Source organism: Mycobacterium sp. 852002-51163_SCH5372311, assembly GCF_001667115.1.
Taxonomy (GTDB): Bacteria; Actinomycetota; Actinomycetes; order Mycobacteriales; family Mycobacteriaceae; genus Mycobacterium.
In genome coordinates this window covers 1-52,129 of record NZ_LZIJ01000025.1, presented here as the reverse complement: position 1 = coordinate 52,129, position 52,129 = coordinate 1, and the positions used below count along the sequence as shown (strand labels likewise).

43 protein-coding genes, 2 tRNA genes and 2 pseudogenes are annotated in these 52,129 nt (G+C 66.7%); 18 read left to right on the top strand and 29 right to left on the bottom strand.

Annotated features, from left to right (window positions below):
* Positions 1–294, top strand: a 294-nt coding sequence (locus A5791_RS03680; protein WP_197504590.1) for an HNH endonuclease signature motif containing protein, incomplete at its 5' end; no start/stop codon positions are given.
* 25 nt (positions 295–319) lie between these two features.
* Here the strand turns inward: A5791_RS03680 and rsmD are convergent.
* The 5 genes from rsmD to A5791_RS03655 form a co-directional block, all read right to left on the bottom strand.
* The gene (gene rsmD / locus A5791_RS03675) at positions 320–874 is read right to left on the bottom strand and encodes a 16S rRNA (guanine(966)-N(2))-methyltransferase RsmD (RefSeq protein WP_082966716.1); all 555 of its coding nucleotides are present in this window, start codon (positions 872–874) and stop codon (positions 320–322) included.
* A complete protein-coding gene (locus A5791_RS03670) occupies positions 871–4,263 on the bottom strand; it encodes a pyruvate carboxylase (protein ID WP_067231224.1) in 3,393 nt (1,130 codons plus the stop codon). The genes rsmD and A5791_RS03670 overlap by 4 nt, the downstream gene beginning before the upstream one ends.
* Positions 4,264–4,304: 41 nt before the next feature.
* Positions 4,305–4,949: a vitamin K epoxide reductase family protein gene (locus A5791_RS03665; protein WP_067231221.1), complete on the bottom strand. Its 645-nt coding sequence runs from the start codon at positions 4,947–4,949 to the stop codon at positions 4,305–4,307.
* Entirely contained in the window at positions 4,946–5,737 is a 792-nt protein-coding gene (locus A5791_RS03660) for a DsbA family protein (RefSeq protein WP_067231218.1), read from the bottom strand. Before A5791_RS03660 ends, A5791_RS03665 begins: the two co-directional genes overlap by 4 nt.
* A gap of 78 nt (positions 5,738–5,815) precedes the next feature.
* Positions 5,816–6,946, bottom strand: a complete 1,131-nt coding sequence (locus A5791_RS03655; protein WP_067231214.1) for an alpha/beta hydrolase — start codon at positions 6,944–6,946, stop codon at positions 5,816–5,818.
* Here A5791_RS03655 and A5791_RS25760 point away from each other — a divergent pair.
* Together A5791_RS25760 and A5791_RS03645 are read left to right on the top strand one after the other, a co-directional pair.
* Positions 6,945–7,400: pseudogene (locus tag A5791_RS25760) on the top strand (aldo/keto reductase). The gene A5791_RS03655 and the pseudogene A5791_RS25760 overlap by 2 nt on opposite strands.
* Before the next feature lie 4 nt (positions 7,401–7,404).
* A complete protein-coding gene (locus A5791_RS03645) occupies positions 7,405–8,250 on the top strand; it encodes an aldo/keto reductase (protein ID WP_067231206.1) in 846 nt (281 codons plus the stop codon).
* Positions 8,251–8,260: 10 nt separating this feature from the next.
* Here the strand turns inward: A5791_RS03645 and A5791_RS03640 are convergent, their stop codons facing one another.
* Genes A5791_RS03640 through A5791_RS03630 form a run of 3 tightly spaced genes read right to left on the bottom strand, consistent with a single transcriptional unit; the run spans position 8,261 to position 12,857 of the window.
* Positions 8,261–8,971: an HNH endonuclease family protein gene (locus tag A5791_RS03640; protein ID WP_067231248.1), complete on the bottom strand. Its 711-nt coding sequence runs from the start codon at positions 8,969–8,971 to the stop codon at positions 8,261–8,263.
* A gap of 8 nt (positions 8,972–8,979) precedes the next feature.
* The gene (gene recG, locus A5791_RS03635; protein ID WP_067231201.1) at positions 8,980–11,193 is read right to left on the bottom strand and encodes an ATP-dependent DNA helicase RecG; all 2,214 of its coding nucleotides are present in this window, start codon (positions 11,191–11,193) and stop codon (positions 8,980–8,982) included.
* 2 nt (positions 11,194–11,195) lie between these two features.
* The gene (locus tag A5791_RS03630; protein ID WP_197504591.1) at positions 11,196–12,857 is read right to left on the bottom strand and encodes a DAK2 domain-containing protein; all 1,662 of its coding nucleotides are present in this window, start codon (positions 12,855–12,857) and stop codon (positions 11,196–11,198) included.
* Between the two features lie 242 nt (positions 12,858–13,099).
* Between A5791_RS03630 and rpmB the strand changes: the two genes are divergently transcribed.
* A complete protein-coding gene (gene rpmB, locus A5791_RS03625; protein WP_066930307.1) occupies positions 13,100–13,294 on the top strand; it encodes a 50S ribosomal protein L28 in 195 nt (64 codons plus the stop codon).
* A 92-nt stretch (positions 13,295–13,386) separates the two neighbouring features.
* On the opposite strand, the gene A5791_RS03620 is transcribed toward rpmB, so the two are convergent.
* On the bottom strand, positions 13,387–16,272 hold the full coding sequence (locus A5791_RS03620; RefSeq protein ID WP_231995792.1) for an RND family transporter: 2,886 nt from the start codon (positions 16,270–16,272) through the stop codon (positions 13,387–13,389).
* Positions 16,265–16,645 (bottom strand): hypothetical protein, encoded by a 381-nt coding sequence (locus A5791_RS03615; protein WP_067231191.1) that lies wholly within the window; start codon positions 16,643–16,645, stop codon positions 16,265–16,267. Before A5791_RS03615 ends, A5791_RS03620 begins: the two co-directional genes overlap by 8 nt.
* A gap of 144 nt (positions 16,646–16,789) precedes the next feature.
* On the opposite strand from A5791_RS03615, the gene A5791_RS03610 reads away from it, so the two are divergent.
* On the top strand, positions 16,790–18,013 hold the full coding sequence (locus A5791_RS03610) for a sensor histidine kinase (protein ID WP_067231244.1): 1,224 nt from the start codon (positions 16,790–16,792) through the stop codon (positions 18,011–18,013).
* The gene (locus A5791_RS03605; protein ID WP_231995791.1) at positions 18,010–18,684 is read left to right on the top strand and encodes a response regulator transcription factor; all 675 of its coding nucleotides are present in this window, start codon (positions 18,010–18,012) and stop codon (positions 18,682–18,684) included. The genes A5791_RS03610 and A5791_RS03605 overlap by 4 nt, the downstream gene beginning before the upstream one ends.
* A 73-nt stretch (positions 18,685–18,757) precedes the next feature.
* Here A5791_RS03605 and A5791_RS03600 read toward each other — a convergent pair whose 3' ends face one another.
* From A5791_RS03600 to A5791_RS03590, 3 genes are read right to left on the bottom strand one after another with little or no spacing between them, the layout of a single operon-like run.
* Positions 18,758–19,441 carry a uracil-DNA glycosylase gene (locus tag A5791_RS03600; protein ID WP_067231183.1) on the bottom strand — a complete coding sequence of 228 codons (684 nt, stop codon included), beginning with the start codon at positions 19,439–19,441 and terminating at the stop codon, positions 18,758–18,760.
* A complete protein-coding gene (locus A5791_RS03595; RefSeq protein WP_067231179.1) occupies positions 19,438–19,728 on the bottom strand; it encodes a DUF1330 domain-containing protein in 291 nt (96 codons plus the stop codon). The genes A5791_RS03600 and A5791_RS03595 overlap by 4 nt, the downstream gene beginning before the upstream one ends.
* Before the next feature lie 17 nt (positions 19,729–19,745).
* Positions 19,746–20,708 carry a thiamine-phosphate kinase gene (locus A5791_RS03590; RefSeq protein WP_067231176.1) on the bottom strand — a complete coding sequence of 321 codons (963 nt, stop codon included), beginning with the start codon at positions 20,706–20,708 and terminating at the stop codon, positions 19,746–19,748.
* Positions 20,709–20,801: 93 nt separating this feature from the next.
* On the opposite strand from A5791_RS03590, the gene A5791_RS03585 reads away from it, so the two are divergent.
* Complete coding sequence (locus A5791_RS03585; RefSeq protein WP_067231173.1) at positions 20,802–21,347, top strand: DUF3515 domain-containing protein; 546 nt, start codon at positions 20,802–20,804, stop codon at positions 21,345–21,347.
* A 21-nt stretch (positions 21,348–21,368) separates the two neighbouring features.
* Here A5791_RS03585 and A5791_RS03580 read toward each other — a convergent pair whose 3' ends face one another.
* Positions 21,369–22,514, bottom strand: a complete 1,146-nt coding sequence (locus A5791_RS03580; protein ID WP_067231170.1) for a D-alanine--D-alanine ligase family protein — start codon at positions 22,512–22,514, stop codon at positions 21,369–21,371.
* A gap of 126 nt (positions 22,515–22,640) precedes the next feature.
* Positions 22,641–23,660, bottom strand: coding sequence for an NAD(P)H-dependent glycerol-3-phosphate dehydrogenase (locus A5791_RS03575; protein ID WP_067231166.1), 1,020 nt, complete (start codon positions 23,658–23,660; stop codon positions 22,641–22,643).
* 103 nt (positions 23,661–23,763) lie between these two features.
* On the opposite strand from A5791_RS03575, the gene cofC reads away from it, so the two are divergent.
* The 3 genes from cofC to A5791_RS03560 all read left to right on the top strand — a co-directional run bounded on the left by cofC (position 23,764) and on the right by A5791_RS03560 (position 27,698).
* Entirely contained in the window at positions 23,764–24,414 is a 651-nt protein-coding gene (gene cofC / locus A5791_RS03570; protein WP_067231162.1) for a 2-phospho-L-lactate guanylyltransferase, read from the top strand.
* A 65-nt stretch (positions 24,415–24,479) separates the two neighbouring features.
* The gene (locus A5791_RS03565; RefSeq protein WP_067231241.1) at positions 24,480–26,681 is read left to right on the top strand and encodes an RNA degradosome polyphosphate kinase; all 2,202 of its coding nucleotides are present in this window, start codon (positions 24,480–24,482) and stop codon (positions 26,679–26,681) included.
* Positions 26,682–26,750: 69 nt separating this feature from the next.
* Positions 26,751–27,698: an NUDIX hydrolase gene (locus A5791_RS03560; protein WP_067231159.1), complete on the top strand. Its 948-nt coding sequence runs from the start codon at positions 26,751–26,753 to the stop codon at positions 27,696–27,698.
* 63 nt (positions 27,699–27,761) lie between these two features.
* Here the strand turns inward: A5791_RS03560 and A5791_RS03555 are convergent, their stop codons facing one another.
* From A5791_RS03555 to leuC, 3 genes are all read right to left on the bottom strand, one after another.
* Positions 27,762–28,415, bottom strand: coding sequence for an HU family DNA-binding protein (locus A5791_RS03555; RefSeq protein WP_067231154.1), 654 nt, complete (start codon positions 28,413–28,415; stop codon positions 27,762–27,764).
* Positions 28,416–28,628: 213 nt separating this feature from the next.
* Entirely contained in the window at positions 28,629–29,225 is a 597-nt protein-coding gene (gene leuD / locus A5791_RS03550) for a 3-isopropylmalate dehydratase small subunit (protein WP_067231152.1), read from the bottom strand.
* Positions 29,226–29,246: 21 nt separating this feature from the next.
* The gene (leuC, locus tag A5791_RS03545; protein ID WP_067231148.1) at positions 29,247–30,668 is read right to left on the bottom strand and encodes a 3-isopropylmalate dehydratase large subunit; all 1,422 of its coding nucleotides are present in this window, start codon (positions 30,666–30,668) and stop codon (positions 29,247–29,249) included.
* Between the two features lie 85 nt (positions 30,669–30,753).
* Between leuC and A5791_RS03540 the strand changes: the two genes are divergently transcribed.
* Both A5791_RS03540 and A5791_RS03535 read left to right on the top strand, forming a co-directional pair.
* Positions 30,754–31,455: an IclR family transcriptional regulator gene (locus tag A5791_RS03540; protein WP_067231144.1), complete on the top strand. Its 702-nt coding sequence runs from the start codon at positions 30,754–30,756 to the stop codon at positions 31,453–31,455.
* A gap of 126 nt (positions 31,456–31,581) precedes the next feature.
* Positions 31,582–32,082: a PPOX class F420-dependent oxidoreductase gene (locus tag A5791_RS03535; RefSeq protein WP_067231141.1), complete on the top strand. Its 501-nt coding sequence runs from the start codon at positions 31,582–31,584 to the stop codon at positions 32,080–32,082.
* An 82-nt stretch (positions 32,083–32,164) separates the two neighbouring features.
* On the opposite strand, the gene A5791_RS03530 is transcribed toward A5791_RS03535, so the two are convergent.
* The 4 genes from A5791_RS03530 to A5791_RS03515 form a co-directional block, all read right to left on the bottom strand.
* Positions 32,165–32,237: transfer RNA gene (locus A5791_RS03530), tRNA-Glu, on the bottom strand.
* Between the two features lie 107 nt (positions 32,238–32,344).
* Positions 32,345–32,416, bottom strand: a tRNA-Gln gene (locus A5791_RS03525).
* Between the two features lie 132 nt (positions 32,417–32,548).
* Positions 32,549–34,018, bottom strand: a complete 1,470-nt coding sequence (gene gltX, locus A5791_RS03520) for a glutamate--tRNA ligase (protein WP_082966715.1) — start codon at positions 34,016–34,018, stop codon at positions 32,549–32,551.
* Positions 34,015–34,821 carry a fumarylacetoacetate hydrolase family protein gene (locus tag A5791_RS03515; RefSeq protein WP_067231135.1) on the bottom strand — a complete coding sequence of 269 codons (807 nt, stop codon included), beginning with the start codon at positions 34,819–34,821 and terminating at the stop codon, positions 34,015–34,017. The genes gltX and A5791_RS03515 overlap by 4 nt, the downstream gene beginning before the upstream one ends.
* 154 nt (positions 34,822–34,975) lie before the next feature.
* Here A5791_RS03515 and A5791_RS25755 point away from each other — a divergent pair.
* A pseudogene (locus A5791_RS25755) lies at positions 34,976–36,172 on the top strand (MFS transporter); the annotation flags it as partial.
* A 22-nt stretch (positions 36,173–36,194) separates the two neighbouring features.
* On the opposite strand, the gene A5791_RS03500 reads toward A5791_RS25755, so the two are convergent.
* Together A5791_RS03500 and serA are read right to left on the bottom strand one after the other, a co-directional pair.
* The gene (locus A5791_RS03500) at positions 36,195–37,205 is read right to left on the bottom strand and encodes a 3-isopropylmalate dehydrogenase (protein ID WP_067231125.1); all 1,011 of its coding nucleotides are present in this window, start codon (positions 37,203–37,205) and stop codon (positions 36,195–36,197) included.
* Positions 37,202–38,788: a phosphoglycerate dehydrogenase gene (serA, locus tag A5791_RS03495; protein WP_067231121.1), complete on the bottom strand. Its 1,587-nt coding sequence runs from the start codon at positions 38,786–38,788 to the stop codon at positions 37,202–37,204. Before serA ends, A5791_RS03500 begins: the two co-directional genes overlap by 4 nt.
* A 79-nt stretch (positions 38,789–38,867) precedes the next feature.
* Between serA and A5791_RS03490 the strand changes: the two genes are divergently transcribed.
* Positions 38,868–40,301, top strand: coding sequence for an NAD(P)/FAD-dependent oxidoreductase (locus A5791_RS03490; protein ID WP_067231118.1), 1,434 nt, complete (start codon positions 38,868–38,870; stop codon positions 40,299–40,301).
* Between the two features lie 44 nt (positions 40,302–40,345).
* Here the strand turns inward: A5791_RS03490 and A5791_RS03485 are convergent, their stop codons facing one another.
* A complete protein-coding gene (locus A5791_RS03485; RefSeq protein ID WP_067231114.1) occupies positions 40,346–41,707 on the bottom strand; it encodes a cytochrome P450 in 1,362 nt (453 codons plus the stop codon).
* A 152-nt stretch (positions 41,708–41,859) separates the two neighbouring features.
* Between A5791_RS03485 and A5791_RS03480 the strand changes: the two genes are divergently transcribed.
* Positions 41,860–45,168, top strand: coding sequence for a LuxR family transcriptional regulator (locus tag A5791_RS03480; RefSeq protein ID WP_231995790.1), 3,309 nt, complete (start codon positions 41,860–41,862; stop codon positions 45,166–45,168).
* Between the two features lie 36 nt (positions 45,169–45,204).
* A complete protein-coding gene (wrbA, locus tag A5791_RS03475) occupies positions 45,205–45,816 on the top strand; it encodes an NAD(P)H:quinone oxidoreductase (RefSeq protein ID WP_067231111.1) in 612 nt (203 codons plus the stop codon).
* A 68-nt stretch (positions 45,817–45,884) separates the two neighbouring features.
* Here the strand turns inward: wrbA and ilvC are convergent, their stop codons facing one another.
* Genes ilvC through A5791_RS03460 form a run of 3 tightly spaced genes read right to left on the bottom strand, consistent with a single transcriptional unit; the run spans position 45,885 to position 49,304 of the window.
* Complete coding sequence (gene ilvC, locus A5791_RS03470; RefSeq protein ID WP_156660975.1) at positions 45,885–46,886, bottom strand: ketol-acid reductoisomerase; 1,002 nt, start codon at positions 46,884–46,886, stop codon at positions 45,885–45,887.
* 40 nt (positions 46,887–46,926) lie between these two features.
* Entirely contained in the window at positions 46,927–47,436 is a 510-nt protein-coding gene (gene ilvN, locus A5791_RS03465) for an acetolactate synthase small subunit (RefSeq protein WP_067231103.1), read from the bottom strand.
* Complete coding sequence (locus A5791_RS03460; RefSeq protein WP_067231100.1) at positions 47,436–49,304, bottom strand: acetolactate synthase large subunit; 1,869 nt, start codon at positions 49,302–49,304, stop codon at positions 47,436–47,438. Before A5791_RS03460 ends, ilvN begins: the two co-directional genes overlap by 1 nt.
* A 270-nt stretch (positions 49,305–49,574) precedes the next feature.
* Between A5791_RS03460 and A5791_RS03455 the strand changes: the two genes are divergently transcribed.
* Positions 49,575–49,913, top strand: a complete 339-nt coding sequence (locus A5791_RS03455; protein ID WP_067231233.1) for a PH domain-containing protein — start codon at positions 49,575–49,577, stop codon at positions 49,911–49,913.
* 5 nt (positions 49,914–49,918) lie between these two features.
* Here the strand turns inward: A5791_RS03455 and A5791_RS03450 are convergent, their stop codons facing one another.
* Positions 49,919–50,761 (bottom strand): DoxX family protein, encoded by an 843-nt coding sequence (locus tag A5791_RS03450; protein WP_067231097.1) that lies wholly within the window; start codon positions 50,759–50,761, stop codon positions 49,919–49,921.
* 214 nt (positions 50,762–50,975) lie between these two features.
* On the opposite strand from A5791_RS03450, the gene A5791_RS03445 reads away from it, so the two are divergent.
* The coding region (locus A5791_RS03445; RefSeq protein ID WP_156660974.1) for a PQQ-dependent sugar dehydrogenase at positions 50,976–52,129 on the top strand (1,154 nt) is incomplete at its 3' end.

The window sequence follows — 52,129 nt, the reverse complement described above, 5'->3', positions numbered from 1 at the left end:
TACGCCACAGACCGCGGCTGCACCCACCCCGGCTGCGACGCCCCCGGCTACTACAGCGAAGTCCACCACACCACAGAGTGGGCCGCAGGCGGGCGCACCGACATCGACAACCTCACCTTCGCCTGCACACCCCACCACAAACTCCTCAACACCGGCTGGCAAACCCGAAAACAACCCAACGGCCAAACCCAATGGATCCCACCGCCCCACCTCGACCACGGCCAACCCCGCACCAACACCTACCACCACCCCGAAACAATCCTGCCCAACAGGAACGACGAAGACGACCCGTAGCTCCGCCGCAAGTCAGCAGGACGAGTTACTCGAGTTCGGCCAGCTCGAGCCGGGTATCGCCGTATACCCGCTGGGGCCACACCGACCAACCCGCCGGCCACGTCAACGGCGCGCTGGCCGCGGCGCGCTCCACCACGGCGATGCTGCCCTCGCGGACCCAGCCGTAAGCGCACAGATCGGCCAGCATTGCGTCCACGTCGGCGGTATCGACGTCATATGGCGGATCGGCCAGCACGAGATCTACCGGCGAGGGAGCACCCTGCGCCAGGACGGCGCCCACCACCCCGCGGCGCAGGGTCGCACCGGCCAGACCAAGAACGTCGATGTTGCGGGCGAGGACGGCCGCGCTGCGCGGATCGGATTCCACGAACAGCGCCGTCGCGGCCCCGCGCGACAACGCTTCAAGCCCCAAGGCGCCCGAGCCGGCGTAGAGATCCAGGACCGCCAGACCGGTCAGATCCCGACGTGCGGCGACGATGTTGAACAGCGCCTCGCGCACCCGATCGGTGGTAGGTCTGGTCCCCCGCGAAGGGACCGCGATGCGCCGGCCCCCGGCGACGCCGCCGATGATTCGGGTCAGCTCAGCACCACCAGGAGGTCTCCGCCCTCGACCTGTTCGGTGCTCGATACGGCAACCCGCTCCACCACGCCGTCTTTGGAGGCGGTGATCGGGGCTTCCATCTTCATCGCCTCGATGGTCGCGATGGTCTGGCCGGCCGTCACCTGGTCGCCCTCGGACACCGAAACGGCGACCACACCGGCGAACGGCGCGGCGATGTGTCCGGGATTGCCGCGGTCCGCCTTCTCCGCGGCCGGGACCGCACTGGCGATGCTGCGGTCGCGCACCAACACCGGCCGCAGCTGGCCGTTGATGATGCACATCACCGTGCGCATGCCGCGCTCGTCGGGCTCCGAGATAGCCTCCAGTCCGATCAGCAGCTCCACCCCGCGCTCCAACTTCACCCGATGTTCTTCGCCCTGACGCAGGCCGTAGAAGAACTGGTTGGCCGACAATTGCGAAGTGTCGCCGTAGTTTTCCCGGTGCTCCTCGAATTCTTTTGTCGGGCCGGGGAATAACAGCCGGTTAAGGGTGGCCTGACGCTTTGGCCCAGCCGAGGCCAGCGCGGCCTCGTCGTCCGGCGTCAGCTGCTGGGTCGGCTTGGCGGGCGCGCGGCCGGTCAGCGCCGCCGTACGCAGCGGCTCGGGCCAGCCGCCGGCCGGGTCGCCCAGCTCGCCGCGCAGGAACCCGATCACCGATTCGGGGATGTCGAATCGCCCTGGGTCGGCGGCGAATTCGTCCGCACTCGCACCGGCACCGACCAGTGCCAATGCCAGATCGCCGACCACCTTCGACGACGGGGTGACCTTGATCAGCCTGCCCAGCACCCGGTCGGCACCGGCGTAGGCGTCTTCGATCTCCTCGAACCGGTCCCCCAGCCCCAGGGCAATCGCCTGCTGGCGCAGGTTGGACAACTGGCCACCGGGGATCTCGTGGTGATACACCCGCCCCGTCGGGCCGGGCAGCCCAGACTCGAAGGGAGCGTACACTTTTCGCAGTGCCTCCCAATAGGGTTCCAGCGCGCAGACCGCTTCCAGCGACAGCCCCGTGTCGTAGTCGGTGTGCGCCGCCGCGGCCACGATCGAGCTCAACGCGGGCTGGCTGGTGGTCCCGGCCATCGGTGCCGCGGCACCGTCGACGGCGCTGGCCCCGGCCTGCCAAGCGGCCACGTAGCTGGCCAACTGGCCACCCGGGGTGTCGTGAGTGTGCACATGCACCGGCAGGTCGAAGCGGCTGCGCAGCGCTCCCACCAACCGCTTCGCGGCCGGGGGCCGCAACAGCCCGGCCATGTCCTTGATGCCCAGCACGTGCGCACCGGCGTCCACGATCTGCTCGGCCAGTTTCAGGTAGTAGTCCAGCGTGTAGAGACGCTCCTCCGGGTCGCCCAGGTCACCCGTATAACACATCGCGACTTCTGCTATGGCAGAACCGGTTTCGCGGACCGCGTCGATCGCCGGGCGCATTGCCTCGACATTGTTGAGCGCGTCGAAGATGCGGAAGATGTCGATGCCGGTGGCCGTCGCCTCCTCCACGAACGCCGACGTGACCACCTCCGGATACGGTGTGTAGCCGACGGTGTTGCGGCCCCGCAGCAGCATCTGCAGGCAAATGTTGGGCATGGCTTCGCGCAGTGCTGCCAGGCGCTCCCACGGATCCTCCTTGAGGAAGCGCAGCGCCACGTCGTAGGTCGCGCCGCCCCAACACTCCACCGACAACAGCTGCGGCACCGTGCGGGCGAGATACGGCGCGACCATGATCAGACCGCTGGTGCGGACCCGGGTAGCCAGCAGCGACTGATGGGCGTCGCGGAACGTGGTGTCGGTGACGCCCACCGCCGGCGACTCCAGAAGCCAGCGTGCGAACCCTTCCGGGCCCAGCTCGACCAGCCGCTGCTTGGACCCCGCGGGTGGCGGTACTTCGAGATCGGCCGGATCTAGGAAAGACAGCTTGTCGTGCGGGTACACCTTCGACGGCCGGGCCCCGTGCGGCTGGTTGACCGTGACATCGGCCAGATAGTTGAGGATCTTGGTGCCCCGGTCGGCCGAACCGCGCGCGGTGAGCAGCTGGGGTCGCTCGTCGATGAACGACGTGGTGATGCGGCCGGCCTGGAAGTCCGGGTCGTCCAGAACCGCTTGCAGGAAGGGGATATTCGTCGACACACCGCGGATCCGGAACTCTGCTATGGCCCGGCGCGCCCTGGACACCGCGGTCGGGAAGTCACGACCCCTGCAGGTCAGCTTGACCAGCATGGAGTCGAAGTGCGCGCTGATCTCCGCGCCCAGGTTGGTGCTGCCGTCCAGGCGGATGCCGGCACCGCCGGGAGTGCGCAGGGCGCTGATCCGCCCGGTGTCGGGCCGGAAGCCGTTGGCCGGGTCCTCCGTTGTGATGCGGCACTGCAATGCGGCGCCGTGCGGTGCGATGTTCTCCTGCCGCAGACCCAGGTCGTCGAGCGTCTCGCCGGAGGCGATGCGCAACTGGCTGGAGACCAGGTCGACGTCGGTGATCTCCTCGGTCACGGTGTGTTCCACCTGAATCCGTGGGTTCATCTCGATGAACACGTAGTGGCCGTCTTCGTCGAGCAGGAATTCCACGGTGCCTGCACAGGTGTACCCGATGTGCCGGGCGAAAGCGGCTGCGTCGGAACACATTCTGTCGCGCAGTTTCTCATCCAGGTTCGGTGCGGGTGCCAGTTCGATGACCTTCTGGTGGCGGCGCTGCACGCTGCAGTCACGTTCGTATAGGTGGATGACATTGCCGTGGGTGTCAGCCAGGATCTGCACCTCGATGTGCCGCGGCTTGAGCACCGCCTGCTCGAGATAGACCGTCGGGTCCCCGAATGCGGACTCGGCTTCCCGGCTGGCGGACTCGATCGCGTCAGGCAACGCCTCGATTTCGTTGACGCGGCGCATCCCCCGCCCGCCGCCGCCGGCAACCGCCTTGACGAACAACGGAAAGCGAAGATCCGACGCACGGGCCACCAACTCGTCGACGGAGTCCGACGGGGCCGACGACATCAGTACCGGCAGACCGGCTTCCCGGGCCGCGGCGATCGCCCGGGATTTGTGGCCGGTGAGTCTGAGCACGTCGGCGCTGGGCCCGACGAAGGTGATGCCCGCGGCCGCGCAGGCCGCCGCCAACTCGGGGTTCTCCGACAAGAAGCCGTAGCCGGGGTAGACGGCGTCGGCGCCTGCCCGCAGGGCGGTTTCGACGATCTCGTCGACCGAGAGGTATGCGCGCACGGGGTGACCGGTCTCGCCGATCTGGTAGGACTCGTCGGCCTTGAGGCGGTGCTGCGAATTGCGATCCTCGTAGGCATAGACAGCCACCGTGCCGATGCCCAGCTCGTATGCGGCGCGGAAGGCCCGGATCGCGATCTCCCCCCGATTGGCGACCAGTACTTTGGAGATCATCTGTGGCCCCTCGCCTTCGCCGTCACTGAGCGGACACCCCCTTAGAGAAGTGTCGACCAATAGTTCCAGAACTGCACCATGATCAGCAGGAACACCGCCGTGAACCACAGCGTGGCAATCGACCATCGCCATTGGTAGAACACCCGCGCCACGGTCCCGCCGCGCCGGGCTTCGAGCAGCGGACCCACCACGATGGAGGTGACCACCACCAGCAATGAAATGGTGACCACCCAGACCACCATGCAGTAAGGGCACAACGCCCCGATGCGGTACAGACTCTGGAAGATCAGCCAGTGCACGAAGCCGGTGCCGACCACCGTCCCGGCCAGCAATCCGGCCCAATACCATTGCGGCAGAGCGATTTTCGCTACTGCCAGCACACCGCTGACGAGTACTACGGTGAACGCGACGATACCCAGCAGCGAGTTGGGAAAACCCAGCACCGACGCCTGCGGTGTGATCATCACCGACCCACACGACAGGATCGGGTTCAAGTTGCACGACGGCTTGTACGCCGGGTTGATCAGTATGTCGATCTTTTCCACCGTCAGCGTCGTCGAAGCCACCAGGCCGACCACCCCGGCGAGCAGCACAGCCCATGCGCTGGGCGCGGACACCCGCTCTTCGCGGGCGGCAACTGGTGCCTCGACGGATTTGCCGGGTTCAGCTGCCGCCGCGGCGGTCATGACGCCGCAGGAGCGACGGCCGTGTCAATGCCCGGCACGTCGCCCACGATCCCCTTGATCTTGGCGACCAGGTCCTGCGGTGTGGAACGCGTGTATTCCTCGCCGTTGATTTTGATCACCGGCGTTCCGTCTATACCGACGCGTTTCGCCTCGGCGGCGACCACGTCGACGTACTTGCCGCTGTTGATGCAGTCGGCGACCTTGGAGCCGGGGCCGACGTCGACGCCGGCCTGGCGGGCGCGTTCGATCAGCCACTTGTTGTCCGGGTAGCTGGAGGCCCGCTCTGCGGGCTGCAGGTTGGGGTCGAACAGCTCGGCGTGGAAGACGCGGAACGCATCGACGGACTCGTCGGCCACGCAGCGCGCGGCGGCGCCGGCACGCGACGAATAGTTGTTGTGGGTGCGTGGGTCGTCGAGAATCGCCAGCATGGAGTAGTCGGCCGCGATGGCACCGATGTCGATCAGCTTGCTCACCGTCGGCCCGAACTTGTGCTCGAAATCGGCGCATATCGGGCACAGGAAGTCTTCGTACATGGTCACGACGGCTTTGGGCTCGGTGGTCCCGGGTTTGGTTACCAGCTTGCTCGACGTCACCCGCACCGTGTCGCCCTGGCCGTTGACGGGGGCAGCAGGAGACTTCTTGTCTTGATGCGACGTCACGATGTAGAAGACGAGAACGACCGCGAAGATCACCACTATCGCGGTGCCCCCGATCTGGACCAACCGGCCGAATTTGCCGTCGGGGTTCTTCAGGTCAATTCGCGGGGGACGTTTCGATTTGTCGGCCACAGGTTTGCTGATCCTTCGGTGTCGGCTTGTCCCGGCCGCACTCGGGCGGCGGCGCCTCTAGAGTACCGGCGGCGGCGCTCACACCCGGGTCAGGTGTGCGCGCAGCGCCGAGATCAGCTCGTTCGTCGCCTCCGCGCTGCCGCCGCCGAGCGGAAACAGATTGGCGAAGCCATGCGTCAGCGCACCCAGGTAGCGCAGGTCCACCGCAGTCCCGGCGGCCCGCAGCGCCGCCGCGTAACTCTCGCCCTCGTCGCGCAGGGGGTCGAAACCTGCGACCGCGATCAGCGCTGGCGGCAATCCGGCCAGCGAGTCGGCCAGCAACGGCGAGAACCGCGGGTCTGCCGGATCCAGGTCAGTACCCCGCAGGTATTGGGCGTGAAACCAGTCCATATCCCGTTTGGTCAGTAAGAATCCGGTGGCGAACAGGCTCATCGACCGGGTGTGCGCGTTGAAGTCGGTTCGCGGGTAGATCAACCACTGCAGCACCGGAACGGGCCCACCCTGGGCACCGGCCGCGTCGCGGGCCAGCAGGCACACCACAGCCGCCAGATTGCCGCCCGCACTGTCTCCGCCGACGGCGACCTGGCCCGGAATCGCACCGAGTTCAGCGGCGTGCGCGTGTGCCCACAGAAACGCCGCGTAGGCGTCGTCGACCGCGGCCGGGGCCGGATGCTCGGGTGCCAGCCGGTAGTCGATCGACAGCACGTGCAGGCCGGCATCGCGGCAGGTCAGCCGGCACAGGGCGTCGTGGGTGTCCAAGTCGCCGATCGTCCAGCCCCCGCCGTGGTAGAAGACGAGCAGCGGTGCGGCCGCATCACCGGCCGGACGGTAGTGCCGCGCGGCGATCTCACCGGCAGGGCCCGGTATGGACAACTCGTGCACGTCGACGTGAATCTGGGGGCCCGGAAGTTCGAGGATCGTCTCGCGCATCTGGGCGCGGGAGGCGACGGGGTCGTCGTCGACGGCCAGCCCGTCGATGCCGGCCAGTCGCAGACCCGACAACATCAGCTGCAGCGTGGGATCAAGCGTGTTGCCGTCGATGATCACCGAACGACCGCCTGACAACACCCGCTTTGCCGGGGCCGGAATCCACGGAATCACCTTGACACCGACGGTGGTGACCTTGTTCTGCACCCGGCTTGCCCACCGCAACGGCGCGCTTCTTGCTCCCAGATTGACGTCCGTCGCGCCTGGCAGGCTCTTTGTCATGGCTGATCCCTCGTTCGGTCCCTTGTTCAGTCACCCAGTCTTACTGAACGACAGGAATCGGATACCCACCATCGGGCTCGGGTCGCACCCGCAGACACCGAGCAGGCGGTGGGTGCCGCGCTGCGCGCCGGTTACCGGCATATCGACACCGCGGCCGCCTACCGCGACGAACGGGAGACTGGGCGAGCGATTTGCTGATTCCGGCGTGCCTCGCGACCAACTCTACGTGGTGACGAACCTGGCCAATTCCGGCCACGGCTACGTGTTGCTTAGGTGGCATATCCAACTCGGTAATATCGTGATTCCCAAGTCGGTCCACCCCTCACGGATTGCGAGCAACTTCGACGTGTTCGATTTCGAGCTGAGCGCCAGTCAACTGGCATCGGTCTCTTCTCTCGAAGACGGCACCCGGCTTGACCCCAACCCTCGAACCTTCAATTCCACAGGCAGGTGAGCTGATGGCGGGCGCCGCTAGCACCTCTATCCCATCCATATCGCTGAATGACGACAAGACCATGCCGGTGCTTGGCCTGGGCGTCGCGGAATTGTCCGATGACGAGACCGAACGTGCCGTATCGGCGGCGCTGGAAATCGGCTGCCGCCTGATCGACACCGCGGCCGTCTACGGCAACGAAGCCGCCGTCGGCCGGGCGATAGCGGCCTCCGGGATTCCGCGCGCGGAGCTGTTCGTCACCACCAAGCTGGCCACTGCCGACCAGGGATTCACCAGTGCGCAACAGGCCTGCCAGGCCAGCTTGGAGCGGCTCGGCCTGGATTACGTCGACCTGTACCTGGTGCACTGGCCGGCCCCCTCACTGGGTAACTATGTGGACTCTTTCGGCGGCATGATCCAGAGCCAGGCACACGGCCATGCCCGCTCGATCGGTGTGTCCAACTTCACCGAGGATCACTTGACGACGGTCATCGAACTCACCTTCTTCACGCCGGCGGTCAACCAGGTCGAGTTGCACCCGCTGCTCAACCAGAACGACCTGCGCAAAGCCAATGCACAGCACAACGTGGTGACCCAGTCCTACACACCGCTGGTTCTGGGCAGGCTGATGGACAACCCGACGATCACGTCGATTGCCGGCGAATACGGCAAGTCTCCCGCGCAAGTCCTGCTGCGCTGGAACCTGCAGCTCGGCAACGCGGTCATCTTCCGGTCGGCCAAGCCCGAGCACATTGCCGGCAACCTCGACGTGTTCGACTTCGAACTGAGCGCCGCGCACGTGGAGGCGATCAACGGCCTCAACGACGGCACCCGGTTACGTCCGGATCCGGAGACCTACGAGGGCGCGTAACCGCCTCGGCTTACCCGGCCGGGCAGGTGGCGGCGGCCTGACGTAGCACGTCGGCCGAAGCCTGTTCCACCGGCAACTGGTAGCCGCGCAACACCGCGATGAACTGAATGGCGTACTGGCACGCGAACGCGGTGTTCGGCGGCATCCAGTGGGCCGGCGGCGAATCGCCCTTGTCCTGGTTGGCCTGGCCCTGCACGGCCAACAGGTTGGCCGGGTCGTTGGCGAAACGCAGTCGCTGCGGCCCCGGCCAGGCGAATGCGCCCATGTCCCAGGCATACGCGAGCGGCACGATGTGGTCGATCTGCACCGATTCGCCGACCTTGGCGCCGCGCTGAAACACCACTGTGGTGTTGGTGTACGGGTCGTGCAAGATGCCGGTGGCGACCGCGTCGGGGCACCGCTTGGTGATCACGTACGTCTTGTCGACGAGATCGCGGTTGAGGATGTCGTCGCGGGTGTCGCAGCCGTTGTGGCCGCCCGGGGCGTCGTTGTCGTCGTCCCAGGCGTCGCCGTAGGCCGCCCTGCGGTAGTCGTAGCGATGCAGCCGCTGGGGTAACACGGCGATTCCGGCCAGCACGTCGGTCCCGGGCTGCACCGTCGGGACGTCGGCGCGCGCGGCGAACTCCTTGTGGTGCCTCGCCGCCGATCCCACCGTCTGGTAGGCCACAATCAGCGCGAGCACCGCGAGAGCCGACAACCACAGCAGCAATTTGCGGTTCACCAGGTGCCTCATGCCTTGTCCAGATATTCGACGCGGTCAGGTCTTTCGAAACGGGCTGCCAGGACGGCCAATCCGGGATGCGCAGCCGCGTCTTCATAAGCCGCGGTGCAGATGTCGCGGGCGGTCTCGAGGACGACCTGGTGCTCGGAGAGCGAGAGCAGCCGCAACGTGATCCCCCTACCGGACTGAATGCGGCCCAGCACATCACCTTCCCGGCGCTGTTTGAGGTCCAGGTCAGCCAGCGCGAAGCCGTCCATGGTGTCGGCCACGGCGCACAACCGCCGGCCCGCGGGCGACCCCGGCGAGACCCAGCTGGCCAGCAGACATAGGCTCGCGTGCTCACCCCGGCCGATACGCCCGCGCAGCTGGTGCAGCTGGCTGATCCCGAACCGGTCTGCGTCCATCACCAACATGACCGTCGCATTGGGAACGTCGACACCTACCTCGATCACGGTGGTGCACACCAGCACATCGATCTCGCCGCTACGGAATGCCGCCATCGCCGTGTCCTTCTCGTCGGCGGACAACCTGCCGTGCATGAGGCCCAGGCGCAAGTCTGCGAGCTCACCGGAACTCAACCGGGCGAACAGACCCTCGGCGGTCTCCGAAGGCCGCAAGCCGGGCTGGCCAGGCTCGTCCGTCTCGTCGATGCGGGGCGTCACCACGTAGGCCTGGCGTCCGGCCGCGACCTCCTCTTTGATGCGCTGCCAGGCCCGGTCCAGCCACGCGGGTTTGTCCTTGACGAAGATCGTGTTGGTGGTGATCGGTTGGCGTCCGCGCGGAAGTTCGCGCAGCGTCGAGGTTTCCAGGTCGCCGTAGACGGTAAGCGCCACCGTGCGCGGTATCGGGGTAGCCGTCATCACCAGCAGGTGCGGCGTGAGGCCCGCAGGAGCCTTGGCACGCAGTCGGTCTCGCTGCTCTACACCGAACCGGTGTTGCTCGTCGACGACGACCATGCCCAAGTTGTGGAATTCGACCGAGTGCTGTAACAGCGCGTGCGTGCCGACCACGATGTCGATCTGACCGGCGGCAATTTCGGCTCGCAGGTACTTCTTCTCCCCTGTCGTCATCGAGCCGCTGAGCACTGCCACCCGGGCGGCATTTTCGGGCCCGTCCAGCTGGCCTCCCAACGCCAACGGGCCGAGCACGTCGGAGATGGACCGGAGATGCTGTGCCGCAAGAACTTCCGTCGGCGCCAGCAGCGCACACTGGTAGCCCGCATCGACCAACTGCAGCATCGCCAGTACCGCGACGATCGTCTTGCCGGAACCGACCTCGCCTTGCAGCAGGCGGTTCATCGGACGCGTCGCCGCGAGCTCGTCGGACAGCACGCCCAGCACTTCGCGCTGCCCGGCCGTCAGCTCGAATGGCAACCGCTGCAACAGTTCCGCCATCAGACCGTCGGGGCGCGGCGGTGCCTCCGGTCCGGATTCGGACAGCTCGCCGTGCCGGCGGGCAACCAGTGCCCATTGCAGGGCGACGGCCTCGTCGAAAGTCAGTCGTTCACGGGCGCGCCGGCGCGCCGCGTCGCTCTCGGCGAGATGGATGGCGCGCAACGCCTCGTCTTCGGGCATCAGGCAATACCGGTCGCGCACGTCCGCGGGCAGTGGATCGTCGACCGGGTCGAGGACGTCGAGCACCTGGCGCACGCAGTTGAAGATGTCCCAGCTCTGCACTTTGGTGCTGGCCGGGTAGATGGGAAAGAAACGGCGTTCGAAGTCTTCTACGGCGAACTCACCGCTGGCTCTTTCCGAGGCGACGGCAATGCTTTTCAACGACTTGGTGCCGCGATGCTTTCCGTCCGGCGAGTCGAGGATGAGGAATGCGGGGTGGGTCAGCTGCATGACGCCGTGGTAAAAACCCACTTCTCCGGAGAGCAGCACCTTGGTGTCTTTGGTGAGGTCTTTGCTGAGGAACTTCGCATTGAAGAACGTTGCGGTCACCTTGTTGCGGCCGGAGCCAAGGGTGATGCGGTGACACGTTCTCTTCGGGGTCTTCTTCGTCAGGAACGTGTTCGTTTCGGTGATCGTGTCGACGATGGTGATGTGCTCACCGGCTTCCGGTTGCTCGTCTTCGGCGTCTCGCACCGCCGCGCCCACCACGTAACTGCGCGGGTAGTGGCGCAACAGGTCGTCGACGGTTCGGATGCCGAATTCCTCGTCGAGTTGCTGGGCATTTTTTCCGCCGAGGACGTAGTCCAGCCGGTCGCTCAGTGCCACCACGGCTACTCGACCCCGATCAGTAGCGCGTCGCCGCGATGGCCGGTGCGGTAGGTCAGCAGCTCGGTCCCGGGATGCTTGTCGTGCACGTGCTTCTGCAGAGCGTCGGCGATATCGTCGGTCGCGTCCTCCTGGATGGCGTCGCCGATCAGCACCGTGGCCAGCTCGCCGCCCGACGCCAGCAGCAGGTCGAGCAGACCGGCTGCCGCCGCCGCGACGTCGGCAGCCACGATCAGCACCTCGTCGCCGGCAATGCCCAGGCCGTCGCCTGGCTGACAGCTGCCGGCCCAGGTCAGGGCCGTCTCGGTCGCGATGCGCACCGAGCCGTGCCGGGCAGCCCCCGCCGCGCGGGCCATGGTGTAGCCGTCGTCGACGGCCTGCCGGTCCGGTTCGTGTACCGCCAGCGCGGCCAGCCCCTGCACCATCGACCCGGTCGGTATCGGAACAACGTCGACACCCCAGCCGATGGCCGCGGTGCAGCCGGCAACCAGCTCGCCCGCCGCCACATAACCGTTGGGCAGCACCATGACCTGTGCGGCGCCGGTGTCCACCACGGCCCGGACCAGCCGGTGGGCGCTGATGTCGGTGGTCGGGTCGACGGCCTCCGAACTCGGTTGCAGCACGCAGGCGCCCTCGTCGGCGAACAATTGCGCGGCGCCGTCACCGTCGACGACGGCCAGCACCGCCCGTTCCCGCGTCCAGCCGCCCGCGGGCAGGCCGGTGCCGCCGGAAAGGGCCGAAATCACGATGCGGCTCAGCTGCCCGGCGGCCAATCCGGCTTCGACGGCCGCACCTGCGTCGTCGGTATGCACGTGTACCGAATAGCTGCCGCCGGAAGTCTGTGAAGAAGAAGCGGCGGCGGCAATGGCCACCGATTCGCCCAGCTCCGCCAGCCGGTCCCGCAGCGCGTCGGCTGCCTCGGCGCCGCAGCCGCCCAGCAGGTACATGACCTCGAACTGCGGCGCGGGTCGCTTGGCGGTTTGCGCGGGCTGCATGCGCGGCGACGGCTCGTACACCTCGCGGGCAGGCGCCTGACCGGTGAGCGTCGTGCGCAGCGCGTCCAGCAGGACCAGCAGGCCGCGTCCTCCGGCGTCGACGGCACCGGCGTCGGCGAGCACGTCGAGCTGCTCGGGGGTCTTTTCCAACGCGACGACCGCGGCGTCGCCGGCGGCAGTGACCGCGCGCGCGAGGCTCTCAGCGCCGCCCGCGCACTCCTCGACGGCCCCCGCTGCGGCGCGTAACACCGAGACGATGGTCCCCTGGACCTCATCCCCGCCCATCGAGGCGATGACCAGGTCGACTCCGCGTCGCAACGCGGCCCCGAACAGGGCGGCGTCGATTTCGGGCAGTTCACCGTCGCGGTCGGCGGCCGCTGCCGCGGCGACGTCGGAAATGCCGCGCAGGATCTGGGACAGGATGACCCCGGAGTTCCCCCGGGCGCCGTTGAGCGCGCCGGTCGACAGAGCCGCGGCGACCCGGGCGACGTCGCCGGGAACACCCGCCGATGCGTTGGCCTCCGCGAGTGCGGAACGCATGGTGAACAGCATGTTGGCGCCGGTGTCGGCATCGGCGACCGGGTAGACGTTGAGCCGGTTGATCTCGTCGATATGGGTGATCAGGTCGCTGACGGCGGTGTGCGCCCAGTCCCGCAGGGCGGACGCGTTCAGGGGACGATCGTGTTCGGCGCAAGTGCCCACCGCTGACCCTCCTCCCTGCGCGCCGGCCCCGTGCGTTGAGCCTAGCCAGCGGCGGTGACAGCACAGCTCATGACGCAGCCGCCGCGGTGCAGCGTTTTGGCGGTTGCCGCCGACCCCGGCTATCCTGGGACGGCCCGGCCGGTCCGGGTTGGTTGCCGGACGCCCAAGACACCGGAAAGACACCGGATCCCAGAAGGTTTGAGGAGCTCAGAATGGCCGCTGTGTGCGATATCTGCGGGAAAGGCCCCGGCTTCGGCAAGTCGGTGTCGCACTCCCACCGCCGCACCAGCCGCCGGTGGGACCCCAACGTTCAGACCGTGCACGTGGTGACACGTCCCGGCGGCAACAAGAAGCGGCTCAACGTGTGCACCTCCTGCATCAAGGCCGGCAAGGTCGTCCGCGGCTGAACACCGCGCTAGTGGCGTGACCGTCGACGCCCGGCACTCAACCGCGACACTGCAAACACGCACACGACGCGCCGGAGCGAGCGTACGTAGTTTCAGTCTCGGAACGTGAGGTTGCTTCGGTCAGCCCCTTGCCGTGCCGGCGCCGACGAGACAGCCACCGAATCGCCAGGCTGCGCGTGGCCAGACGGTCTCGACCGACGCTTCACCGTCACCTTCCGCGGCCACCAGAACCATCGGCCGAGCAGCGCCACGATGGACGGGACCACCAGCGCCCGCACCACCAGGGTGTCCATCAACAGGCCGACGGCAATGGTGGTGCCCACCTGCGCGATGCTGAGCACACTGCTGGCGAGGAGTGCCAGCATGGTGATCCCGAAGACGATGCCCGCGGTGGTGACCACGCCACCGGTCCCGCCGAAGGCCCGGATGATCCCCGTCTTGAGGCCCGCTGCCGCTTCGTGCTTGATCCGTAAGGCCAGCAGCAGGTTGTAATCCGCGCCGACGGCAATCAACGCGATGAAGGCGATGGGCGCGACGGCCCAATGCAGCGGTTGGTGCAGCAGGTACTGCCAGATCAGCACACTGGCACCCAGCGCCGATGCATACGACGCGACGACCGTGCCGACGACCACCAGCCCCGCGACCGGGCTGCGCAGCATCGTCATGACGATCAGGAAGATCAGCACCAGCGCGGCCCCCACCAGCAGCGCCGTGTCGCGGCCGACGGATCGCTGCAAGTCGGCGGTCGCGGGCCCGACGCCGGCCAGGTCGATTCCCGTCGGGGTCAGCGTGCCCTCCTTGGTGGCCTCTTTGATCGCGGTGCGCACCTGCTCTGCCCGGGTGGCGCCGTCGCTGCCCCACTCGTCGCCGTCGCCGTAGACCAGTAGATAGGTGGCACGGCCGTCCGCGGAGACGAGTTTGCGCAGGACCTCGGTGTAGCGCGGATCGGACAGCGCTCGCTGCGGCAGGTAGAAGCCCGACGCCGCGCTGCCCTGGAACTGGGTGTCGATCTCGCTGAGGTAGTCGGTCAGCTGCCGCAGCTGTGGCCCGATCGCATCACTCAGCCCGAGCAAGTCGTGGGTGGCCGAACGTGCTTGCGCCAGTGCGTTGTTCATCGATGCCACGGCTTGCGGCATGCCCGCCAGCGCCTGGGCGGCGGTGTTCGACCCACCGGTCAGCTTGGCGGCGCCGTCGCCGAGGCGCGTCGAGGTCTGCAGCAGGCCGTCGACAGGTTCCAGTATCCGGTTGACGGTCGCGCACAACGGATTAGCGGCGCAGTCCGGGGTGCGCGCGACGAAGTCGCGCAGTGGGTCCAGATAGCTCGATACCGTGGTGGCAGACCGTTGGACTCCTTCGAGTCCGGCGCGCATATCGGTTGCGGCCCCGGACATCTCGGCCAGGCCCGCGCTGCCGCCGCGCAGTCCGCCGCCGAGCTGGCTCACCGCCGACTGGGTTTGCGCCAGCGCGTCGTCCAGCTCGGAAACCCGGCGCAGCCGCTGGGTCAACGAGTCCACCGCCTCGTTGAACTGACGGCCGACCGTCCCGGCCTGATAGCTCAGCGTCGCCTGCTCGGGCACCTTGCCGTCGGGACGGCTGGCCGATTGCACCATCCGTACCCCCGGTACGGCCATGATCTGACGGGTGATCCGCTCGATGGCGATCAGCCCGGCCGGGCTGCGCAGGTCATGGTCGGCCTGAATGGTGACGACGTCGGGTAATAACCAGTTGGCCGCGAAATGCCGATCGGTGGCCGCGTAGCCACGACTGGATTCGGCGTCAGCAGGAGTGGCGGCCGGCTCATTCCAGCCGACCCGAAGGCTCACGAGTGGTAGCGCCACCAACACGATCACAGCGCCGGCGGAGGTCAGGATCGGCCCGGGCCAGCGCGCCACCGCGGCTCCGACGCGCCGCCAGCGCCGCGCCGTCTTCGACGGCCGTGGTTCGAGCAGTTCGCGACGCACCGCCAAGGCCATCAGCGCGGGCGTGAGCGTCAGGGATGCCACCATTGTCGCGAGAATCCCTACCGCACAGGGTATTCCGGCACTGCGAAACATGCCCACCTCGGCGAAGCTCAGGCATGCCAGCGCCACCGACACGGTCAGCGCCGACCCGACGATTACCGGAGCGACCGCACGGTAGGCGTCGGTCAGCGCCTGCGCTGGCGCCACACCACCGCGCCGGCCCTCCTGATAGCGGCCGACGAGAAAGATCGCGTAGTCGGTGCCGGCGCCCAATGTCATGGCAGCCATCAATGCCACCGAGAACAGCGACACCTCCACAGTGCCGGACAACCCAAGGGCCGCAACGATCCAGCGAGCAACCGCCAGCGCCAGACCGACCGATATCAGTGGGATCGCCGCAGCGATCGGTGACCGATACACCACCAGCAGCAGCACCAAAATGAGGGCGATGGTTGCCGCGGTGATCGACAGCATCTGCCGGTCGATGGCGGCGAATTCGTCCACGATCGTGGCGCCGGGGCCCGTAACGTGAGCGTGCAGGCCCGCCGGTGGCGACAGGGCGGCGACGGTATTGCGCACGGAGTCCACCGAATCGCGCGCCCGGGAGGTGCCGAGCATTCCGGCGAGCCGAACCATGACGCTGACCGCATGCCCGTCGCGGCTTTGCGCGCCCGCGGCGGTCGCGGGTTGTGACCACAGGTCCGTCACCGAATACACGTGCCGGTGATCGGATTCCAGTGCCGCCGTCAACGCGTCGTAGAACTTGCGGTCCTGTGCCGTCAGCGGCGCATTCCGTTCCAGCACCACGAAAATGAAGTTGTTACTGGGGGTTTGCCCGAACAGCTCGGCGGCACGGGTGGCGGCGACCGAGCTGGGCGCGTGGGCGGGCATGAAGGAGCGCGAGTGCGACTCGACGACCCGCTCCAATTGCGGCACAGCCAGATTGCCGACTGCCGCCGCCAGCACCCAGAGACCGACCACCAAAATCGCGTATCGCCTTGCCTTCTGGTCACGCAACGGTCTGCCGATCGCTCAACGATCCGTCGAAGAGATCCACGACCCGGTGCTCACCTCGGGCCAGCATGCGCAGCCGCAGCGAGCGTCGGGAAGCGATGCCCAACAATGCGTGCAGTCCAGGGTTGGCAGCGGCCAGCTCGGCTCTGGCCTCTTCGGCCGTAAGACCGTCGTAGTCCGCCTGATCCAGCTTCGCGTACAGCATCATCAGCCAGCGCTGCCGCAGTGAGAGCAGCAGCCCCTCCTCACCGCCGAATAGCCGGGAGACTTCGGATCCCTTGTCGGCCAGGTCAAGTGCCGCCTCCGGGTCAGTCTCGGCGGCCTGGATCAATTCGGCCATGAAGGCCATGCGCTCGTGCAGCAGTTTCCATGTCATAACCGGAAACGTTAGGAATGTGGGCCGCTGCCGCGCGTCGTGCCGGGGTTCGGTCTTTGGCTCCTACCACGGTATGAGGCCGAACCGCCGGGAGGCATACCCGAGGATGATGTGCCGGCCGCCGGGCTCTTTTACGATTGGACGATGTTGCGTTCCGTCACGGGCTTCGTGCGGGAGAGGTTGCGTCAGCGGGGAGAGTTGATACCCGCCGGCATCACCTGGCCGTTCGTGATCGTCACCGACGGGCTTTTGCTGTTCGCCGGGGCGATCGCGGTGCTGCAACGGCCCGCGGCCGATCTGGCCGGCGTCCTGGTGGCGTCCGTGATAGCCCTCGCGCCGCTTTTGGCGTTCTTCTTTTTCAACATGAAATTCCGCCCGGCGCTGATGTGGTTCGCCTGGTCGGCGGCCACGGCGGTGATGCTGTTTGCCACGTCGACGCCGATTCGTGCCGATTTCGCGCCGGCCCTGCTGGTGTTGATGGTCGGCCTCGTAGGAACGTTGACCTCCGGTGTCGGTGGCTTCCTGGCCGCCCTGTCGTCGGCCGCGCTGCTACTCACCGCGTCCGCGCTGCATCGCCTGGATGTGGTGGCGCTGTATCTGTTGTTCGTCGTCGGCGGCTGGCTGATCGGCTATCTCATGCACACTCAGCGGGTGCTGTTGGCGCAACAGATCAAGGCGCAGGAGGTGTTGGCCGAGCACGCCGCGGCCGACGAACGACGGCGTATCGCCCGCGAAGTGCACGACGTCATCGCCCACTCGCTTTCGGTCACGCTGCTGCACGTCACCGGCGCACGCCGCGCGCTGCAGCAGGATCGCGACGTCGACGACGCGATCGAGGCACTCGAGCAGGCCGAGCGGCTTGGCCGGCAGGCGATGGCCGACATCCGGCGCACCGTCGGTCTGCTCGACACGGGGCCGCACGGCACCAAGAAAGCCGCGCCCGCCCCTGAGCCCGGCATCGATGACATCGGCGTGCTCGTCGAGGATTTCGAGCGGGCGGGGGTGGCCGTCACGCTGCGCATCGACGGCCCGACCAGCCGCGTGTCGGCCGCGGTCGGCCTTGCCCTGTATCGCATCACCCAGGAATCGCTGGCCAACATCGCCAAGCATGCACCTGACTCCAGATCATCTGTGGTGCTTGATATTTCAGCTGCATCAGCCAAACTGGCCGTCAACACCCGGCTGCCTGCCGCGGTTGCGGCCGCCGACACTGAGGGGCGCGGACTGCGCGGCATGCGTCAGCGCGTCGAGTTGCTCGGCGGAGCCATCGAGGCCGGCCCGAGTCCGGACGGGTGGTCGGTGAACGCCGAGATACCGCTCGAGGACGGCAGCCCCGGATGGCGACCGTGGTGGTGTCACCAGTCGTGAGCTTCAATGTCCCTGAAACACCGGAAGTTGCGGTGCTGCTCGTCGACGACCAGGATCTGGTGCGCTCCGGACTGCGCCGAATCCTGCGCCGCAAAGACGGTTTCACCATCGTCGCCGAATGCGCCGACGGCGACGAAGTACCCGCGGCGGTCGCCGAGCACCAGCCCGATGTCGTGGTGATGGACCTGCGGATGCGACGGGTCGACGGCATCGAGGCGACGCGCCGGCTGGGCGGGGTGCCGCCGGTGCTGGCGCTGACGACATTCAACGAGGACGAGCTGCTCTCCGGAGCACTGCGGGCCGGGGCGGCGGGCTTTGTGCTCAAGGACTCTTCCGCGGAGGAGCTGATCCGCGCCGTGCGGGCCGTCGCCAGAGGGGACAGTTATCTGGACCCCGCGGTCACCTCCCGCGTGCTCAGCACGTACCGCAAAGCGGCCCCTGGGCCCTTGGATAAGCACCGGAACGACCTCGCCGAGCTCACCGCGCGCGAACTCGACGTGCTCACTTTGATCGGAAAAGGCTTCTCCAACAACGAGATTGCGGACGAACTGTGCATCTCGGGCGTCACCGTCAAAAGCCACATCGGCCGGATCTTCGGCAAGCTCGGCCTGCGCGACCGCGCCGCGGCGATCGTCTATGCCTACGACAACGGCATCGTCGCCCCGCGCTGATTCCTCGCGAGCAGACGCAGAGTCGCACAAAAATTGCCCTGCGCGTGCGATTTTGCGTCTGCTCGGCACCAATTCAGGGCAGTCGCCAGTCGATCGGGTCGGCGCCCATCCCCGTGAGCAATTCGTTGGCACGGCTGAACGGACGCGAGCCGAAGAACCCCCGCGAAGCCGACAGCGGTGAGGGGTGCGGCGACTCGATGGCCACGCACTTGCCCGCGGCCAGCATGGGCTTCAGGGTCGACGCGTCGCGCCCCCACAGGATCGCCACCATCGGTTGTGAGCGCGCTGCCAGTGCCCGGATTGCGCACTCGGTGACCGCTTCCCAGCCCTTGCCACGATGCGACGCCGGATTGCTGGGGCGCACCGTGAGCACCCTGTTCAGCAGCAGCACACCGCGCTGCGCCCAGGGCGTCAGGTCGCCGCACGAGGGCTGAGGGTGGCCGAGGTCGGCGGTGTACTCGTCGAAGATGTTGGCCAGACTGCGGGGCAACGGCTTCACGTCGGGCGCCACCGAAAAGCTGAGGCCCACAGCATGTCCCGGCGTCGGATAGGGGTCCTGCCCGACGATCAGTACGCGCACTTGGTCGAAGGGGAAAGTGAAGGCGCGCAAGACGTTCGGGCCGGCGGGCAGGTACCTGCGCCCGGCCGCGAGCTCGTCGCGCAGGAACCTTCCCATCTGAGCGACCTGCTCGGCGGCGGGTTCCAGCGCGGCGGCCCAGCCGGCCTCGACCAGTTCGCTCAGCGGGCGCGCGGTCACTGCAGGCCTTTGGCGAGCACCACCACTGTGTCCGCGCCAGCGTGCCGATCCTTCGAGATCTCCTGGTACTCCGGCGATCGCGCCCACCCGTAGAACGCGGCCTCGTCGGGAAACGACATCACCACCACCTTCTCGCGGTCCCACTCCCCCTCGACGACCTGCGGCGACTCGTCGGCGGCCAGCAGTGTTCCCGGGTGACGACGGAACACCTCCATGAACCTGGCCTGGTATCGGTCGTAGGCCGCCCGGTCGGTGAACCTCAACTGGGCGATCGCATAGACGGTCACGGGGCCACCCTAACCGCTCAAAACGATTCCCAACCCGCGTACCCTTTCCATTGCTCGCCGTCCACGAGCACCCGGGCCGGGCTGTCGAGCACTCGCCCGATGACGCGCCAACCGTCGGGCACCAGCCCGCCGAAACAGGCGACCAGCGCATGGTCTTCGCCGCCGCCCAGCACCCACGGCCACGGGTCGGCGCCCACCGCCGCAGCGGCCGCTGCCAGCGCATCGCGGTCTGCCGTCAGCGCCGCCGCGGACAGGTCGATGCCCACCGCCGAAGCCTCGGCGACATGTCGCAGGTCGGCGATCAAGCCGTCGGACACGTCGATCATCGCCTCTGCCCCGGCGGCTGCGGCCGAAGCTCCCTGGCCATAAGGCGGTTGCGGCACAAGGTGGCGCCGCCGTAGTTCGTCGAACTGATCGATTCCGTTGTGCCACAAGGCATGACCGGCCGCCGAACGACCAAGCTCACCCGCGACGGCCAGCGTTGAGCCGGCCTTCGCCCCTGATCTCAGCACCGGCGCGCGGCCGTCGAGCTCGCCCAGCACGGTCACCGACAGCACCCACTGCGGACAGCTGACCAGATCCCCGCCCGCGATGCCGGCACCGATCCGCTGCGCCTCGTCCCACATCCCGTCGGCAAGCGCATCCACCTGATGCGCCGGGGTGTCCCCAGGCGCTCCGAACCCCACCACGAACGCGGTCGGCCGCCCGCCCATCGCTTCGATGTCGGCGGCATTCTGCGCGATCGCCTTGCGGCCGACGTCGTGCGGTGTCGACCAGTCCAGCCGAAAGTGGCGGTCCTGCACCAGCACATCGGTCGACACCAGCGTGCGACCGTCGCCGGCGGACACCACCGCCGCATCGTCGCCGGGGCCCAGCAGCACTGCGGCGGGTTGCCGGCGGCCCTGCGCCAAACGCCGGATCACCGCGAACTCACCGAGCTGCTGCAGCGTCGAAGGCTGCCCTGCTGTGTCGTCGCGCACGCCACCTCCAACCGCAAGGGCCTCGGGTAAGTTTGGTCCCTGCCCGCCCGGGCGGACCGCGCCAGTGTATGAGAGTCCGAGGTAGCCACGCAGGTGACAGTCGACTCGGACGGCCCGCCACGCGCTCTTGTCATTGCCGCGGCGCTGCTGGGCGTGACGGCAATCGGCGTCATTCTGGTCATCGCGGCCAATCGGGAGGCACCACCGCAGCCCGTTGCCCTTCCCGGCGTTCCGGCGCCCCGGGCCGCCGCACCTGCATGCAAAGCCCTGACGGCGGCGCTGCCGCAGCGGCTCGGAAGCTATCAGCGCGCGCCGTTGGCGCAACCTGCGCCGGACGGGGCCGCGGCCTGGCGGGCCGGGCCGGACGGCGAGCCGGTGGTGCTGCGCTGCGGGTTGGACCGCCCGGCCGATTTCGTGGTGGGCTCCCCGATCCAGGTGGTCGACCGGGTGCAGTGGTTCCGGGTGAACGCGCAGTCGGAAGGGGACACCGGCCGGTCCACCTGGTATGCGGTGGACCGCCCGGTCTATGTGGCGTTGACGCTGCCGCCAGGATCCGGGCCGGCACCGATTCAGGAGCTCTCGGACGTGATCGATCGCACCGTCGGCGCGGTGCCCATCGATCCGGCGCCGGCGCGTTAGCCGCCGCGCGACAGCGCCCTCTTAGCGCAGTCCCACGCCGCGGGCCAGCGCCGTTTCCACCATGGTGGCCAACAGTGTTGGGTAGTCGACACCACTGGCCGCCCACATCCGCGGGTACATCGAGATCGTGGTGAAGCCGGGCATCGTGTTGATTTCGTTGATCACCGGTCCGTCTTCGGTGAGGAAGAAATCCACCCGGGCCAGGCCCTGGCAGTCGATCGCCCGAAACGCCCGGATTGCCAGTTCCCGTACCGCATCGGCCACCTCGTCGTCGACCTTGGCCGGCACGTCGAGTTCGGCCGCGTCGTCGAGATACTTGGTCGCGAAGTCGTAGAACGCGTCCTCGCGTCCGCGTACCCCGGCCACCCGGATCTCGCCGAGAGTGCTGGCTTCCACTGTGCCGTCAGGCATTTCGAGGACACCGCACTCCAGCTCGCGGCCGTTGACCGCCGCCTCGACGATCACCTTCGGGTCATGGCGACGAGCGCCGGCGACCGCGGCGGGCAACTGGTCCCAGCTCGACACCCGGCTCACACCGATCGACGAGCCGCCGCGCGCGGGTTTGACGAACACCGGCAAGCCCAACCGCTCGCGCTCCTCGGGTTGCAACGCGAGGCGGGAGGGCTTCAGCACCGCATGCGGACCAACCGGCAGCCCCTCGGCGACCAGCAACTTCTTGGTGAATTCTTTGTCCATTCCCGCCGCACTGGCCAGCACACCAGCGCCGACGTAGGGCACGCCGGCCAGCTCGAGCAGCCCCTGGATGGTGCCGTCCTCGCCGTACGGACCGTGCAGTACCGGGAACACCACGTCGACCGACGCCAAAACCTCTCCGGCTTTCAGGCCGGCGCCGGCCGGTAACGACACCAACTGGCCACGGCGGCGCGGGTCGGCCGGCAGCGCCAGCTCGGTGCCCGACTCGGAAGTCACCTCGGGCAACTGCCGGTTGGTGATGGCCAGCGCATCCGGGTCGCCGTCGGTGAGCACCCAGGACCCTTCGGGGGTGATGCCCACCGCGATCAGCTCGAACCGCTCCGGGTCTAGATTGCGCAAAATGCTGCCCGCGGACACACACGAAATAGCGTGCTCGTTGCTGCGCCCGCCGAACACGACGGCCACGCGCACGCGCCGGTCGCGCGGCGTCGCGGGCGGGCCGGATTGGGTCACAACCTTCAGAGGCTACCGGTTGCGCTGTCGTCGAGCCTGCGGCCTTGGCGTCGAGCCTGCGTCCAGGGCTAGCTTGCGGGCCTCGCGAACGCCGTGGCCGCAGTCTCGAGAGCCACTCGAACCCGCTCATTCGGGCTTGGTGCTGCGGCCCAGCAGCAATGCCATCGCCTCGTCGACCGAGAGCCCTTTGTGGCAGACCCGGTGCACCGCGTCAGTAAGGGGCATCTCGACGTCGTAGCTGGACGCCAGCGCCAGCACCGACTGACACGACGTCACCCCCTCGACGACATGACCATCCTTGACCTGCAACGCCGACTGCACGTTCTCGCGACGGCCCAGGCGCTCGCCCAGCGACCGGTTGCGCGAATACGGCGAGGTGCAGGTGGCCACCAGGTCGCCGACTCCGGCCAGACCGGCCAGCGTCGCTCCCTTGGCACCGAGCGCGATGCCGAGCCGCATGATCTCCGCGAGTCCCCGCGTGATGATCGCCGCTGCGGTGTTCTCGCCCAGGCCGACACCGGCCGCCATGCCACACGCGAGCGCGATGACGTTCTTGCACGCCCCGCCGATTTCCGTGCCGACGACGTCGGAGTTGGTGTACGGCCGGAAGTATCCGCTGTTAAGCATGCGCTGTAGGGCGACCGCCCGGCCCGAGTCGCTGCATGCGATGACGGTGGCAGCGGGCTGGCGCTCGGCGATCTCGCTGGCCAGGTTCGGCCCCGAAATCACCGCGACCTGACTGGGGTCCACACCGGTCACCGCAACGATGACCTGGCTCATCCGCATCAAGGTGTCCAGTTCGATGCCCTTGGCCAGGCTGGCCAGGGTCGCGCCATGTGACAACAACGGCGCCCACCGCTCGAGATTGCCGCGCATCGTTTGCGCCGGCACGCCCAGCAACACCGTCGTCGCGCCGCTCAGCGCTTCTTCGGCGTCCGAGGTCGCGCGGATGCTCGGCGGCAGCGGCGCACCGGGCAGATAGTCGCCGTTGTATCGGGTGGCGTTGATCTGTTCGGCGACCTCGGAGCGACGCGCCCACAGGATGACCTGTGTCTCTGGCCCGCCGGCGTCGGCGAGCACCCTGGCCAGCGCCGTACCCCACGCACCGGCGCCCATCACCGTCACGGCGCCTGTTGTGCCGGCCATCCGCCCTCCTCAGTGAGCCCGCTATTGCCTTGTCGGCGCTTCAGATTAACGCCTGCGTGGGAGGCGGCACCGGCCTGGAGATGTCCGCTGGCAGGATAATCGCATGAGCGGCACACGGGCCGACGGTGCAAGCGATATCGCCCTGATCATCGCCGTCAAGCGACTGGCCGCGGCCAAGACGAGACTGGCACCGGTGTTCTCGGCGCGCACCCGGGAGAACGTGGTGCTGGCCATGCTGCAGGACACGCTGACCGCGGCGACGCGCGTTCGATCACTGCGGTCGATCACCGTTGTCACGCCCGACCAAGCCGCGGCGGCCGCGGCAGCCGACCTCGGTGCCGAGGTGCTGACCGACCCGACGCCCGAGGGCCATCGCGACCCACTCAACCACGCCATCGCCGCGGCCGAACGAGCCGTCGCCGGATCATGTCCCAATCTTGTTGTGCTGCAAGGTGATTTGCCTGCGCTACAGACACAGGAGCTGGACGAGGCGATCGCGGCCGCGCGTCACCACCGGCGCAGCTTCGTCGCCGACCGGCTGGGCACCGGCACCTCGGCACTCTGCGCTTTCGGCAGCGCGCTGGACCCCCAGTTCGGGTCGGATTCTTCGGCGCGGCATCGCCGTTCGGGCGCCATCGAGCTGACGGGAGCCTGGCCCGGCCTGCGCTGCGACGTCGACACGCCAGCCGACCTGGCGGCCGCCCGCCGGCTGGGGATCGGGCCCGCGACCGCGCGCGCCATCGCACACCGCTGACGAGGGCGGCTTGACGAGCAAAGCGATATATAAGTGTGCCCGCTGCGCTGGCCGCACGACGGGCGATGAGCAATGATCGCAGGGTGACTGAAATCGAAGCTGAGGCGCGGCCCGACGAGGATCTGTGGTCTCCCGGCGACTCGGCGTTGGCAGCGCCACCGGCCGCCACTCCCGCGGCGATCACCGACGCGCTGCCAGAGGACCGCTACCTCAACCGGGAACTGAGCTGGCTGGACTTCAACGCGCGGGTGCTCGCGCTGGCCGACGACAACTCGCTGCCGCTATTGGAGCGGGCGAAGTTCCTGGCGATCTTCGCCTCCAACCTCGACGAGTTCTACATGGTCCGGGTGGCCGGGCTGAAACGGCGCGACCAGATGGGCCTATCGGTCCGGTCCGCCGACGGGCTGACACCGCGTGAGCAGTTGCGCCGCATCGGTGAACAGACACAGCACATCGCCAGCCGGCATGCACGAGTGTTCCTGGATTCGGTGCTACCGGCGCTCGGCGAAGAGGGTATCTCGATCGTCACGTGGGACGATCTGGATCAGGCTGAGCGCGAGCAGTTGTCGACCTATTTCCACGAGCAGGTGTTCCCCGTGCTGACACCGCTCGCGGTCGACCCCGCACATCCGTTCCCGTTTGTGAGCGGGCTGAGCCTGAACCTGGCGATCACCGTCAGGCAACCCGACGACGGCGGACAGCACTTCGCCAGGGTCAAGGTGCCCGACAACGTCGATCGTTTCGTAGAACTGGGCGCCGGGGAAGGCGCCGAAATATCTGCCGAGGCCGAAGGCCACGCCAAGGTGCGGTTCCTGCCGATGGAAGAGTTGATCGCGGCCTTCCTCCCGGTGTTGTTCCCGGGCATGGAGATTGTCGAGCATCACGCGTTCCGCATTACCCGCAACGCCGATTTCGAGGTGGAAGAGGACCGCGACGAAGACCTGCTGCAGGCGCTGGAGCGGGAATTGGCGCGACGGCGGTTCGGTTCGCCGGTGCGGCTCGAGGTCGCCGACGACATGACCGAGGGCATGCTGGAATTGCTGCTGCGCGAACTCGACGTACACCCCGGGGATGTCATCGAAGTGCCGGGGCTGCTGGACTTGTCGTCGCTGTGGCAGATCTACGGCCTGGACCGGCCGGCTCTCAAAGACCGGACGTTCGTTCCCGCGACCCATCCCGCCTTCGCCGAGGGCGAGACGCCCAAGAGCATCTTCGCGACACTGCGCGAAGGTGACGTGCTGGTACACCATCCGTACGACTCGTTCTCCACCAGCGTGCAGCGATTCATCGAGCAGGCCGCCGCCGATCCCAACGTGCTGGCGATCAAACAAACGCTGTACCGCACATCCGGTGATTCGCCGATTGTGCGCGCGCTCATCGACGCCGCCGAAGCCGGAAAGCAAGTGGTGGCCCTGGTCGAGATCAAGGCGCGCTTTGACGAACAAGCCAATATCCGTTGGGCGCGTGAGCTCGAGCAGGCAGGCGTACACGTCGTGTACGGATTCGTCGGACTCAAAACGCATTGCAAGACATGCCTGGTGGTGCGCCGCGAAGGACCGACGATCCGGCGCTACTGCCACATCGGAACCGGCAATTACAACGGTAAGACCGCTCGGCTCTACGAGGACGTCGGTCTGCTGACCGCCGCTCCCGACATCGGTGCGGACCTGACGGACTTGTTCAACTCGCTGACCGGCTACTCCCGTAAGTTGGAGTACCGCAACCTGTTGGTAGCCCCTCGAGGCATTCGCACCGGGATCATCGAGCGTGTCGAGCGCGAAGTTGCCGCCCACCGGAAAAACGGGGGCGGGCGAATCCGGCTCAAAATGAACGCGCTTGTCGACGAACAGGTTATCGATGCGCTCTACCGTGCGTCGCAGGAAGGTGTGCGGGTCGAAATCGTGGTGCGTGGCATCTGCGCGCTCCGCCCGGGTGCCGAAGGCATATCCGAGAACATCGTCGTCCGCTCGATTCTCGGCCGTTTCCTGGAACACTCGCGGATCATCCACTTCAACGCCATCGACGAATTCTGGATCGGCAGCGCCGACATGATGCACCGCAATCTCGACCGCCGAGTCGAGGTGATGGCTCAAGTCAAAGACCCGAGACTCACCATCCAGCTGGACGATTTGTTCGAGTCCGCGTTGGACCCCGCGACCCGGTGCTGGGAACTCGGGTCCGACGGACAGTGGACTGCTGCGCCCCGGGAAGGCGAGAACGTGCGCGACCACCAGGTATCACTGATGGAGCGTCACCGCAGCCCCTGACGACGCTGTGCGAAGGCCATATCCTCCGAGCACGAGCAGCCGTGCCCGAATTGACCTGCAGGAGTTGAGGTGTCGCCCCAGAACTCGTCCACCCGCCGCCGCTCGGGGAACCGGGTGGTTTGCGCCGCCGGGGCAGTGTTGTGGCGACCCGCGCAGGTCAAATCGGCCAAGAACCCCGTCGAAATAGCGGTGATCCACCGGCCGCGGTACGACGACTGGTCGCTGCCCAAAGGGAAAGTGGACCCCGGCGAGACCGCGCCGGTGGCCGCCGCGCGAGAGGTATTCGAGGAGACGGGTCACCGTGCCATCCTCGGCAGGCGGCTGGCTACGGTGACCTACCCGATCGATCAAGGCATCAAGAAAGTGTGTTACTGGGCGGCGCGCAGCATCGGTGGGGATTTCGTCCCCGGTAACGAGGTCGACGAGATGGTCTGGTTGCCGTTCGCCGAGGCGATGAAGAAGCTCGACTACCCACAGGATCGAAAGGTATTGCGCCGGTTCGGCAAACAGCCCGCAGATACGCACACCGTGTTAGTGGTCCGGCATGGGACGGCGGGCAGCAAGGCACGCTACAAAGGGGACGACACCAAACGGCCGTTGGACAAGAAGGGACGGGCGCAGGCCGAGGCACTGGTTCCACAGCTGCTGGCCTTCGGTGCCACTGACGCCTATGCCGCCGACCGGGTGCGCTGCCACCAGACGCTGGAACCCCTGGCGGCCGAACTGGGTGTGCCCATTCACAACGAGCCGGGCCTCACCGAGGAGGCCTACGCCAAGAACCCCAAACGCGGCCGAAACCGGATGCTGCAGATCGCCGAAAAGTCGGGCACACCGGTGATTTGCTCACAGGGCAAGGTAATTCCGGACCTCATCGCCTGGTGGTGTGAACGCGACGGGATACGCGCCGACAAAGCCCGCAACCACAAAGGCAGCACGTGGGTGCTGTCACTGGCCGGGGGCCGAGTGGTGGCAGCAGACCACATCGGCGGCGCGCTGGGCGCCAACGCAGAGGGATAACACGCAGATACCCTTCGGGGGCAGCCGCCACCCGAAGGGTATCTGTGCCTGAGATTTACTGCGTTACTTGCGGCCCCGCCGTGCGGTCGCCTTCTTGGCGGGTGACTTGCTGGCAAGCCTCTTTGCCGCAGCCTTCTTGGCCGGAGCCTTGCTCGTCTTGCGAGCCAGAGTCTTGGCGGCAGCCTTCTTGGCCCCAGAAGCGGTGGCCTTGCTGGCGGTCTTCTTAGCCGCAGACTTGGTCGCGGCCTTCTTGGCCGGAGCCTTGCTGGCGGTCTTCTTGGCCGCAGACTTGGTCGCGGCCTTTCTGGCCGGAGCCTTGCTGGCGGTCTTCTTAGCCGCAGACTTGGTCGCCTTCTTGGCGGGCGCCTTCTTGGCGGTTCTCTTGGCTGTACTCGTTGCGACACCACGCTTCACAGCAGGTCCTTCCGACGGGAGTTTTTGTGCCCCAGACACAACCGCTTTGAATTGAGCCCCCGGCCGGAACGCCGGGACGGACGTCGGCTTCACTTTCACCGTCTCGCCGGTACGCGGATTGCGGGCCACCCGTGCCGCGCGACGCCGCTGTTCGAACACACCGAAACCGGTAATGGTGACGCTGTCACCCTTGTGCACCGCGCGCACAATAGTGTCGACGACATTCTCGACGGCGGCCGTTGCCTGCCGTCGGTCCGAGCCCAATTTCTGTGTGAGCACATCTATGAGCTCTGCTTTGTTCATCCAAACCCTCCAAGCCAGTGGTCCTCGTTTCGGAACCGACTAGCAGACACGGTAAACCCTTACCCACTTGATTTCCAAGAGCCACGCGCAATTTCAGGCCCCAGCAATCTGAATTTCCGCAATCCGGTTGCCGCCCTTGATCGGTGGTGTGGCCGGGAAATCCGCTTCGCTTGACCGCGCCGACCGAGGCGGAATTCGCCCCTCTGCGAGGCGTCAGGAAGTGGGCCCAGTGCGCGGCTTCCAGTCCGGATAGGCGGCCTCGAAAGCCTCGATCTCGTCGAGTTTCCGCAGCGTAAGGGCTATATCGTCGAGTCCTTGGAGAAGTCGCCAGGCGGTGTGATCGTCAATCTTGAACGGCAGCACCACTGTTCCCGCGGTGACATTTCGATCTTGAAGATTGACAGTGATTTCCAAGCCCGGACTCTGCTCTATCAGCTTCCAAAGTAGTTCCACATCGTCTTGGGCAACTTCGGCGGCCAACAGACCCGCCTTGCCCGCGTTGCCCCGGAAAATGTCACCGAACCGAGATGAGATAACCACCCGGAACCCGTAGTCCATGAGCGCCCAGACCGCATGCTCACGCGATGACCCGGTACCGAAATCGGGTCCGGCGACCAACACCGAACCCCGGTCAAAGGGGCTGAGATTTAGCACAAATGAGGGATCCGATCGCCAGGTCGCGAACAAGCCGTCCTCGAAACCGGTTCGGGTGACACGCTTCAGAAATACCGCGGGGATGATCTGATCGGTATCGACATTGGACCGTCTCAGCGGCACGCCGATCCCGGTGTGGGTGTGAAAGGCTTCCATATTCGTTCCTGTTCTGGCGAATCAATTCAAATCTGAGGGCGCGGAAAGGGTGCCGCGAACCGCGGTGGCGGCGGCAACAGCCGGGGACACCAGATGAGTGCGACCCCCCTTGCCCTGCCGCCCTTCGAAATTGCGGTTAGACGTCGCCGCGCATCGCTCCCCGGGCGCGAGTTGATCGGGGTTCATCCCCAGGCACATTGAGCATCCCGCCTGCCGCCACTCGGCACCCGCGGCCGCGAAAATCTCGCCCAGCCCTTCGGCTTCGGCCTGTGCGCGCACCCGCATCGAACCCGGAACGACCAGCATCCGCACTCCTGATGCCACCTTGCGGCCGCGCAAGATGTCGGCCACCACCCGCAGATCTTCGATGCGACCGTTGGTGCAAGACCCGACGAATACGGCGTCTACCGAGATATCGCGCATGGCCGTTCCAGGCCGAAGGTCCATGTATGCCAATGCTTTCTCGGCGGCCTGACGCTCCCCGTCGTCGGTCATCAGCTCCGGATCCGGCACGGCCGCGGCCAGCGGCACACCCTGTCCGGGGTTGGTGCCCCAGGTGACGAAGGGGCTCAACGCGCCCGCATCCAGATAGACCTCCGTGTCGAAGAGGGCTCCGGGGTCGGTGCGTAACTGCTGCCAGTATGCGAACGCGGCGTCCCACTGCGCGCCCGTCGGCGCGTGCGGGCGGCCTCGCAGGAACTCGTAGGTGACCTCGTCGGGAGCGACCATGCCGGCACGTGCGCCGGCTTCGATGCTCATGTTGCAGACCGTCATCCGCCCTTCCATGGACAGCGATTCGATGGCGCTGCCCCGGTATTCGATGACATGACCCTGGCCGCCGCCGGTGCCGATCTTGGCGATCAACGCCAGAATGATGTCCTTGGCCGTCACGCCATCGGGCAACTGGCCGTCGACATTGACGGCCATGGTCTTGAACGGGCGCAGCGGCAGCGTCTGGGTGGCCAGCACGTGCTCGACCTCCGACGTTCCGATACCCATAGCCAACGCACCGAACGCGCCATGGGTAGAGGTATGGCTGTCGCCGCAGACGATCGTCATGCCCGGTTGGGTAAGGCCCAGTTGCGGCCCCACGACATGCACGATGCCCTGCTCGATATTTCCCATCGGATATAGCCGGACACCGAATTCCGCGCAGTTGCGCCGCAATGTCTCCACCTGGGTTCGCGACACGAGATCGGCGATCGGCTTGTCGATGTCGATAGTGGGCACGTTGTGATCCTCGGTGGCCAGCGTCAGGTCGGGGCGGCGCACCGGGCGCCCCGCCAGGCGCAGGCCGTCGAAGGCCTGCGGGCTGGTCACCTCGTGCACCAGATGCAGATCGATATAGATCAGGTCGGGCGCCCCGTCTTGTCCGCGGACCACAACGTGGTCGTCCCAAACCTTCTCGGCCAGCGTGCGCGGCCTGCCGGTAGTGGATTCCATCTCGAAGTCGCCTCTGTTCAGTCATTCGCGGCGCGCCGGGCACCCGGATTGGTAATCTCAGAATGCGAGACGCTAATATCTCTTTGTGAGACAGCATAGCGGTATCGGCGTCCTCGACAAAGCCGTCGACATTTTGCATACCATCGCGGAATCTCCGTGCGGGCTGGCCGAATTGTGCGAGCGGACTGGATTGCCCAGGGCTACCGCGCACCGGCTGGCCGCCGCGTGTGAGTTTCATCGCCTGTTGGGCCGCGACGACGAGGGCCGGTGGTGTCTCGGACCCGCGGTCACCGAACTCGCGGCTCATGTCAACGATCCGCTACTGGCGGCGGGTTCGGTGGTGCTGCCGCAGTTGCGCGAGACCACCGGCGAAAGCGTGCAGTTGTACCGTCGCGAGGGCATTTCGCGGGTCTGCATTGCCGCGGTGGAACCCCCTGCAGGCCTTCGCGATACGGTTCCGGTCGGGGCGCGCTTGCCGATGACGGCGGGTTCGGGAGCCAAAGTGCTGCTGGCTCACAGCGACGCGGCCACCCAAGCGGCGGTCTTGCCGAGCGCGAAATTCACCGGACGGGTGCTGGCTGATGTGCGGCGGCGAGGGTGGGCGCAAAGCGTGGCCGAGCGCGAGCCTGGTGTCGCGAGTGTGTCGGCGCCGGTGCGCGATGGCCGCGGTGCCGTCATCGCTGCGATCTCGGTGTCGGGGCCCATCGACCGGATCGGGCGGCGTCCGGGGGCACGCTGGGCGGCGGACTTACTGGCCGCCGCTGACGCGCTCACCCGCCGGCTGTGATTCGCGCCTCGGAGCTGGGCGTCGAGCCTGCATCCAGGGCGAGTAACTCGCCGACAACCGCGCCCTGGCCGCAGGCTGGACGCCACCACTGCAGAATCGGTCGGCGCGGCCTGACAAACTGACGCCATGGGAACCAACCAGCGCGCGAGCATCGTCATGTCCGAGGCGGAAATCGCCGAGTTCGTCGTCAAGAGCCGTACCGGCACCCTGGCCACCATCGGCCGTGACGGCCAACCACATCTGACCGCGATGTGGTACGCCGTGGTCGACGACGAAATCTGGCTCGAGACCAAGGCCAAGTCGCAGAAAGCGGTCAATCTCAAACGCGATCCGCGGGTGAGCTTCCTGATCGAGGACGGCGATACCTACGACACCCTGCGCGGCGTGTCCTTCGAAGGCGTTGCCGAGATTGTCGACGATCCCGACGCGCTGCACCGAGTGGGGGTCAGCGTCTGGGAGCGCTATACAGGTCCCTACACCGACGATTTGAAGCCCATGGTCGACCAGATGATGAACAAGCGCGTCGGCGTACGTATCGTCAGCCGACGCGCCCGCTCCTGGGATCACCGCAAGCTGGGGTTGCCGCACATGCCGGTAGGCGGCTCTACCGCACCCGCCGCGAGCTAAGGGCGAGTTCCTCGCTTGCTGAGACGCAACAATCCCCCGTTCCGCCTGGAAACTGGGGGATTTATGTCTACTCGGTTTTTTGTAGCCCCGATGGGATTCGAACCCACGCTACCGCCGTGAGAGGGCGGCGTCCTAGGCCGCTAGACGACGGGGCCAGACACGATCCGAGCAGTCAGCATATCTCACCCGGGTAGGCCCACCTAATCGCTGGAGATCGCTGGGACCTCTGCTCGAACCCCTTGCGCGAGACCAATCTACTTTGCTGGGGTACCAGGACTCGAACCTAGAATGGCTGAACCAGAATCAGCTGTGTTGCCAATTACACCATACCCCATTGGCTGCCTAAAACCGCTGGTCAGAGACCTTTCGCAGACCCAAAAAGTGTCCGGCGAACGCCCTTGCCCGCGGTTGTCGGCCGACGTGCAGACTACCAAAGACTCGACGCGCAATCCTCATCGCCGTTCCATCACTCCCGACGGCCCACCGCGTTTCGCAGCCGCTGCAAAGTGCGGTCGCGACCCAGCAGCTCGAGTGATTCGAACAACGGCGGGCTGATCGATGTTCCGGTCGCCGCCACCCTGACCGGGCCGAACGCCTTGCGCGGTTTGAGACCCAGATCCTCGATAAGCGCGGACTTCAGGACTGCCTCGACATTGGCCGCGGTCCAGTCCACCACGCCGTCCAGCGCGGTCAGCGCGGCCTCGAGCACCCGGTCCCCGTCCGATCCCAGCTCCTTGGCAGCGGCTTTGGGGTCGATCGCATATTGGTCGTCGTTGAGGAATTTCAGCAACTCCCACGCGTCGGCGAGGACGACGATGCGGGTCTGAACCAAGTGAGCCGCGACGGCGAACCGCGCGTCATCCAATTCGATGTGGTGGCCGTGCACGTCCAGATAGTCGCGCAGCCTGGTGGTGAAATCGTCGGCGTCTAGCATGCGGATGTGCTCGGCGTTGATCGCGTCCGCCTTCTTCTGGTCGAACCGGGCGGGGTTGGAGTTGACGTCGGCGACGTCGAACGCGGCCACCATCTCGTCGAGGCTGAACAGGTCGCGATCATCGGCGATCGACCAGCCGAGCAACGCAAGGTAATTCAGCAGACCCTCAGGGATGAATCCGCGTTCGCGATGGGCGAAGAGGTTGGACTGCGGGTCACGCTTCGAAAGTTTCTTGGTGCCCTCTCCCAATACCGTTGGGAGATGGGCGAATTCCGGAGTGCGCTCCGCAACCCCGATCCGGATCAGCGCCTGATACAGCGCCAGCTGGCGCGGAGTCGACGGCAGCAGATCCTCGCCGCGCAGCACATGCGTGATCTTCATCAGTGCGTCGTCGCACGGGTTGACCAAGGTGTACAAGGGATCTCCGCTCGCGCGGGTCAACGCGAAATCGGGTACCGTGCCGGCCGCGAAGGTGGTGGTCCCCCGCACCAGGTCGTGCCAGACGAGGTCTTGGTCGGGCATCCGTAAGCGCACCACCGGCTGACGGCCTTCCGCCAGGTATGCGGCGCGCTGCGAGTCCGTCAGGTGACGATCGAAATTGTCATAGCCCAGCTTGGGATTACGTCCCGCCGCGACGTGACGGGCCTCGACCTCTTCCGGTGTCGAGAATGCGTAGTAGGCCTCTCCTGCGTCCAGCAGCCTGCCAACCACGTCACGGTAGATTTCGGTGCGCTGCGATTGGCGGTAGGGGCCATAGGGTCCGCCGACCCCCGGCCCCTCGTCCCAGTTCAGGCCGAGCCAGCGTAACGCGTCGATCAGCGCCAGATAGCTTTCCTCGCTGTCCCGTTGGGCGTCGGTGTCCTCGATGCGGAATACGAAGGTGCCGCCGGTGTGACGGGCGTAGGCCCAGTTGAACAGCGCGGTGCGGACCATCCCGACGTGTGGCGTGCCGGTGGGCGACGGGCAGAACCGAACCCGGACTTTGGCTTCAGGGGCAGTCACGGCTTTCCTTTGCGGACTACGGGATTGGTGAGTGTGCCAATTCCCTGCACAGTTATGGCGACGGTGTCACCGTCCTCGATCGGACCGACACCGGCGGGTGTGCCGGTGAGGATCAGGTCACCGGGAAGCAATGTCATTACCGCCGAGATCCATTCGACGATGGCGCCGACGTCGTGAATCATCAACGAGGTGCGGCTGCTTTGTTTGATGTCGCCGTTCACCTCGGTGCGCAGTTCCAGGTCGGCCGGGTCCAGAGGACTCAGGTCGGTGACGATCCAAGGTCCGACCGGACAGAAGGTGTCGTGCCCTTTGGCCCGGGTCCATTGGCCGTCGGATTTCTGCTGATCGCGCGCAGACACGTCGTTGGCGATCGTGTAACCGAGGATGTTCTCGGCGGCCCGGGCGGCTGGAACGTCTTTGCACGGCCGACCGATTGCTATCGCCAACTCACCTTCGAAGTGGACGGGTGATGCATTGGCGGGCAAGCGAATCGGAACGTTGGGACCGATGATCGCGGTGTTCGGTTTGAGGAAGATCACCGGGTCCGCCGGTACGGGGCCGGTCGCACCGCCCATTTCGGCGATGTGGTCGGCATAATTCTTGCCGACACAGACCACCTTGCTGGCCAGGATCGGGGCCAGCAGTCGGACATCGGCCAGTGGCCAAGATCGGCCGGTGAATGTCGGCGTGCCGAATGGATGCTCAGCGATCTCCCGCGCGGTCATTTCGGCGGGATTTTCCGGGTCACCCTCGATGCTGACGAAAGCGACACCGTCTGGGCTGGCGATTCGACCAAGGCGCATTCGGTTGAGCCTAGTGAGGGTCGCCAGCGCGGCGAAGCCGGGCGCAGCGGGCCCTCACCATCGAACACCGTGAGGGTCGCCAGCGCGGCGAAGCCGGGCGCAGCGGGCCCTCACCAAAAACGTCTGAGGCTTGCCGACAAGTCGCCTTTCAGCCATGCCTATGACATGTAAGCATGGTTGGATGCCGAGGGAGCCGACCAGCGCGGCCACACGCTGGTCGATCTTGATCGTCTCGCTGGTCGTAACCTCAAGCTCCTTTCTCTTCATCAATGTCGTCGCCTTCTTGATCCCGAGGCTGGAAGCTGCGCGTGGAACGCCGCTCGCCCAGGCGGGTCTGTTGGCGTCGATGCCCACCTGGGGCATGGTCGTCACGCTGGTCGCCTGGGGATACGTGCTGGACCATGTAGGCGAGCGCATCGTGTTGACCTTGGGCTCGGCACTCACCGCAGCGGCGGCGTATGCCGCAGCTTCGGTGCACTCGCTGCTGATGATGGGTGTTTTCTTATTTCTCGGCGGCATGGCCGCGGCCAGCTGTAACAGCGCTGGTGGCAGGTTGGTGTCGGGGTGGTTCCCGCCGGAGCAGCGCGGATTGGCGATGGGAATCCGCCAAACCGCACAGCCACTCGGGATCGCGTTGGGCGCCTTGGTGATTCCCGAGCGTGCCGAGCATGGTGGCGCGCACGCGGGTTTGATGGTTCCCGCAGTCATGTGCGCCGTCGCGGCGGCGGTCAGCCTCATCGGAGTCAGGGACGCGCCGCGCAAGTCCCGCAAGACAGCCACCGAACAGGAACTGGCCAGCCCCTATCGGGGGTCGTCGGTGCTCTGGCGCATCCACGTCGTATCGGCGCTGATGATGATGCCCCAGACCGTCACAGTGACCTTCATGCTCGTTTGGCTGATCAAAAACCTGCATTGGTCGGTCGCTGCCGCCGGCAGTTTGGTCACGCTTTCGCAGCTGCTCGGCGCGCTGGGCCGCGTCATGGCGGGCCGCTGGTCGGATCGCGTCGGGTCGCGAATGCGACCGGTGCGCATCATTGCCGCCTCCGCCGCTGTGACGCTCTTTCTCCTGGCCTGGGCCGACTACCTGAATTCGAGTTATCAGGCAGTGCTCATGGTCGCCATTGCGGTGGTCGCGGTGCTCGACAACGGGTTGGAGGCGACGGCCATCACCGAATTCGCCGGGCCGTTCTGGAGCGGACGTGCCCTGGGCATCCAGAACACCGCCCAACGAGTGACGGCGGCCGCCGGACCGCCGATCTTCGGTGCGTTGATCACCGCAGCGAAGTACCCGTCGGCCTGGGTACTGTGCGGATTGTTCCCGCTGGTGGCCGTGCCGTTGGTGCCGACACGGCTGCTTCCGCCCGGTTTGGAGACTAGAGCGCGGCTGCAATCCGTTCGCCGATGGCGCCGGTGGCAAGCCGTTCGTCCCCGCGACTTGCCAAATAAGTCTCGACAGCCCGATCCACCCGAGCCGCCGCCTCGTCCTCGCCAAGATGGGCCAGCAGCAGCGCCACCGACATGATCGCTGCAGTCGGATCAGCGATACCCTGACCCGCGATATCCGGCGCGCTGCCGTGCACCGGCTCGAACATCGAAGGATTGGTCCGGGTCGCGTCGATATTCCCACTGGCGGCCAAGCCGATACCGCCGCATACTGCGGCGGCCAGGTCGGTGATGATGTCGCCGAACAGGTTGTCGGTGACAATCACATCGAACCGTCCGGGGTCGGTCACCAGGAAAATGGTTGCGGCGTCGACGTGTTGATACGCCACCTCGACGGCGGGATATTCTTCGCCGACCTCGGCGACGATGCGCGACCATAGTCTGCCTGCGAAGCTCAGCACATTCGTCTTGTGCACCAACGTCAGATGTTTGCGACGCCGCTGGGCCCGTCCAAACGCGTCGGCCACCACCCGACGCACACCGAACGCAGTGTTCACGCTGACCTCGGTCGCGACTTCGTTGGGCGTCCCGACGCGAATTGCGCCGCCATTGCCGGTGTATGGGCCTTCGGTGCCCTCGCGCACCACCACGAAATCGATGTCCGGATTGCCGGCGAGCGGACTGCTCACCCCGGGATACAACCGACCGGGACGAAGGTTGACGTGGTGATCGAGCTCGAATCGCAGGCGCAGCAACAGACCTCGCTCGAGGACCCCGCTGGGAACCGACGGGTCACCGATCGCACCGAGCAGGATGGCATCGTGCTCGCGCAGCTCGCCGACCACCGACTCGGGCAATACCTCGCCAGTCGCGTGATACCGGCGAGCGCCAAGGTCATAGCTGGTCTTCTCGACTCCCGGCCGGACCACGTCGAGTACCTTGACCGCCTCGGCCACGACCTCGGGGCCGATCCCGTCGCCGGGGATAACGGCGAGCTTCACGAAAGATCAACCACTTCAAGCATGTTGGCGCCGACCGCCGCGCTGATCGCCGAACGTACGTCGGCAGGCACATCCTGGTCGAGCCTCAGCAGGATGGTCGCGCTTGGCCCCTCGGTGTCCTCGGAGAGCTGCGCGGCTTGAATGTTGACGCCGGCCGCGCCGAGCAGGGTGCCGATCTTGCCCAAGGCTCCGGGCTGGTCAGCGTAGTTGATCACCAGGTTGGTCCCCTGAGCCCGCAGATCGAAGTTGCGGCCGTTGATCTGCACGATCTTTTGCACCTGTTGCGGCCCGGACAGCGTGCCGGCCACGTTGACGACCGACCCGTCGGCACCGACCGCGCGCACATCGACGACGCTGCGGTGATTGGGGCTTTCGGAGGCCTTGGTGATCTCGGCGGACACCCCACGTTCGGCGGCCAGCGCCGGCGCGTTGACGAATGTCACGGCATCCTCGATTACCGCCGAGAACAGGCCGCGCAAAGCCGAAAGCTTCAACACCTCAACGTCTTCGGCGGCCAGCTCACCGGATACTTGCACCGACAGCGACGCCGGCAATTCGTCGGACAGCGCGGCGGCCAGTACCCCGAGCTTGCGCACCAGATCCAGCCAGGGCGCCACCTCTTCGTTGACGACCCCGCCGCCGATGTTGACCGCATCGGGCACGAACTCCCCCGCCAGCGCCAATCGCACACTCTCGGCCACGTCGGTCCCGGCCCGGTCCTGAGCCTCGGCGGTGGACGCGCCCAGATGCGGTGTGACCACCACCTGCGGCAGCTCGAACAGCGGGCTGTCAGTGCAGGGTTCGGTGGCGAACACATCGAGACCGGCGGCGCGGACATGTCCGCTGCGCACAGCTTCGGCCAGCGCCGCCTCGTCCACCAGGCCGCCGCGGGCGGCATTGACGATGATCACGCCCGGCTTGGTCTTGGCCAGCGCCTCCTTGTCGATCAGGCCAGCGGTTTCGGGCGTCTTCGGCAGATGGACAGAGATGAAGTCGGCCCGGCCGAGCAGCTCGTCCAGGGGCAGCAGCTCGATGCCGAGCTGCGCTGCCCGCGCAGGTGCCACATAGGGGTCGTAGGCGACGATATGAGCGCCGAAGGCGGCGATCCGCTGGGCGACCAGCTGACCGATCCGGCCCAACCCCACGACGCCGACGGTTTTGCCGAAAATCTCGGTGCCCGAGAACGACGACCGCTTCCAGGTGCGCTCGCGCAGCGTGGCATCGGCCGCCGGGATCTGCCGGGATGCGGCCAGCAGCAGCGCCAACGCGTGCTCAGCGGCGCTGTGGATGTTCGACGTCGGGGCGTTGACCACCAACACGCCGCGCGCGGTGGCTGCGTCCACGTCCACGTTGTCCAACCCCACTCCGGCGCGGGCGACGATCTTGAGTTTGGGGGCCGCGGCCAGCACCTCGGCGTCGACAGTGGTCGCCGACCGCACCAGCAGCGCGTCCGCCTCGGGCACCGCGGCCAGCAGCTTCTCCCGGTCGGGACCGTCTACCCAGCGCACCTCGACCTGGTCTCCCAGGGCTGCGACGGTCGATTGGGCGAGTTTGTCGGCGATCAACACAACAGGCAGGTTCACGCGGACAGCGTAGCGGGGGGTACCACAGGCTTGCGGGGGACGGGTCGCGGCCATCGACACAATCGGCTGTAATCGGTGGGTGGACGTCACCGTCGTCGGCAGCGGGCCGAACGGGCTCGCCACAGCCGTAATCTGCGCCCGTGCCGGACTAAAAGTACAGGTTCTCGAGGCCCAGTCGACCTTCGGCGGCGGCGCCCGTACCGCCGTCGACTCCGAATTTCCCGGAGTCTCACACGACATCTGCTCGGCGGTTCACCCGCTGGCGTTGGCATCGCCGTTCTTCGCGGAGTTCGACCTGCCCCAGCGCGGTGTGCAGCTGACGGTGCCCCAGATCGCGTACGCCAACCCGTTGCCGGGCCGCCCGGCGGCCATTGCGTACGTCGATATCGAACACACCTGCGCCGAATTGACCGACGGCGCGTCCTGGCGTCGCCTGCTCGGCCCGTTGGTGAGCGACTGGCGCTCTGTCGTCGGACTGCTGCTCGGCGACAAGCGTTCGGTGCCCAATTCGGTACTGCCCACCCTGCGCCTGGGTATCGCGATGCTGGCGCAGGGCACCCCGGCGTGGGGAACACTGCGCGGCGACGACGCCCGCGCACTGTTCACCGGCGTTGCCGCGCATGTGATTTCGCGGATGCCGTCGTTAACGTCGGCCGGTGCGGGCATGATGCTTGCCGTCCTGGCCCATGCGGTTGGCTGGCCCATCCCCGTGGGCGGTACCCGCGCCATCAGCGACGCGCTGATCGCCGACCTGCGCGCACACGGGGGTGAGCTGACGGCCGGCGCCGAAGTCACTTCGCCGCCAACGGGTTCGGTCGTCGCTTTCGACACCGCACCCACCGCACTGTTACCGATATACGGCGACGCGCTTCCGCCTCGCTACGCTAACGCGTTGCGCCGCTACCGGTTTGGGCCGGGGATTGCGAAGGTCGACTTCGTGCTCAGCGACGACATACCCTGGTCTGACCCACGGCTGCGGCAGGCGCCGACTTTCCACCTCGGCGGCACCCGCGAACAGATGGCGCGCGCCGAGGCAGACATCGCCGCGGGCCGCCACGCCGAATGGCCGATGGTGCTGGCGTCTTCGCCGCATGCGGCCGATCCGGGGCGGATCGACGACAAGGGTCGCCGTCCGTTCTGGACCTACGCGCACGTGCCGTCGGGCTCGACCCTCGACGCGACAGACGCGGTGACCAGGGCGGTGGAGGGGTTCGCGCCCGGCTTCCGCGACATCGTGGTGGCTGCCCGCGCCGTGCCCGCCGCGCAGATGGCCGATCACAACGCCAACTATGTCGGCGGCGACATCGGCGTGGGTGGGAACTCCGCGTTACGTGCGATCGCGGGTCCCACCCCGCGGCTAAACCCTTGGAGCACACCGATTCCCAAGGTGTACCTGTGTTCGGCGGCAACCCCGCCCGGCGGCGGCGTGCACGGCATGGCCGGGTACTACGCCGCGCGAACACTGCTGCGTCGCGAATTCGGCATCACCGATACGCCTGCCTTGGGTCCATAACGTCCAGCAGTCCGCCGTGGCGGCAGTCCTCGATCAAACTCCGCTCACCCCCGCCTCCTGATGCGAGCGGCGATAGGTGCCGCCGCGACGGTGGTGAAGGGCACGATCATCGGGAAATCCGCTTCCGCAGAGCAGATTTCGTGGCTGCGTATGATGGTTGCCAACGCGAGGGTGGCCTCCAACATCGCAAAATGGTCACCGATGCAAGAGCGTGGTCCCGCGCCGAACGGTAGGTACTGCCAGCGATCGCGGCCGTTGGCCCGCTCGGGACTAAACCGATCCGGGTCGAACGCCAGCGGGTTGTCCCACAATGCCGGATCGCGGTGTAGCGCGTAAATGCCGACAACCAGCATGGAACCGGCCTCGACCCGAAAGCCGTCAACCTCGATGTCCTGCTGCGCCATTCGCGCAATCGCCGCCCCGGGCGGACAAAGTCGGAGCGCCTCGTGTATGACCCGCACCGTGTAATGCAGTCGCGAGATATCGTCCGGTGTCAGTTCGCGTTTGCCGATCGCAGCGACTTCGGTGGCGACCCGCTGCTGCAGGTCGAGGTTGCGGCCGAGCGCCCACAATGCGTAGGCAAGCGTCGTCGCCGTCGTGTCGTGCCCTGCGAGCATGAAAATGACGAGCTCGCTACGGATCTGCGCGTCCGACAGGCCCCGCCCGGTAGCGGGGTCGGTGGCGGCCATGAGAGCGCGCACCAGCGGCACGTCCCGGCCGGGCTCGGCTCGGCACGACCGCAGGATGTCACCGGCCAAGCGGTGCAACGTCGCCCCGGCCAGTCGGGCCCGGGCGCGCGCAGGCGTCGGTAGCCAGCGCGGCGCCCGCACGGGTCGCATGGCTCGGTTCGTCACATACTCAACCGCAATTCGCAAGGGGTTGGCGACAGCCGCGGAACGATCGTCGAGGTCCACACCGAGAACCGAACGGCCAAGCGCCCGCAACGTGAGTTTGCGGCACTCGAAGTCGAGATCCACCTCGGCGCCGTCGGCCCAACCGGCGGCAACCGCCTCAGCGGCCTGAGTCATGTGGCCGCCGAACACGCGGACGTTCTGCTTGGTGAAGACGGGCTGCAGGGCGCGCCGACGTGGCAGCCATTGTTCGTACCCGAGATCGAACAAGTTGGGCCCCAGCAAATGACGCATCTCCTGATGAATGATCGTCTTGTCGACGTACTGGCCGGCGCGGCCCAAAATGTCGCGCGCGCCCTGCGGTGAGGTGGCAACCACGACGGTCGGCGACAACCAGCGCGGAGCCAGCACCAAACGGGTGACCGGCCCGCCGGCATTCCGTAAGGTTTCCATGCCGGTGTGGAAGGTACGCAGGGCCGTTACTTGTGTCAGAAACGGCAGCGCGTTTTTCGGCGCCAACGGCAACGCCGATACGGCGACGGCGGTTGATGTCATGGTGGTCTCCTGTCGTGATGTCGGACGAGTCGACTATTCGGTGCGAGGCGCAAGGAACCATCGGCAAGATTGCGTAATCAGTCGGGTTGGGGGTCGTACATACGCATATCTGCTGATGTTTTGCCCGCCGGTCTGCCCGCATGCTGGCTACCATGACGCAATCGGACATGGGCGGGAGCGCACCGCTGGCAAACGGAATGGGCATGGGCGAGGTGTTGCCGACGGGCACGGTGACGTTGCTGCTGGCTGACGTCGAGGGCTCGACCCGGCTATGGGAGCACCAATCCCAGAAGATGACGGCGGCGGTCGACCGACTGGATGAGGCGGTCTCGCAGATCGTTTCCGCGCACGAGGGTGTGCGCCCGCTAGAGCAGGGCGAGGGCGATAGTTTTGTGGCCGCATTTGCCCGTGCCAGCGACGCCATCACTTGCGCGCTGGAGTTGCAGCGGGCCCCGTTGGCGCCGATCCGGCTGCGGATCGGACTGCACACCGGCGAGGTTCAATTGCGCGGCGAGGGCAACTACATCGGCCCGACAATCAACCGGACGGCACGTATTCGCGACTTGGCGCACGGCGGGCAGACCGTGCTGTCGGGCATCACCGGGGACTTGGTCGTCGACCGTCTGCCGCCCGGCGTGTGGTTGACCGACCTGGGCACCCATCTGTTGCGAGATCTGCCGCGACCGGAGCGGGTGGTGCAACTGTGCCATCCCGACCTGCACAACGACTTCCCGCCGTTGCGCATCAACAGACCTGCCGGCAGCCAACGCCTGCCGACGCATTTGACCAGCTTCGTGGGTCGAGAAACCGACCTGCGGGAGGCGGCGCGGATCTTGGAGAACACGCGCCTGCTGACGTTGACGGGCGCCGGGGGCGTCGGCAAGACACGTCTGGCCGTGCAGATCGCCTCGGGGATGCTGTCGGCGCAGGATGACAATGTCTGGTTCGTCGACCTGGCGCCGCTCACCGACGACGGTGCCGTCCCGGTCGCGGTCGCCCGGGTGCTGGGCTTGCCCGACCAGCCAGGCCGTTCCACCGACGACACCGTGCTGCAGTTTCTCCGCGCCAGGCAGGCGATGGTGGTGCTCGACAATTGTGAGCATCTGCTCGACGCCTCGGCCGCCTTTGCGGCCGACGTTCTTGCCGACTGCCCAGGAATTACCGTGCTGGCCACCAGCCGCGAACCGCTCGGTATCGCCGGTGAGGCCATTTGGCGGGTCGGGCCGCTATCGCTGACCGGTGAAGCGGTGGAATTATTCGTCGACCGGGCCTGTCAGGTACAGCCGGAGTTCAGCATCGGCGACGAGCAGGATGCCGCCGCAGTGGCCGAGATCTGCCGGCGCCTTGACGGTATGCCGTTGGCGATCGAACTCGCCGCAGCGCGGGTGCGGGTGCTGTCGCTGACTGAAATCGTCGACAGCTTGCACGACCGATTCCGCCTGCTGACCGGCGGCGCACGCACCGCGGTTCGGCGCCAGCAGACGTTGCGGGCCTCGGTGGATTGGTCGTACGCGTTGCTATCGGCGCCCGAACGGATCCTGTTGCGCCGGCTGGCGGTTTTCATGGGCGGCTTTGACCTGCGGGCCGCACAGGTGATCGCCGGTGACGACGAGGCAATGGCGTCCCACCAAGTCCTGGATATGTTGACGCTGCTGGTCGACAAGTCGCTGGTGACGGCAGAAACCACTGCAGGTCGAATGCGGTATCGCCTCTTGGAAACGGTTCGCCAGTACGCGCAGGAAAAGCTCGGAGAATCCGGCGAGGCCGACGGTCTGCGCACACGTCACCGCGAGCACTACTCTGCCGTGGCAGCCCGGCTCGACGCCCCCGGGCGGGTCCGGCTGGACACGTTGATCGCCGACACCGAGATCGAATTCGACAACCTGCAAGCCGCATTCACCTGGAGCCGGGAAAACGCCGAGGCGAACCCTGCGTTGGACCTGGCGTCATCGTTGACACCGCTGTGGTCGATGCGCGGCCGGTTCCAGCAAGGCCTGGGCTGGTTCGAAGCAGTCCTGGGCGATGACACCCTCAACGGCACGATCGAGCCTGCGGTGCTGACCCGCGCGCTGGCTGACCGTGCGTTCCTGGGTGGGCTTTTCGGCGTACCCGACGCCATGGAGGATGCCGAGCGGGCGGTGGCTCTCGCCCGCGGCCTGGATGACCCGGCGCTGCTGGTGCGAGCCCTCGCCAGCTGCAGCACCGTTGCCGTATACGACGCCGATACCGCGCCGCCGCTGCTGACCGAGACAATCGACCGCGCCCGCGCCTTGGGAGACGACTGGCGGCTGAGCCAGGCCCTGGCCTGGCGGGCATTGGAGGCCATCGCCACCGGCCAACCGACCCAGGTGCGCACGCATGCCGAGGAAGGTTTACGCCTGGCCGATGCGATCGGTGACGGCTTCATCGCCCGCCAATGCCGCACCTGGCTGGCAGTCGCAGGGTGGTACCGCGGCGATCTCGCGGGTGCGGTCGCGGAGTTCCGAGCGGTGGTGGCTGAGGGACAGGCGGCACACGACGGTATCGCGCAGGTCATAGCGTTGGTCGGTCTTGGCTTCGCCCTATCGTGTTGCTGCGAATCGGCCGCGGCCAGAGCTGCCGCCGAGGCCGGGCTCGAGGTCTCAGCCTCGTTAGGTGGCTTCGACGGCGACGTCGCGTATGCCGCCTTGGCGCGCGCGGCCATCTCCGCCGGCGATGTGGCGACGGCCGTATCTGCCAGCGAGGAAGCCTGGCGGGTGCGGGTGGTGCGGCGGGAGACGCTCGTCCTGAGTTGGACCCCGCTGGCTTTGGCAGCGCTGGCGCAGGGCGATCTGGTCGTCGCCCGCCAGCGTGCCGACGAGTTGGTCTCAAGTACCACGGGCTGGCACCTGATGGTGGCCCATGCGCAACGTGCCCGCGTCGCGATCGCCCTGGGCGAGCACGATCGGGCCGAACGCGACGCCCATGACGCGTTGGCGATCGGCACCGACATCGGATCGGTCCTGGTTGCCGCGGATGCGCTGGAGTGCCTGGCGACGCTTGCCGCGGCGTGCGAGGCGCACCGCCAAGCAGCGCGCCTGTTCGGCGCAGCCCAGGCAATCCGCGACCGCAATGGTATCGCCCGCTATCAGATCTACCAGTCGGACCACGACTCTGCCTTGGACGAAGTTCGAAATACATTGGGCGACAACGATTTCGGCACTGCGTGGGCCGAGGGAGCCGCGCTGTCCACCGAGGCTGCGATCGCCTACGCGCAGCGCGGCCGGGGCCAACGCAAACGTCCGTCCAGCGGCTGGGCCGCACTGACACCGGCCGAACACGATGTGGTCCGGCTCGTCAGCCAGGGGCTGACCAACAACGACATCGCCGCGCAACTCTTCGTCTCACCACGCACCGTGCAGACCCATCTCACCCACATCTACACCAAGCTCAATTTGACCTCCCGGGTGCAACTGGTACAGGAAGCAGGCCGCCACGCCTAGCGTCGTCGAGCCGGTGCCATGCCTAGGCTGACAACTGTGACGAAACTTGCGATCATCTACTACTCCGCCACCGGCCACGGCACCTCGATGGCAAAACGCGTCGCTGCGGCGGCCGAGGCGGCCGGCGCCGAAGTCCGGGTGCGGCACGTCGCCGAGACGCGCGACCCGGAGTCGTTTGCCCGTAACCCCGCCTGGACAGCGAATTACCAAGCCACCAAGGACCTGCCGGCGGCTACCAGCGAGGACATCGTCTGGGCCGACGCGGTGATCTTCGGCTCCCCGACGCGGTTCGGCTCGGTCGCGTCGCAGTTGCGCGACTTCCTCGACTCGCTGGGCGGACTGTGGGCCGAAGGCAAACTGGCCGACAAGGTGTATGCGGCGTTCACGTCGTCCAACACACTGCACGGCGGACAGGAAACCACGCTGCTCACGCTCTATGTCACGCTGATGCATTTCGGCGGCATCATCGTGCCGCCGGGATACACCGATCCGATCAAGTTCGTCGACGGCAATCCGTATGGGGCGAGCCTGGTCTCGACTCACGACAACATCAGCGAGTTCGACTCGGAAAGCGATAGGGCCACGGCCGACGCGCTCGACCACTTGGCCCGCCGAGTGGTTTCCATCGCCGCCCGGCTCACCTCATAGCGCGAACAGACGCAAAAGCACCCGACACGCCGACGAATTAGGTGCTTTTGCGTCTGCTCGCCCGGAGGCTAAGCCGTCTCGGTGATCGGACGGTCCACCCAGCTCATCAGATCGCGCAGCTTCTTGCCGGTGACCTCGATGGGATGCTCGGCGTTCTCCTTGCGCAGCTGCTCGAGTTGCTTGTTGCCGCCGTCGACGTTGGCAACCAGCTTCTTGACGAAGCTACCGTCCTGGATGTCGCGCAGGATGGCGCGCATCCGCTCCTTGGTGTCGGCGTCGATGACCCGCGGACCCGACAGGTAGCCGCCGAATTCCGCGGTGTCGGACACCGAGTAGTTCATCCGGGCGATGCCGCCCTCGTACATCAGGTCGACGATCAGCTTGAGCTCGTGCAGCACCTCGAAGTAGGCCATCTCCGGCGGATAGCCCGCCTCGACCATCACATCGAAACCAGCCTTCACCAATTCCTCTGTGCCACCGCATAATACGGCCTGCTCACCGAATAGGTCGGTTTCGGTCTCGTCCTTGAACGTGGTCTTGATGACGCCGGCGCGGGTGCCGCCGATGGCCTTGGCGTACGAAAGCGCCAGCGCCTCACCGTTGCCGGTCGGGTCCTGGTCGACGGCGATCAAACACGGCACGCCCTTGCCGTCGACGAACTGGCGACGCACCAGGTGGCCGGGCCCCTTGGGGGCGACCATCGCGACGGTGACGTCGGACGGCGGCTTGATCAGGTCGAAGTGGATGTTGAGGCCGTGACCGAAAAACAATGCGTCGCCGGCGTTCAGGTTGGGCTCGATGTCGTTCTTGAAGATGTCGGCCTGCGCGGTGTCGGGGGCCAGCAGCATGATCACGTCAGCCCACTTGGCGACCTCGGCGGGGGTGTCGACGTCCAGGCCCTGCTCCTCGACCTTGGGCCGCGACTTGGAGCCCTCCTTGAGTCCGACGCGCACCTGCACACCGGAGTCGCGCAGGCTCAACGAGTGCGCGTGCCCTTGACTGCCGTATCCGATCACGCCGACCTTGCGGCCCTGGATGATCGACAGGTCCGCATCGTCGTCGTAGAACATCTCTAGTGACACTGCTGCATCTCTCCTTGTCTATTACTGTCTATTGCTTCGCGTTGGCGATACCGCGCGGGCCGCGGGACAACGCCACCATGCCGGACTGGGCGATTTCGCGGATGCCGAACGGCTCCAATACTCGCAGCAGCGCTTCGAGCTTGCCGCGATTGCCGGTCGCCTCGACGGTCAGCGAATCCGGGGAAACGTCAATCACGTTGGCGCGAAAGAGATTTACTGCTTCGATCACCTGGCTGCGGGTGCCCGCGTCGGCCCGCACCTTGATCAGCACCAGCTCGCGGGACACCGAGTTGTCGTCGTCCTGCTCGACGATCTTGATGACGTTGATCAGCTTGTTGAGCTGCTTGGTGATCTGTTCGAGCGGAGTTTCCTCGGCGGAGACCACGATGGTCATCCGCGACATGTCCTTTTGCTCCGTGCCGCCCACCGCCAACGACTCGATGTTGAAACCGCGCCGCGAAAACAGCGCCGCAACGCGCGCCAGCACACCGGGCTTGTCTTCGACCAGCACCGACAGGGTATGCGTCTTCGTGTTCATCAGGCGTGGCCTTCGGTGATGTCGTCGAACAGCGGGCGGATGCCCCGGGCGGCCTGGATCTCGTCGTTGCTGGTTCCGGCGGCCACCATCGGCCACACCTGCGCGTCGGCGCCGACGATGAAGTCGATCACCACCGGGCGGTCATTGATGGCGCGCGCCTGGTTGATGACGTCGACGACGTCTTCTTCACGCTCGCAACGCAATCCGACACAGCCCAGCGCCTCGGCCAGCTTGACGAAGTCGGGGATGCGGTGTGAGTGCGTGGCGAGGTCGGTCTGCGAGTAGCGCTCCTGATAGAACAGGCTCTGCCACTGGCGCACCATGCCGAGGTTGCCGTTGTTGATCAGCGCCACCTTGATCGGCGCGCCCTCGATGGCGCAGGTGGCCAGCTCCTGGTTGGTCATCTGGAAGCAGCCGTCACCGTCGATGGCCCACACCTCGGCGTCCGGGCGGGCGAGCTTGGCGCCCATGGCCGCCGGGATGGCGAACCCCATGGTGCCCAGCCCACCGGAATTCAGCCAGGTGCGCGGGTTTTCGTACTTGATGAACTGCGCGGCCCACATCTGGTGCTGACCGACGCCGGCGACGTAGACGGCGTCCGGGCCGGCGATTTCACCCAGTTTTTCGATGACGTATTCCGGGCTCAGGCTGCCGTCGCTCTGGGGGCCGTAGCTCAGCGGATAGGTGGCGCGGACGCTCTCCAGATATGCCCACCATTCGGTCATCTCTGGTTGTGCGGGTGCGCCGGCGTCCCCGTAGTGCTGCAGCATCGCGATCAGATCGACGATGACGGCTTTGACATCGCCGACGATCGGCACGTCGGCGTGCCGGTTCTTGCCGATTTCGGCGGGGTCGATGTCGGCGTGGATGACCTTGGCCTCGGGCGCGAACGAGTCGAGCTTGCCGGTCACCCGGTCGTCGAATCGGGTGCCCAGCGCGATCAGCAGGTCGCTGCGCTGGAGCGCCGCCACCGCGGCTACCGTGCCGTGCATGCCGGGCATCCCCAGGTTCTGTCGATGGCTGTCCGGAAACGCACCGCGCGCCATCAACGTGGTCACCACCGGGATGCCGGTCAGTTCGGCCAGTTCGGCCAGCTGCTCGGTGGCCTCGCCGCGGATGACGCCGCCTCCGACGTACAGCACCGGTTTGCGGGCGGCGGCGATCAGCTTGGCCGCCTCGCGGATCTGGCGGCTGTGCGGCCTGGTGTTCGGCTTGTAGCCGGGCAGATCCATACGTGGCGGCCAGCTGAAGGTGCACTGGCCCTGCAACACGTCTTTGGGGATGTCGACGAGCACCGCGCCCGGGCGACCGGTAGCCGCGATGTGGAAGGCCTCGGCAATGACGCGTGGGATCTCGTCGCCGGAGCGGACCAGGAAGTTGTGCTTGGTAATCGGCATCGTGATGCCCGAGATGTCGGCCTCCTGGAAGGCGTCGGTCCCGATCAGACCACGCCCGACCTGGCCGGTGATGGCCACCACCGGCACCGAGTCCATCTGCGCGTCGGCCAGCGGGGTCACCAGGTTGGTGGCACCGGGCCCGGAGGTCGCCATGCACACGCCGACCCTGCCGGTGACATGCGCGTAGCCGCTGGCGGCGTGCCCAGCGCCCTGCTCGTGGCGCACCAGCACGTGGCGCAGCTTCTGCGAGTCGAACAGCGGGTCGTACACCGGCAGCACGGCACCGCCGGGAATGCCGAAGATGACGTCGACGTCGAGTTCTTCCAACGACCGGATCACCGCTTGTGCACCGGTCACTTGTTCAGGTGCCACGCGTTTCGGCTGGTGGGCGGGCTTTGCGACGGGCTTCGCCGCGTCCGGCCCGCTGTTGCCCCCCGGTAGCTGGGAATGCGGCTTGGTAGGTGCGCTCACTGTCCTCTTAGGTCCTCGCGTCTCGGAGCAACAAAAAACCCCCGTCAGCGCTGCTGCTGTACGAGGGTCGCGTTGGTACTCGATTGAACTAGTCAGGCACCAACGCGCCGACTAATTACTACGAGCATTCCAGCGGTATCCATAGCGTCCGACGGTAGCCTTCGCACAGCTCAGCAGTCAAATCCGGTGCCGCGCACCCGGTCGGGCAACGGCTCCTGCAATGATGCGAACGTGGCGGCTGAATCGCAGGTGGTGCTGAGGATATCGCCGATGGCGCACCTCGCCGTCGGATTTTTCACCCTCGGCCTGCTGGTGCCGGTGCTGGCCTGGCCGCCCAGCGCGCCCCTGCTCGTTATCCCCGTGGTGTTGTCGACGCTGATCGTGCGGCTGCGCACCGTCGCCGACGAGCACGGTGTGACGGTACGCAAACTGCTAGGTCAACAGACCGTGGGCTGGGACGACATCGAGGGGCTGCGATTCAGCAAAGGATCCTGGGCGCGTGCCCGGCTGAAGAGCGGTGCAGAGCTGCGACTGCCCGCGGTCACCTTCTCGACGCTGCCCCAGTTGACCGAGGTCAGCTCGGGCCGGGTGCCCAACCCGTATGGGTGACCGGGTCAGCCCACCGGGTTGACCCCGTTGAGCAGCATCCACACGGCGACACCGGCGCCGATACCGATCAACAGCGCCACGAACGACCCGATGAACGGCCGATACGCCCAGCCCCTGCCGGCGTCGAGGCCGTAGCGGCCGGGACCACACAAGATCACCGCCACGGCGATGACGATCAGCGTGATCTGGTACTCGTGCCCGTCTGGCAGGAAGAACGAGAAATTGTGCGAATGCGGCTTGACGGAGACGGTGGCGAGCAAACCGTTGATCAGGAACGCCAGCGCTCCCGCGGCGGCGACCGGGGTGAACAAACCCAGTACCAGCAGCGCGCCCGCGACGATCTCGCCGCCGGCGCCCGCATAGGCCAGGACGTCGGCGTGGTGGTAGCCGACGTCGGACAGCGAGCTCTTGAACCCAGTCATCCCGGTGCCGCCCCACCAGCCGAACAGCTTCTGCAGCCCATGCGCCAACAGCACCGCTCCCAGGCCGGCGCGCAGTATCAGCAATCCGAGATGCTGGGTGCCGCGACGGCCCAGGTCGAAGTGGCGATCGTGGTCCGTTTCCGGATCGATGGCGGCCGGCTCGGCTCCCAGTGCGCCGGCGGGCTGCGGCGGGTTGAACGCATACGGCAGCGGTTCCGGCGAGTCCATCAGGTTGTGCACGGAGCCGCCCGAAGTGGCGGCCTGGTAGGCCGGCAGGTCGGTGGTGGTTCCGAATTCGCCTGGAAAACCGACGGGCGTCAGGTCGTCTTCGGGGTCAACCAGACTTGCCGAGGCAGGGCGTCCCGGCAGTGGTTCCGGGAGGTCACCCGGCCGCCGCCAACTCGAGTCATGCGATTGACTGGTCACCCGTGCCAGGGTAAGGGCAAATCGGCCTGAATCTGGGATTTGAGCGGCGCTTTCACCAGACAATTCGGCAGTTTGCCCGCCAGCCCGTTCCGATCGGCGCCAAAGTGAGCGCCGCCACGTGTCGGGCTACGAAATCGTCGGTACGACGGCTTTCGAAGGCTCACCCACCCGGGTATGTGGCGGCGGTGTCCGCAAGGTCCGTAGCCTGTCGGTCATGCGGATACGGCGGTCGGCGCGGTGCGCACTCGCCGCGCTCTGCGCGGCAATGCTGGCGTTGACTGGTTGCGCGCGGTTCAACGACGCCCAGTCGCAGCCGTTCACCACAAATCCGGCGCTCAAGCCCCAGCCCAGTTCTCCGCCTCCCCCGCCGCCGCCGCTGCCCGCGACACCGTTCCCCAAGGCGTGTCCGGCGCCCGGAGTCATGCAAGGCTGCCTGGAGAGCACCAGCGGCTTGATCATGGGCATCGACAGCAAAACCGCGCTGGTGGCCGAGCGCATTACCGGCGCGATCAAGGAGATCTCCCTGAACGCCGAGCCCAAGGTCAGGATGGTCATCCCGGTCGACCCGTCCGGGGACGGCGGCCTGATGGACATCGTGCGGTCGCCGACCTACAAGCAGGACCGGCTGATGTACGCCTACATCAGCACACCCTCCGACAACCGGGTCATCCGCATCGCGGACGGCGACATCCCGAAGGACATCCTGACCGGGATCCCGAAAGGCGCCAGCGGCAACACCGGAGCGTTGATCTTCACCAGTCCCACCACGCTGGTCGTGCTGACCGGCGACGCCGGCAATCCGGCGCAAGCCGCGGATCCCGCGTCGCTGGCGGGCAAGGTTCTGCGCATCGAGCAGCCGACCACCGTCGGCCAGGCCCCGCCGACGACGGCCCTGTCCGGCGTCGGATCCGGCGGTGGCCTGTGCACAGACCCCGTCGACGGCTCGCTGTACGTACTCGACCGGACCCCGACCGCGGACCGGCTGCAGCGCATCACCAAGAAGTCCGAGGTTTCCACGGTGTGGACGTGGCCGGACAAGCCGGGCGTGGCCGGCTGCGCGGCCATGGACGGAGTGGTGCTGGTGAACCTGATCAACACCAAGCTGACCGTGGCGGTCCGGCTCGCGAAGTCGACCGGGGCAGTCACCGGTGAGCCCGACGTCGTGCGCAAGGAGACCCACGGGCACGCGTGGGCGTTGAAGATGTCGCCGGACGGGAACAGCGGGAAGACTACGTCGTCGAGCTTTTCCGCATCGCCGGCGGTCTTGTTGACGGTCGCGCCCCAGACGTTTCCGTCCGGCGACATCTTCAACGCCCACGCGTGCCCGTGGGTCTCCTTGCGCACGACGTCGGGCTCACCGGTGACTGC

Coding starts and splice junctions, on each gene's coding strand:
- cofC (WP_067231162.1), top strand. CDS start 23,764: ATGAGCGGCACACGGGCCGACGGTGCAAGCGATATCGCCCTGATCATC.
- A5791_RS03485 (WP_067231114.1), bottom strand. CDS start 41,707: ATGACATCAACCGCCGTCGCCGTATCGGCGTTGCCGTTGGCGCCGAAA.
- A5791_RS03655 (WP_067231214.1), bottom strand. CDS start 6,946: ATGACAAAGAGCCTGCCAGGCGCGACGGACGTCAATCTGGGAGCAAGA.
- A5791_RS03535 (WP_067231141.1), top strand. CDS start 31,582: ATGGGAACCAACCAGCGCGCGAGCATCGTCATGTCCGAGGCGGAAATC.
- A5791_RS03480 (WP_231995790.1), top strand. CDS start 41,860: ATGACGCAATCGGACATGGGCGGGAGCGCACCGCTGGCAAACGGAATG.
- ilvC (WP_156660975.1), bottom strand. CDS start 46,886: ATGTTCTACGACGACGATGCGGACCTGTCGATCATCCAGGGCCGCAAG.
- A5791_RS03555 (WP_067231154.1), bottom strand. CDS start 28,415: ATGAACAAAGCAGAGCTCATAGATGTGCTCACACAGAAATTGGGCTCG.
- rpmB (WP_066930307.1), top strand. CDS start 13,100: ATGGCCGCTGTGTGCGATATCTGCGGGAAAGGCCCCGGCTTCGGCAAG.
- A5791_RS03665 (WP_067231221.1), bottom strand. CDS start 4,949: ATGACCGCCGCGGCGGCAGCTGAACCCGGCAAATCCGTCGAGGCACCA.
- A5791_RS03565 (WP_067231241.1), top strand. CDS start 24,480: ATGAGCAATGATCGCAGGGTGACTGAAATCGAAGCTGAGGCGCGGCCC.
- ilvN (WP_067231103.1), bottom strand. CDS start 47,436: ATGAACACGAAGACGCATACCCTGTCGGTGCTGGTCGAAGACAAGCCC.
- A5791_RS03610 (WP_067231244.1), top strand. CDS start 16,790: ATGTTGCGTTCCGTCACGGGCTTCGTGCGGGAGAGGTTGCGTCAGCGG.
- A5791_RS03455 (WP_067231233.1), top strand. CDS start 49,575: ATGGCGCACCTCGCCGTCGGATTTTTCACCCTCGGCCTGCTGGTGCCG.
- A5791_RS03645 (WP_067231206.1), top strand. CDS start 7,405: ATGGCGGGCGCCGCTAGCACCTCTATCCCATCCATATCGCTGAATGAC.
- A5791_RS03515 (WP_067231135.1), bottom strand. CDS start 34,821: ATGCGCCTTGGTCGAATCGCCAGCCCAGACGGTGTCGCTTTCGTCAGC.
- leuD (WP_067231152.1), bottom strand. CDS start 29,225: ATGGAAGCCTTTCACACCCACACCGGGATCGGCGTGCCGCTGAGACGG.
- A5791_RS03670 (WP_067231224.1), bottom strand. CDS start 4,263: ATGATCTCCAAAGTACTGGTCGCCAATCGGGGGGAGATCGCGATCCGG.
- A5791_RS03615 (WP_067231191.1), bottom strand. CDS start 16,645: ATGACATGGAAACTGCTGCACGAGCGCATGGCCTTCATGGCCGAATTG.
- leuC (WP_067231148.1), bottom strand. CDS start 30,668: ATGGAATCCACTACCGGCAGGCCGCGCACGCTGGCCGAGAAGGTTTGG.
- A5791_RS03575 (WP_067231166.1), bottom strand. CDS start 23,660: ATGGCCGGCACAACAGGCGCCGTGACGGTGATGGGCGCCGGTGCGTGG.